45 protein-coding genes, 1 tRNA gene and 1 riboswitch are annotated in these 48,193 nt (G+C 51.6%); of the genes, 43 read left to right on the plus strand and 3 right to left on the minus strand.

Annotated features, from left to right (window positions below; all coding sequences use genetic code 11):
• Positions 1 to 204 precede the first annotated feature (204 nt).
• The 9 genes from QW71_RS19565 (at position 205) to QW71_RS19605 (ending at position 9,755) form a co-directional block, all read left to right on the plus strand.
• Positions 205 to 1,149 (plus strand): NAD(P)/FAD-dependent oxidoreductase, encoded by a 945-nt coding sequence (locus QW71_RS19565; RefSeq protein WP_047013867.1) that lies wholly within the window; start codon positions 205 to 207, stop codon positions 1,147 to 1,149.
• Between the two features lie 116 nt (positions 1,150 to 1,265).
• Positions 1,266 to 2,363, plus strand: a complete 1,098-nt coding sequence (locus QW71_RS19570) for a CdaR family transcriptional regulator (protein ID WP_052421605.1) — start codon at positions 1,266 to 1,268, stop codon at positions 2,361 to 2,363.
• Between the two features lie 109 nt (positions 2,364 to 2,472).
• Positions 2,473 to 3,594 carry an ABC transporter ATP-binding protein gene (locus QW71_RS19575; protein ID WP_039302337.1) on the plus strand — a complete coding sequence of 374 codons (1,122 nt, stop codon included), beginning with the start codon at positions 2,473 to 2,475 and terminating at the stop codon, positions 3,592 to 3,594.
• A 287-nt stretch (positions 3,595 to 3,881) separates the two neighbouring features.
• Complete coding sequence (gene hprK / locus QW71_RS19580) at positions 3,882 to 4,820, plus strand: HPr(Ser) kinase/phosphatase (RefSeq protein WP_039302339.1); 939 nt, start codon at positions 3,882 to 3,884, stop codon at positions 4,818 to 4,820.
• Positions 4,821 to 4,832: 12 nt separating this feature from the next.
• On the plus strand, positions 4,833 to 5,864 hold the full coding sequence (gene lgt, locus QW71_RS19585) for a prolipoprotein diacylglyceryl transferase (protein ID WP_039302342.1): 1,032 nt from the start codon (positions 4,833 to 4,835) through the stop codon (positions 5,862 to 5,864).
• Positions 5,865 to 5,872: 8 nt separating this feature from the next.
• Positions 5,873 to 6,526 (plus strand): pyrophosphatase PpaX, encoded by a 654-nt coding sequence (ppaX, locus tag QW71_RS19590; protein ID WP_039302345.1) that lies wholly within the window; start codon positions 5,873 to 5,875, stop codon positions 6,524 to 6,526.
• A complete protein-coding gene (locus QW71_RS19595; RefSeq protein WP_039302348.1) occupies positions 6,523 to 7,032 on the plus strand; it encodes a DapH/DapD/GlmU-related protein in 510 nt (169 codons plus the stop codon). Before ppaX ends, QW71_RS19595 begins: the two co-directional genes overlap by 4 nt.
• A 294-nt stretch (positions 7,033 to 7,326) precedes the next feature.
• A complete protein-coding gene (locus tag QW71_RS19600) occupies positions 7,327 to 8,538 on the plus strand; it encodes an acyltransferase (protein WP_047013868.1) in 1,212 nt (403 codons plus the stop codon).
• Positions 8,539 to 8,597: 59 nt separating this feature from the next.
• On the plus strand, positions 8,598 to 9,755 hold the full coding sequence (locus QW71_RS19605; protein ID WP_039302350.1) for an acyltransferase: 1,158 nt from the start codon (positions 8,598 to 8,600) through the stop codon (positions 9,753 to 9,755).
• A 99-nt stretch (positions 9,756 to 9,854) separates the two neighbouring features.
• Here the strand turns inward: QW71_RS19605 and gntK are convergent, their stop codons facing one another.
• Positions 9,855 to 11,384: a gluconokinase gene (gntK, locus tag QW71_RS19610; protein ID WP_039302449.1), complete on the minus strand. Its 1,530-nt coding sequence runs from the start codon at positions 11,382 to 11,384 to the stop codon at positions 9,855 to 9,857.
• A gap of 354 nt (positions 11,385 to 11,738) precedes the next feature.
• Here gntK and QW71_RS19615 point away from each other — a divergent pair, with 354 nt between their 5' ends.
• The 25 genes from QW71_RS19615 to QW71_RS19735 all read left to right on the plus strand — a co-directional run bounded on the left by QW71_RS19615 (position 11,739) and on the right by QW71_RS19735 (position 36,366).
• Positions 11,739 to 12,956 (plus strand): ATP phosphoribosyltransferase regulatory subunit, encoded by a 1,218-nt coding sequence (locus tag QW71_RS19615; RefSeq protein WP_039302352.1) that lies wholly within the window; start codon positions 11,739 to 11,741, stop codon positions 12,954 to 12,956.
• Between the two features lie 134 nt (positions 12,957 to 13,090).
• Positions 13,091 to 13,735, plus strand: a complete 645-nt coding sequence (gene hisG / locus QW71_RS19620; RefSeq protein ID WP_039302355.1) for an ATP phosphoribosyltransferase — start codon at positions 13,091 to 13,093, stop codon at positions 13,733 to 13,735.
• Between the two features lie 145 nt (positions 13,736 to 13,880).
• Positions 13,881 to 15,191: a histidinol dehydrogenase gene (hisD, locus tag QW71_RS19625; RefSeq protein ID WP_039302358.1), complete on the plus strand. Its 1,311-nt coding sequence runs from the start codon at positions 13,881 to 13,883 to the stop codon at positions 15,189 to 15,191.
• A complete protein-coding gene (gene hisB, locus QW71_RS19630; protein WP_039302361.1) occupies positions 15,178 to 15,789 on the plus strand; it encodes an imidazoleglycerol-phosphate dehydratase HisB in 612 nt (203 codons plus the stop codon). The genes hisD and hisB overlap by 14 nt, the downstream gene beginning before the upstream one ends.
• 1 nt (position 15,790) lies before the next feature.
• Positions 15,791 to 16,414, plus strand: coding sequence for an imidazole glycerol phosphate synthase subunit HisH (gene hisH, locus QW71_RS19635; protein WP_039302364.1), 624 nt, complete (start codon positions 15,791 to 15,793; stop codon positions 16,412 to 16,414).
• Positions 16,415 to 16,462: 48 nt separating this feature from the next.
• Positions 16,463 to 17,200: a 1-(5-phosphoribosyl)-5-[(5-phosphoribosylamino)methylideneamino]imidazole-4-carboxamide isomerase gene (gene hisA / locus QW71_RS19640; RefSeq protein ID WP_039302367.1), complete on the plus strand. Its 738-nt coding sequence runs from the start codon at positions 16,463 to 16,465 to the stop codon at positions 17,198 to 17,200.
• 52 nt (positions 17,201 to 17,252) lie between these two features.
• Positions 17,253 to 18,011, plus strand: coding sequence for an imidazole glycerol phosphate synthase subunit HisF (hisF, locus tag QW71_RS19645; protein WP_039302370.1), 759 nt, complete (start codon positions 17,253 to 17,255; stop codon positions 18,009 to 18,011).
• Positions 18,008 to 18,724: a bifunctional phosphoribosyl-AMP cyclohydrolase/phosphoribosyl-ATP diphosphatase HisIE gene (gene hisIE / locus QW71_RS19650; protein ID WP_039302373.1), complete on the plus strand. Its 717-nt coding sequence runs from the start codon at positions 18,008 to 18,010 to the stop codon at positions 18,722 to 18,724. Before hisF ends, hisIE begins: the two co-directional genes overlap by 4 nt.
• A gap of 14 nt (positions 18,725 to 18,738) precedes the next feature.
• Complete coding sequence (gene hisJ / locus QW71_RS19655) at positions 18,739 to 19,566, plus strand: histidinol-phosphatase HisJ (RefSeq protein WP_039302376.1); 828 nt, start codon at positions 18,739 to 18,741, stop codon at positions 19,564 to 19,566.
• Positions 19,567 to 19,588: 22 nt separating this feature from the next.
• Positions 19,589 to 20,536: a ribose-phosphate pyrophosphokinase gene (locus tag QW71_RS19660; RefSeq protein ID WP_039302378.1), complete on the plus strand. Its 948-nt coding sequence runs from the start codon at positions 19,589 to 19,591 to the stop codon at positions 20,534 to 20,536.
• A gap of 245 nt (positions 20,537 to 20,781) precedes the next feature.
• The gene (locus QW71_RS19665; protein ID WP_039302381.1) at positions 20,782 to 22,530 is read left to right on the plus strand and encodes a lipopolysaccharide assembly protein LapB; all 1,749 of its coding nucleotides are present in this window, start codon (positions 20,782 to 20,784) and stop codon (positions 22,528 to 22,530) included.
• 144 nt (positions 22,531 to 22,674) lie between these two features.
• A complete protein-coding gene (trxB, locus tag QW71_RS19670) occupies positions 22,675 to 23,628 on the plus strand; it encodes a thioredoxin-disulfide reductase (protein ID WP_039302384.1) in 954 nt (317 codons plus the stop codon).
• A gap of 72 nt (positions 23,629 to 23,700) precedes the next feature.
• A riboswitch (TPP riboswitch) is annotated at positions 23,701 to 23,807 on the plus strand.
• A gap of 169 nt (positions 23,808 to 23,976) precedes the next feature.
• Complete coding sequence (gene thiC / locus QW71_RS19675) at positions 23,977 to 25,671, plus strand: phosphomethylpyrimidine synthase ThiC (RefSeq protein WP_152679810.1); 1,695 nt, start codon at positions 23,977 to 23,979, stop codon at positions 25,669 to 25,671.
• 166 nt (positions 25,672 to 25,837) lie between these two features.
• Complete coding sequence (locus tag QW71_RS38110; RefSeq protein WP_052770093.1) at positions 25,838 to 26,635, plus strand: class I SAM-dependent methyltransferase; 798 nt, start codon at positions 25,838 to 25,840, stop codon at positions 26,633 to 26,635.
• A 139-nt stretch (positions 26,636 to 26,774) separates the two neighbouring features.
• Complete coding sequence (locus tag QW71_RS19685; RefSeq protein WP_039302387.1) at positions 26,775 to 27,002, plus strand: DUF1858 domain-containing protein; 228 nt, start codon at positions 26,775 to 26,777, stop codon at positions 27,000 to 27,002.
• A gap of 14 nt (positions 27,003 to 27,016) precedes the next feature.
• Positions 27,017 to 28,276, plus strand: coding sequence for a DUF438 domain-containing protein (locus QW71_RS19690; protein WP_039302390.1), 1,260 nt, complete (start codon positions 27,017 to 27,019; stop codon positions 28,274 to 28,276).
• Positions 28,277 to 28,515: 239 nt separating this feature from the next.
• Positions 28,516 to 29,466 carry an ROK family glucokinase gene (locus QW71_RS19695; RefSeq protein WP_039302392.1) on the plus strand — a complete coding sequence of 317 codons (951 nt, stop codon included), beginning with the start codon at positions 28,516 to 28,518 and terminating at the stop codon, positions 29,464 to 29,466.
• 46 nt (positions 29,467 to 29,512) lie between these two features.
• Positions 29,513 to 30,412: an RNase adapter RapZ gene (gene rapZ, locus QW71_RS19700; RefSeq protein ID WP_039302396.1), complete on the plus strand. Its 900-nt coding sequence runs from the start codon at positions 29,513 to 29,515 to the stop codon at positions 30,410 to 30,412.
• Positions 30,413 to 30,469: 57 nt separating this feature from the next.
• On the plus strand, positions 30,470 to 31,411 hold the full coding sequence (yvcK, locus tag QW71_RS19705; RefSeq protein WP_047013872.1) for a YvcK family protein: 942 nt from the start codon (positions 30,470 to 30,472) through the stop codon (positions 31,409 to 31,411).
• A gap of 19 nt (positions 31,412 to 31,430) precedes the next feature.
• Positions 31,431 to 32,360 (plus strand): DNA-binding protein WhiA, encoded by a 930-nt coding sequence (whiA, locus tag QW71_RS19710; RefSeq protein ID WP_039302402.1) that lies wholly within the window; start codon positions 31,431 to 31,433, stop codon positions 32,358 to 32,360.
• A gap of 97 nt (positions 32,361 to 32,457) precedes the next feature.
• On the plus strand, positions 32,458 to 32,727 hold the full coding sequence (locus QW71_RS19715; protein ID WP_036651317.1) for an HPr family phosphocarrier protein: 270 nt from the start codon (positions 32,458 to 32,460) through the stop codon (positions 32,725 to 32,727).
• Between the two features lie 73 nt (positions 32,728 to 32,800).
• Positions 32,801 to 33,337, plus strand: a complete 537-nt coding sequence (locus tag QW71_RS19720) for a GNAT family N-acetyltransferase (RefSeq protein ID WP_039302409.1) — start codon at positions 32,801 to 32,803, stop codon at positions 33,335 to 33,337.
• Between the two features lie 94 nt (positions 33,338 to 33,431).
• Positions 33,432 to 34,190, plus strand: coding sequence for an SIMPL domain-containing protein (locus QW71_RS19725; RefSeq protein ID WP_039302413.1), 759 nt, complete (start codon positions 33,432 to 33,434; stop codon positions 34,188 to 34,190).
• A 253-nt stretch (positions 34,191 to 34,443) separates the two neighbouring features.
• Positions 34,444 to 35,544 (plus strand): PdaC/SigV domain-containing protein, encoded by a 1,101-nt coding sequence (locus QW71_RS19730; protein ID WP_047013869.1) that lies wholly within the window; start codon positions 34,444 to 34,446, stop codon positions 35,542 to 35,544.
• A 183-nt stretch (positions 35,545 to 35,727) separates the two neighbouring features.
• Positions 35,728 to 36,366, plus strand: a complete 639-nt coding sequence (locus QW71_RS19735; protein WP_039302416.1) for a GDSL-type esterase/lipase family protein — start codon at positions 35,728 to 35,730, stop codon at positions 36,364 to 36,366.
• 86 nt (positions 36,367 to 36,452) lie between these two features.
• Here QW71_RS19735 and clpP read toward each other — a convergent pair whose 3' ends face one another.
• Both clpP and QW71_RS19745 read right to left on the minus strand, forming a co-directional pair.
• On the minus strand, positions 36,453 to 37,049 hold the full coding sequence (gene clpP, locus QW71_RS19740; protein WP_039302418.1) for an ATP-dependent Clp endopeptidase proteolytic subunit ClpP: 597 nt from the start codon (positions 37,047 to 37,049) through the stop codon (positions 36,453 to 36,455).
• 193 nt (positions 37,050 to 37,242) lie between these two features.
• Positions 37,243 to 37,317: transfer RNA gene (locus QW71_RS19745), tRNA-Arg, on the minus strand.
• A gap of 331 nt (positions 37,318 to 37,648) precedes the next feature.
• Here QW71_RS19745 and QW71_RS19750 point away from each other — a divergent pair.
• From QW71_RS19750 to rnr, 9 genes are all read left to right on the plus strand, one after another.
• Positions 37,649 to 38,701, plus strand: coding sequence for a sugar-binding transcriptional regulator (locus QW71_RS19750; protein WP_039302419.1), 1,053 nt, complete (start codon positions 37,649 to 37,651; stop codon positions 38,699 to 38,701).
• A 116-nt stretch (positions 38,702 to 38,817) separates the two neighbouring features.
• Positions 38,818 to 39,828, plus strand: coding sequence for a type I glyceraldehyde-3-phosphate dehydrogenase (gene gap / locus QW71_RS19755; protein WP_039302421.1), 1,011 nt, complete (start codon positions 38,818 to 38,820; stop codon positions 39,826 to 39,828).
• A gap of 117 nt (positions 39,829 to 39,945) precedes the next feature.
• Positions 39,946 to 41,127, plus strand: coding sequence for a phosphoglycerate kinase (gene pgk / locus QW71_RS19760; RefSeq protein ID WP_039302423.1), 1,182 nt, complete (start codon positions 39,946 to 39,948; stop codon positions 41,125 to 41,127).
• Positions 41,128 to 41,158: 31 nt separating this feature from the next.
• Positions 41,159 to 41,914: a triose-phosphate isomerase gene (tpiA, locus tag QW71_RS19765; RefSeq protein WP_039302428.1), complete on the plus strand. Its 756-nt coding sequence runs from the start codon at positions 41,159 to 41,161 to the stop codon at positions 41,912 to 41,914.
• 2 nt (positions 41,915 to 41,916) lie between these two features.
• Positions 41,917 to 43,461, plus strand: a complete 1,545-nt coding sequence (gpmI, locus tag QW71_RS19770; protein ID WP_039302431.1) for a 2,3-bisphosphoglycerate-independent phosphoglycerate mutase — start codon at positions 41,917 to 41,919, stop codon at positions 43,459 to 43,461.
• A 58-nt stretch (positions 43,462 to 43,519) separates the two neighbouring features.
• Complete coding sequence (gene eno, locus QW71_RS19775; RefSeq protein ID WP_039302434.1) at positions 43,520 to 44,806, plus strand: phosphopyruvate hydratase; 1,287 nt, start codon at positions 43,520 to 43,522, stop codon at positions 44,804 to 44,806.
• Positions 44,807 to 45,099: 293 nt separating this feature from the next.
• Positions 45,100 to 45,363, plus strand: a complete 264-nt coding sequence (locus QW71_RS19780) for a YesK family protein (protein ID WP_039302437.1) — start codon at positions 45,100 to 45,102, stop codon at positions 45,361 to 45,363.
• A 145-nt stretch (positions 45,364 to 45,508) separates the two neighbouring features.
• Entirely contained in the window at positions 45,509 to 45,742 is a 234-nt protein-coding gene (gene secG, locus QW71_RS19785) for a preprotein translocase subunit SecG (RefSeq protein ID WP_039302440.1), read from the plus strand.
• Positions 45,743 to 45,973: 231 nt separating this feature from the next.
• A partial coding sequence (gene rnr / locus QW71_RS19790; RefSeq protein ID WP_052770094.1) for a ribonuclease R occupies positions 45,974 to 48,193 on the plus strand: 2,220 nt, incomplete at its 3' end.

Raw genomic sequence — 48,193 nt, forward strand, 5'->3', positions numbered from 1 at the left:
GCACCTGACTTTTAATCAGGGTGTCGAAGGTTCGAGTCCTTCATGGCTCATCCCAATCAAGTCATCACTTTCATGTGATGGCTTTTTTTATGTTTTCTGGAGGCCTGAACATTAAAAAGCATATAAATTACCCGGAATTCGTTTAAAATAGCTCCCCTCGTTTAATTATAAGTCTATAATGCTGTAGAAATGAGGGAATGACAATTGATCTATGATGCGATTATAGTGGGCGGCGGTTTTGCGGGGCTTCAGGCGGCTATTCAATTGGGACGTTACTCGGTCCATCAGGTGCTTGTAATTGATGCAGGAGGCGGAAGATCAAGCATATGCCGGAATTATCATAATATATTGGGCTGGCCTGACGGTGTGCCGGGTGAGGAACTGCGGGCCAGGGGGAGGCTTCAGGCGGAAAGGGCAGGTGTAGCGTTTCAGAAGGATAGAATAGTTAAGGCCGAGAAGCCGGATGAATTATTCATACTTCACGGAACCGGGAGGCAGCAATATGTAGGCCGGACTCTGTTGCTTGCTACTGGAGTAATGGACCGGTTTCCTGAGGTGCCGGGCTTACGGCCTGCCCTTGGGATGACGATCTATGTTTGCCCGGACTGTGATGGTTTTGAAATTCAGAACCGGCAGACCGTATTGATAGGCTCTGGTGATGTAGGCGCTAATATGGCTTTTGTTTTAAGGGAACGCACAGGTGATTTGACCTACATTAATCATGAACGTACACCTGTCTCGGCGGAAAATCGTAACCGGCTGCGGGATGAGGATATACAGTATATCGAAGAACCGGTTGCCCGCATTGAGGAAGAGAACGGAAGAATTAAGGCGGTAGCCTTGGAGAACGGTGAGGTTCTGCCGGCAGAGCGCGGGTTTATTGCTTTTGGCCGGAATCCGGTACATTCTGAGTTAGCTGCACAGCTGGGAGTAACGCTTCATAAGAACAAGCATGTGGAGGCGAATAAACGTTCATTAATGACTAATATCGAGCATGTATGGGTGGCAGGAGATGTTGCAGTGCATGCGGAGCAGGCGACGGCCGCTATGGGTGAAGGAGCCATTGCCGGGATCTGGATGCATAAGACTTTGAAAAAGATGAATCCGGTAATTCTGCCTCCAGCCAAGAAGCATTATGCAGCAAAATAGACTTTTGATACACTGCTGATCAAATGTCACTCAGGGTTCAGGAGAGCTATTCCGCAATTTGCAGCTAAATATGATAAAATAGGCGAAAAGAGCAAAAGTGGTGGAGAATGGTGACGATGGATAGTGAGGTTTTGCGTCAAAAATTGGAGCAACTCACCGGAAAGAGAACCGGAATCAAGCAGCTCGGGAGGCAGCATTCAGCTTCTCTTTTTGGCATGGGCACGGAGAAGGATCAAGAGCAGGCGGTCTTTCATGAGGGATATTTGTGGATTCCCCTATATGAGAATGACGGGCGTATAACCGCGGTGTGGGTGGAGACAGAAGGGCTGTCGCCTCTGGAACTGCAGCTGGTCAATTATGCGGGCCGTAATTTTGCGGTAGCCCTCAAGGCTACCGGGCTTAAGGAAGAAGGAGAGATGGAGGCCCGTCAGCTTAGCGGCTGGTTGAACTCGCAGCTTGAGCAAGAAAAGGATGATGCAGAGATTCCGGATGATATTACGCTAAAAGGCCGGCTGTTCGGGGATATGATTCCTTTTTTGCTGGTTAGTGAGAATGTCCATAATCCGCAGATGACATACCGTTCGTTAATGAAGCTGCTGCGCAGTTATTTCGAGAACGAAGTCCTGTTAATTCCCCTGTTGGATAAGGAATGGTTAATTTTAGCCCGTAAGGAACTGCTCACCGGCGGAGATGATAAGGAAGATGAGGAAGAAAGTGCTGAGGATCTGCTGTCTCAGACCTCTATGGGACTGCATGAACTGATCGCCAGTGAATGGGTTGGCGTCTTCCATCTGGCGGTTTCCCCGGCCATCATTCCGGTTAAAGGCCTGACAGGCTCCGTGGCTCTGCTGCGCGAGACGATTATTCTGGGCCGGATCTTCCAGGTAGGCGATTATATCCATCTGCCTTGGGAGCTTCATATGGAGCGTCTGGTGAACAGTATCCCCGATGACCGCCGCAGACAGCTGCTGGGTCAGATCGGTGATTATACGGCTGTGCTGGCGGATAAGGAAATGCTGCTGACGCTGGAGACTTTTTTTGAAATGGATTGCAATGTCAGCGAAACCGCGAAGAAGCTGTATATCCACCGGAATACGCTCCTGTACAGACTCGACAAGATCAAACAGGAAACGGGAGCCGATGTCCGCAGTTTCGGGGATGCTGCGATTGTGAAGTTAGCCATGTTATTGTATAAAGTGACGAAAAGAAAATAGGATTTTTGTGAACCTTACAAATAGCCAGGAGGCCTGGTCTGGGGTAAGATAAGTGTACAAGAAAGCGTTTGATTTTCTAATCCAATAATTGACTCGAGGGGGAAATACAATGGCAGGCGTACGTTTAGAGCATATTTTCAAAAAATACCCGGGTTCTGATAAAGCAACAGTAATCGATATCAATCTTGATATTAAAGATAAGGAATTTCTCGTACTGGTTGGTCCTTCCGGTTGCGGTAAATCCACAACACTGCGTATGATCGCAGGTCTTGAAGAAATCTCTGAAGGTAAAATGTACATTGGTGACCGTGTAGTGAATGACGTGGCTCCTAAAGACCGCGATATCGCGATGGTATTCCAATCCTACGCCTTGTATCCGCATATGAGCGTGTATCAGAACATGGCTTTCGGTCTGAAACTGCGTAAAGTGAAGAAAGAAGAAATCGACAAGAAAGTGCGCGAAGCAGCAAGAATTCTCGATATCGAGCATTTGCTGGAACGCAAACCTAAGGCACTGTCCGGTGGTCAACGCCAACGTGTCGCTCTGGGCCGCGCTATTGTCCGTGATCCACAAGTCTTCCTGATGGATGAGCCTCTTTCCAACTTGGATGCTAAACTTCGTGGTCAAATGCGTGCTGAAATCACTAAGCTGGTTAAACGCCTTGAAACCACTTGTATCTATGTAACGCATGACCAGACAGAAGCTATGACAATGGGTGACCGTATCGTAGTTATGTACGATGGTATCATTCAACAAGCAGCTTCCCCTGAAGAATTGTACAATGAGCCTACAAACCTGTTCGTTGCAGGATTCATCGGATCCCCAACAATGAACTTTATCAATGGTACACTCTCCGATGTTGGCGGCGCTGTCCGCTTTCGCGCAGATAACCTTGATGTTGAAGTTCCAGGCGGCAAAGCTACAATCCTGCGCAACAAAGGTTATATCGGCAAAGATGTAATCATGGGTGTTCGTCCAGAAGATATTCATGAAGAGCCAGTATTCCTGGAAGCTTCCCCTAATACAATCTTCACTTCGCTCGTTGATGTTACTGAAAACCTTGGTCATGAAATGCTCCTCTACTTGAGCGGCCTTGGCGCTAACACTGTAATTGCCCGTGTAGATGGACGTTCCACTACCCGTGAAGGCAGCAAGCCTAAATTGGCAATCGACATGAACAAAATTCACCTTTTCGATAAAGAGTCCGAACTGAACATTCTGCTGGGATAAGACAAAGCACAGCGGGATACAGGTTATAATAGAAGAAAGCCGCCCTCACAGGCGGCTTTTTCTTGTATTGGGCATGTGGAGCCGGAGATAAAACGTATTGGTCCAAAGACACGGAAAGCAGGGTATTCCGTCAGGACAGGCTTAGCAATACCAGAGGTAATAAGATTGCATTCATAGGCGTTATCAATTAAGATAGCAGGAGAATTACCTGTAGCTGGAATGGGAAAAGTTGTGAACCCGGGTGCAGGAAGCGGGCACAACCGCAGGTGACGAAAGGACGGACATACATGGCTAAGAAGGTAAAGGTATCGGAACTGGTACAGCATTTTCAATTAGAGGTTGTTTCCGGACAAGAGGGTCTGAAAAGACCGATTACAGTGGATGATTTGAATCGTCCGGGACTGGAAATGGCCGGTTATTTCGAATATTATCCGGAAGAACGTGTTCAGCTGCTGGGCAAAACAGAGCTGGCCTTTTTCTCAATGCTTCCTGAGGAAGAACGCAAAAGCCGGATTCGCGGGATTTGCAACGATAATACCCCTTGTATTGTAATTACCCGTGCGCTGGATGTTCCGCCGGAGCTTATTGAGATCAGTAATGAAAAGGGACTGCCTGTGCTGCGCAGCTCGATGGCGACCACTATTTTCTCGAGCAGACTGACAAGCTTCCTGGAAGGCAGACTGGCACCTACGGCAACAATCCATGGTGTTCTCTGTGATGTATATGGTGTAGGTATGCTGATTACAGGCAGCAGCGGTATCGGTAAAAGTGAAACGGCGCTCGAACTGGTTAAACGCGGGCACCGCCTGATCGCCGATGATGCAGTAGAGATCCGTCAGACCTCGGATAACCAGCTGCATGGTACAGCTCCGGAGCTCATTCGTCACTTGCTCGAAATCCGCGGGGTAGGGATTATTAATGTAATGACTCTCTTCGGTGCCGGGGCCATCCGTAATCATAAGCGGATCACACTGGTCGTTAGACTTGAGGCCTGGCAGCAGGATAAACAATATGACCGGCTCGGACTGGACGAGGAGACTACACGGATCATTGACACCGATGTGCCGCTTGTAACGATCCCCGTACGTCCGGGACGTAACCTTGCGGTAATTATCGAGGTTGCGGCGATGAACTACCGGTTGAAACAAATGGGCTTTAACGCGGCTCTACAATTTACGAATAAACTTACAGCCACCATCTCTGAAGACATGGATGATCTGGACTAGGAGTGTGAGAGCATGTTTTTTTCATTAGCGATTAATCCGATTGTCTTCTCCATCGGTTCGCTGCCTGTTCACTGGTATGGTTTGATACTGGGTCTTGGTGCATTAGCCGGATTATTCCTTGCTATTCAAGAAGGCAAACGCTACAACATTCCGCAGGAGTTCTTCATGGACATGCTGCTGCTCGGAGTTCCTTCGGCGATCATTGGCGCGCGGATTTATTTTGTAGCGTTCAAGTGGGAAGATTATAAGGACAACTTGCTGGATATATTCAAAGTCTGGAATGGCGGTATTGCTATTTATGGCGCGCTGATCGGGGCGATCATCTGCGGAATTATATATTTCCGTTACAAGGGATATCCGTTCTGGCGTATTGTGGACATTTGTGCGCCTGGACTGCTTGCCGGTCAGATGATTGGCCGTTGGGGTAATTTCATCAATCAGGAAGCCTACGGCGGCGTTGTAGAGGAATCTTTCCTGCGTGACAAGCTGCATCTGCCGGACTTTATTGTGAATCAAATGTACATAGGGGATGCGTTTCACCATCCGACCTTCCTGTATGAATCGCTCTGGAGCCTGCTGGGCATTCTGCTCCTCATGGTGCTGCGCCGCCAGAAGTTTGTCCGTGCCGGCGAAATCTTCATGTCTTATTTCATCTGGTATTCGATCGGCCGCTTCTTTATTGAAGCTTTACGTACGGACAGCCTAGGATTTAACGGCAGCAGCGGTTTGGCATCGTTCATTAACGGTCTATGGAGTCCGATGAAATGGCTGGGATTTGAGCAGGGGTATTTCGATCCGGCATACGGGAATGTCCGTATCTCACAGCTGCTGGCACTACTAATCATTCTCGTTGCAGTTGTATTGATCATTGTACGGCGTGTCAGCGGTCAGCCGAAGGATCATTATTCTGATCCGATTGTCAGCACTAAACCGGCAGCGGCAGATGCTGTAGTTCCCGAGAGTGCAGTGAATACACCGCAGAAGGCTCCTCAGCCTATCCAGCCGGTGAAGGACTCATCTGAAGATAAGGAAACAAAGGAGTAGTAGAACTAATGATAGAATGCGTGTTATTTGACTTGGACGGAACGATTGTGAATACTAATGAGCTGATCATCAGCTCGTTCATGCATGCGCTGAAGGAGAATAACCTCCCGGCTCTAACCCGGGAAGAAATTATTCCCCATATGGGAACTACGCTCCAGCAGCAGATGAGCACGTTCTCCGGTCTGCAGGACACAAGCGTGCTGGAGCTTTCTTACCGTTCATATAATTATGCGCATCATGATGAGCTAATCCGTTCTTTTCCTCATGTGAATGAGACTATGGAAGGGCTGTTAAGCCGGGGAATAAAGCTCGGGATTGTGACAACGAAGATTCGTCCAACTACACTCAAAGCGCTGGAAATGTTCGATCTGCTGAAGTATATGGAGACGATTGTGACGGTCAATGATGTCAGTCAGGCGAAGCCGCATCCGGAGCCTGTCCTAACCGCGGTTGCTAATCTGGGTGTTGATCCGGCCAGAACCCTGATGGTGGGTGACAGTGCGGTCGATATTCAATCTGCCAAGGCAGCGGGTGTGCGTGTAGCTGCGGTTGCCTGGTCTCTTAAAGGTGAGGACACGCTGCGTAAGTACGGCCCCGATTACATCATCCACGACATGAAGGACTTATATACTATAGTGGAGCAGGAGACGAAGCAGCCGTGAGAAAGTTAACCCGCTATCCGGTGGAGGGCCATAATTCGCTCTGGTATATTTACCGTACGGTGAGCCCGTGGAAGGGCGTACGTAATTTCATTTTTATCCAGATTGCCCGCTACTGTCCGGTCTTGCCGCTCAAGAACTGGATTTACCGCAGGGTACTCGGCATGAAGGTGGGCAAGCATACTGCGTTTGGGCTAATGGCGATGGTGGATGTGTTTTTTCCGGAGAAAATTTCGGTCGGTGAGAACTCGGTCATCGGCTATAATACGACCATTCTTGCCCATGAATACCTCATCAAAGAGTACAGGCTGGGTGAAGTCATTATCGGGGAGAACGTCCTGATTGGAGCCAACACAACGATATTGCCCGGCGTTACAATTGGAGATTGGGCGGTTGTCGCTGCGGGTTCTGTCGTGCACAAGGATGTAGCTGCGGGCTCGTTCGTCGGGGGCAATCCGCTGCGTGAGCTGCGTCCGCCGGGATCAGCGGAGAAGGCTGTAGAAGAATAATCACCAGGTAACCTCTTACCCTGCAGTTTCATATTGCGTGTATCTGCGCAGAAGCTGCAGGGTTTCTTGTGTAAACTTCGCAGCCTGAGGCAATTAAGCAACCTTAAGCAACCTTTAAGTGTTCGGCGAGTATATATTGGCGATATACTTGTAAGTGCAGGAGCGGATCCTTCCGCATACGGACGCGCAGCACATATCAGAATGAAATAATCAGCAGGGGCAGACTTCCTGATAGGTATCACTTCCGCTTGGCGTCTATGAACAGCCATCATAGCAGAGAAGAGGAATCTTAAAGTGAATGCAGCAAAACAGGAACGTCTGCCCCAGCTGGATATTTACCGTGCTCTGGCGATATTGGGCGTATTGCATGTCCATTCATCATCTTTTGCGGCCGGAGAATTGGCACTCCAGTCACCCTATTATTATTGGCTAAACTGGATCAACATCTTCTTTAAATTCGGTACACCGTCGTTTATTTTTCTAAGTAGCTTTGTGCTGTTCTATAATTATTACGGGCGGCCCGTGACGCGGAGCCTGATCGGAAGCTTTTACCGCCGCAGGCTGAAGTACATTCTGCTTCCCTATATGCTGGTATCCATCGGCTATTACGGATTGACCCTGTACGTGAATGGTATGCTGACACAGCCTCTGGCAGAGAGCATCTCCGGCTTCCTGGGTGCCTTATTTACGGGTTCGGCGTATGCGCATTTGTATTTCGTATTCATCAGTATCCAGTTCTACCTGCTGTTTCCGTTGCTGCTTAAGCTGCTGCAGAGCTCACGGCTGTGGGTGCGCTGGGCTTTTCCGATTGGACTTGCGCTGCAGTGGGTATTCATTATCTGGAACAAGTATCAGCTGCATATTGTGGAAAAAGGAAGCTTGTCGATCTCGTATCTGGCATACTATATGCTGGGCGCCTATATCGCCATTAATTTCGAAGCGATCAAGCTGTGGCTGCTGAAGCCTTGGCGTGAACTGGCTGCCAGGCATAAAGTGCTTATCCTGCTGCTTGTTACATTGTGGCTCGGAGCAGCCTTCACGCATGTACAGTTATGGTATAGAGCCCGCCACTTCGGGATATGGACGGACTCGCTCTGGTACGAGCTGCTCTGGAATGTACATACGATGCTGTCAGCGCTGGTGCTGCTGTATGCCACCTTTCTTATCTACCGCAGGGCACCGAAGGTGATCGTTGCTATTTTGACCCGGCTGGGTGAGATTTCATTTGCGGTGTATCTGATCCATCCTCTGCTGCTTGCAGTGTATAGAAGATTCGGAACGGGAATCCCTACAGATTCATTAACCTATGTAATCTATATTTACGGAGGATTGGCTGCGGCGCTGGCAGGAAGCTGGATGCTTGTGCAGTTTGCGTTCCGCCGCATCCTCCTGTCCTGGGTCGCTTTCGGGAGCGTACCACGTTCACTTGCCCCTCCGGTGAAGGACAAACCTGTGCGCGGGAGCAGAAATAGAGTGCTTGAAGGTAAAGATATCAGTAAATCATGAGAGTTCAACAGACCCCAGTTCAGGCATCAGGGATGAGGGTCTAGGCAGGAGGAAAGATAATGGCTCAAAAGGAAAGAATACCGCAGCTTGATGTATTCCGGGCGATAGCGATTATTGCGGTCATAGCGATTCACGCCACTTCGCGGACACTGGCGGAAACACTTGATACCTCTTTGTTTCATCCGTTTCTGTTCATAAACAAGTTCAGCCAGTTCGCTGTACCTTCGTTTGTATTCCTAAGCGGGTTCGTGCTGTTCTACAATTATATTGACCGTCCGCTTGGCGGGAAGACACTCGCGAAATTCTATAGCCGAAGGCTGATTTATATCATTGTGCCTTATCTCGTTTTTTCGGTGCTGTACTTTATATTGAAAATGACTGCCGGGCATACATGGGGCATGCCTCTTAATGAGCAGGCGGCCAAATTCGGCAAATATCTGTGGACTGGTACGGCGTATACCCATCTGTACTATATTATTATCATTATCCAGTTCTATGTACTGTTCCCGCTCATGCTCTGGTGTCTGCAGAAGGTCCGCCGTCTGGCGGCGTGGGCACCGCTCATCGGACTTGCCTTACAGTGGGGATTCGTGCTGCTGAACAAATATATGGCTAATCACGGATACTGGCAGCTGTCCAAGGGCAGTCTTGCAATTACGTACTTCTCTTATTTCCTGCTCGGTGCAGCGATTGCGGTATATTACAGCTCTTTGAAAAAGTGGCTGATTCCTACCCGTGAAGGGTGGCGCTCCGGTAAGGGTGCAAGCTGGATTGTGCTGTGGTTCTTATGGGCCGCTGCAGGAATCGTTCATGTGGAGCTGTGGTTCAACAATTATACGAAGAAGACGGTCATCAACAGTCTATGGTATGAAGGCTTCTCCAATCTTCATGCGCTGCTCTCTTGTCTTGTGCTGTTCCAGCTGTCCTTCCTGCTGTACGGAGCGGGGCGCAGCCTGCTGGCAAGATTGCTGATCTCTGCCGGCGCCTGCTCCTTCGGGATATATCTGCTGCATCCGGCGCTGCTCTTCTTCTATAGAAAGCTGCCGCTGCACGGCGGATCACTTGCCTACACGGCTGCCATTGCCGGGGGCTGGCTGGTAGCCTTCGCTGGCTCCTGGCTGGTCGTTGCCCTCGTCTTCCGTTATGTGAAGCCGGCATGGGTACTGTTTGGTTCTGGGCCGCAGAAGGTTAAGCGGGCGCCTAAAGCAACAGTGTGACCGTGCGCCTCAATGCTGAGATGCTGGAATAAATGAGATTTCAAATCAGGAATGATAAAAGCGCCGGCGCTTTTATTCATATATTGGCGGGATTGCAGACTACTCTCCGGCCTGTTCGCGCTGGAAATCGGCAATCGCCTGATATTGGCCTTCGAGGCTGCGGTATACGGAGATATAGATGGGCAGCAGCTGCTTATAGACTTTGGCATGTGCCTGGACGGGTTCATGGCGGTGGGTCGAGCCAATCATGCCGAATACGGAATCGAAGGAATCGATCCGGCCGATGGCGTACAGCCCGAGGACAACGGCGCCAAGACAGGAGCTCTCGAAGCTCTCGGGGACTACCACCTCCTGATCGAATATGTCCGCCATCATCTGCCGCCATAGAGCGGAGCGCGCGAAGCCGCCGGTAGCCAGGATTCTGCCCGGCTGGCCGATAATTTCCTCCATAGCGAGCAGGACGGTATACATATTGAAGATGACACCCTCCAGCACAGAGCGGATCATATGCTCTTTGCGGTGATTCATGCTCAGTCCGAAGAAGGAGCCGCGCGCATCGGGGTTCCACAGCGGGGCACGCTCACCGGTCAGATACGGATGGAAGAGCAGGCCATTGCTGCCTGGCGGTACCTGCTCGGCGATCCGGGTCAGGACCTCATAAGGATCAATACCGAGGCGCTTCGCGGTCTCTACCTCAGAGGCGGCGAACTCATCACGCACCCAGCGGAACAGCATGCCGCCATTATTCACGGGGCCGCCAATAACCCAGTGCTTGTCCGTTAGTGCATAGCAGAAGGTCCGCCCTTTCGGGTCGGTCAGCGGCCGGTCGACCACGGTGCGGATGGCTCCGCTGGTTCCTATAGTAGCGGCAATAACCCCCGGCTCTATGGCGCCAACCCCCAGGTTGGACAGGACACCGTCACTGGCGCCTACAACAAACGGTGTGGAAGCCAGGAGTCCAAGCTCTTCCGGAAGCCCCGGAAGCAGCCCCTGCAGGATCTGCGTGGTGGGCACCGGTCTTGATAGACGTTCTGGAGTAATCCCGGCGATACGGAGCGCCTCAGCGTCCCAGTCAAGCTTCTCCAGATTGAACATACCTGTAGAAGAGGCAATGGAGTGATCAATTACATATTTGCCGAACAGCTTGAAGAAGATATATTCTTTAATGGAGATGAATTTATGGGTCTGGCTGAACAGCTCCGGATGCTCCTCACCGAGCCACATCAGCTTGGTAATCGGAGACATCGGATGGACAGGTGTTCCTGTCCGCATATACAGCTCATGCCCGTTCAGTTCATTCTTCAGCCGCCGGGCAGCTGCACTGCTCCGGTTATCGGCCCAGGTGATGCAGGCGGTAAGCGGTTTGCCGGAAGAATCAACAGCAATAACGCTGTGCATGGCCGAGCTGAAGGAGACAAGCAGAACCTGTCCAGGAGGGACGTGGCTGTCCAGCATGACTGACGAGATAGTGTGCAATACAGCCTGCAGAATCTGATCAGGGTCCTGTTCTGCGACAGAAGGGGAAGGCTGATGCAGCGGATAGCCTTGGTTGCTCTGTGTGACGATTGTTCCGTTCTCCTCGAAGAGGACAGCCTTGGTGCTGGTAGTTCCAATATCAACGCCGATCATATAGGATGTACTCAAGCCGTCAGTCCTTCTTTCTGCTCTGAAATAGATACCGGGAATACTTAATGCAGGAAATAAAGTACAATTATATTATATATTTCGCATGAAACATTCTGAAGTTCACGTTCTACAGCTTATTATATTCGCAGGTAATCACGGTGGCAAAGAGAGGGTTGGTAGGCGCTGCTTATTAACATATAACCTAAGCTTCCGAAACCGGCGGATATAGAAGTCGATTGTTGACGCAAAAGGATAGTCCGTGATACGATATTACCACTGCTTTAGTTTACTACCACTTTACCATATTAAAGTGCTTGAAGATACTTCTTATGATATCTGATGAGGTGAAAAGTGAAGATGTCCAAACCAAAGGGATTCGAAAAGCCTGCCGGCGTACGGGATTATCTCCCGCGTGCGGTAACGAAGCTGCGCAAGATTGAGAACGATGTGCTGCACTGCATGAGCCGCTGGGGCTACCGCCAGATGATTACTCCCACGCTTGAATATTACGATACGGTCGGTGTGGCCAGTTCCACGTCAGACCAGAAGTTGTATAAATTACTGAATAACCGCGGTCAGGCACTCGTGCTGCGTTCGGAAATGACAGCGCCCGTTGCCCGCGTAGTCTCCTCATTATTGAAGGACGAACCGCTGCCGCTGCGTCTGTCCTATCATGCCAATGTCTTCCGTGCTATCGAAGAGGAGGCCGGCCGGGAAGCAGAATTCTTCCAGACCGGAGTGGAGCTTGTCGGAGATGATTCACCAGAGGCGGATGCTGAGGTCGTTGCACTGGCAATTGCCTCGCTGGAGGCCGCGGGGGTGAAATCTTTTAAAATTGCGATAGGGCATGTAGGCTTCCTCGACGGTCTGTTCCAGGAAGCGGTATCCGGCCTCCCGCAGGCTCAGGAAGAGCTGAAGAGTCATCTGCTGGGCCGTGATTATGTCGCTTTCCGGGAGACGCTGCGCCGCCTGGAACTGCCTGAAGCCCAGAAGAAGGAACTGGAAGGACTGCTGCGGCTGCGGGGAGGCAAGGAAATCTGCGGACAGGCGCTGGAGCTCAGCAGCCATCCGCTGGCACGCGCTTCCATTGAGCATTTATGCAAGGTATGGGAAGTACTTGTCGCATACGGCGTCTCTCAGCATGTGCTGATTGATCTGACGATGATCGGTGATTTCTCCTATTATACGGGCATGACGTTTGAAGGTTATGCTTCGGAGCTGGGCTTCCCGGTATGCAGCGGCGGCCGGTACGACAATCTGCTTCAGCAGTTTGGACGCCCGATTCCGTCGACAGGCTTCTCGCTGAAGACCAACCGTATTCTGGACGGTGTATCCGGAGTAACCGAAGAGGAGGAACTGCCGGTACTGGTCCAGTACGATGCCCTGCGGCGTCAGGAAGGTCTTGCTGAGGCGGCCCGGCTGCGGAATGAGGGCCACGCTGTGGTAACCCGGCTGGCGGCAGGCCCGGAAGAGCTGAAGGTCGTGAAGCGCCTGGATACGGATACCGTAGAGGCAGAGGGCGAACGTTACGGAGAGATTTATACGTTTGTGTCTTTTATCAGCGAGCATGGCTGAGCGGAGCAGGTTGATTGGCTGATCTCATAAATGTGGAATGAAGCAGTAGGTGACAATACGTGAAATGAAGGAACATGTGAACACAAGTAATCCCTGCAAGTATGTAGCGGAAATAGAAACGGAGGCGGGTATGAATGGCACAGATTCTTAAGGTAGCCATGCCGAAAGGCCGGATTTACAACAAAGCGGCAGAGCTGTTCCGCAAGGCGGGACTGCCGATTCCTCCGGACGGGGAAGAATCACGCAAGCTGGTGATTTCACTGCCGGAAGCCGGAATGGAGTTTATTCTCGCCAAGCCGGTAGATGTGCCTACATATGTAGAGTATGGTGTAGCGGATATCGGTATCGTAGGCAAAGATGTACTGCTGGAAGAAAACCGTGATGTGTACGAGCTGCTTGATCTGGGGATTGCCCGCTGCCGGATGTCGATTATCGGACTTCCGAACTGGCAGCCGGGCATTCAGCAGCGGGTAGCGACCAAATATCCGAATGTGGCCTCACGGTACTTCCGCGAGCAGGGCCAGCAGGTCGAGGTTGTGAAGCTGAACGGCTCAATCGAGCTGGCGCCGCTGATCGGCCTGGCTGACCGGATCGTGGATATGGTGGAGACCGGCCAAACCCTGAAGGATAACGGGCTGGTGGAAATGACCAGTATCTTCGAAATTACCAGCCGCCTGGTGGCCAACCGGGTAAGCTACCGGATGAAGAATGAGGAAATCCAGCAGCTGTGTGACCGCCTGCAGGCCGTGATTGCAGGCCCGGAGCTGCAGATTAAATAAGCTATACAGATTGAACTTTAAAAGATGAAAAAAGGATAGAAGTGACGAAGGGGAAGTTTGGAACTGTAGGAGCGGAAGTCCAAACATTGTCCGTAGTTACGGCTGAGCCTAGCTAGTAAATAGAAAGTTCAGGGGGGAAGCAGCGGTGAAGGTCCAGTCCAGTAAGGAGTTTAAGCTGCAGCGTGAAGTGGAATACGGCAAGCCGGAGCAGAACAAGGCGGTACGTGAAATCGTGGCCGGTATCAAACAGGAAGGTGATGCGGCATTGCTCCGGTATACGGAGCGCTTCGACGGCGCGGTGCTGACGCCTGCGCAGCTGCGGGTTACGCAGGAGGAGCTAGAGGCCGCCTATGGCCGGGTAGAGGAGTCCTTCGTAACGGCAATCCGGGCGGCAGCCGTCAATATCCGCGCGTTCCATGCGCGGCAGAAGCGCAATTCCTGGATGGATCTGCAGCCGGACGGCACGATCCTCGGACAGATCATCCGCCCGCTGAAGCGGGTGGGCGTCTATGTTCCCGGCGGCAAGGCAGCGTATCCGTCCTCGGTGCTGATGAACGTTATTCCGGCACAGATCGCCGGCGTGCCGGAGATCGTGATGGTTACACCGCCTTCGACGGGCGGCTTCGAAGGCATCGATCCCTATATTCTCGTTGCCGCCGCTGAAGCGGGCGTAAACGAGATATACCGCGTAGGCGGCGCGCAGGCGATCGCCGCCCTGGCCTTCGGCACGGAATCGATCGTGCCGGTCGATAAGATCTGCGGGCCAGGGAACATCTACGTGGCCCTGGCCAAACGCGAGGTCTACGGCGCTGTCGATATCGACAGCATCGCCGGACCGAGCGAGATCGTCGTGCTCGCCGACGATACCGCCGAGGCCGCCTACGTCGCGGCCGACCTGCTCTCGCAGGCCGAGCACGACGAGATGGCCTCGGCGATCCTTGTGACGCCGTCGCAGCGTCTCGCGGAGGCCGTTGCTGCCGAAGTAGAACGGCAGCTGCAGACGTTGCCGCGCGAAGCTATCGCGCGGGCCTCGGTAGAGAACTACGGGGCGATTATCGTTGTGGAATCGCTCGAAGAGGGCATCTCCATTGTGAACCGGCTGGCGCCGGAGCATCTGGAGATTGTAGTGGCGGACCCGATGGCACTGACCGGCGCGATTGAGAACGCCGGGGCAATCTTCCTGGGTCCGTACAGCTCGGAGCCGGTCGGCGATTACTTCGCCGGACCGAACCATATTATACCGACCAACGGCACAGCAAGGTTCTCCTCGCCTGTGGACGTGGATGATTTCATTAAGAAATCCAGCCTGATCTATTACAGCAAGGAAGCACTGCTGCGGGACGGGGCGGCGATTATGGAGCTCGCCCGGCGCGAGGGGCTGGAAGGCCATGCCCGCGCAATAGAAATCCGGCTGGAGAACGAAGCGAAAGGTGGAGACGGAAATGGAGAACAATAATAATGAAGTGGCGCTGCGCAAGGCCGGACTTAGCCGTACAACCAACGAAACGGACATCGCGTTGACCTTTGCTGTGGACGGCAGCGGAGTTTCCGAGCTGGAGACCGATGTGCCTTTTCTGAATCATATGCTGGATCTATTCACCAAGCATGGACAGTTTGATCTGAGCGTACAGGCGCGGGGCGACATCGATATCGATGACCACCACACGGTTGAGGATATCGGTATCTGTCTGGGACAGGCGCTGCGGGAAGCGCTTGGCGACAAAAAAGGCATCAAGCGTTACGCGAGTGTCTTCGTCCCCATGGATGAGGCACTGGCTCAGGTAGTGATTGATATCAGCAACCGGCCGCATTTTGAATACCGGGCAACGTATCCCTCACAACAGGTAGGCAGCTTCTCTACGGAGCTGGTTCACGAATTCCTCTGGAAATTTGCGCTGGAAGCGAGAATTACGCTGCATGTCATTGTACATTATGGCTCCAACACCCATCACATGATTGAAGCGGTCTTCAAGGCACTGGGACGGGCGCTGGATGAAGCGACACAAGTGGACCCCCGGGTGAAGGGTGTGCCTTCGACGAAGGGAGTGCTGTAGCATGACCGTTGCAATCGTCGATTACGGCATGGGCAACCTGCACAGTGTCAGCAAGGCGGTGGAACGCCTGGGGTATACGAGTCTGGTGACGGCAGATGCCGGTGAGATTCTGGCGGCAGACAGCGTGATCCTGCCGGGTGTCGGTGCATTCGGCGATGCGATGGAGCATCTGCGGGCGAGCGGAATGGATGTTGTAGTTAAGGCTGCAGCTGAAGCGGGACAGCCGCTGCTGGGCATATGCCTCGGTATGCAGCTGCTGTTCAGCAGCAGCGAGGAGCATGGCGAGCATAAGGGGCTGGATCTTCTGCCGGGCTCGGTGGTACGCTTCGCACCCCGTGACGGCTACAAGGTGCCGCATATGGGCTGGAACAAGCTGGGCTTCCTCCAGCCGGCGAGTCCGCTTCTGACCGGCCTTGAAGAAGGGCATGTCTACTTCGTCCATTCCTATCATGTGCTTGCAGGTAGCGACAGCGACCTGCTGGCGGTCACGGATTATGGACATCCGGTAACGGCTGTAGTCGGGCGGAACAATGTGTACGGCATGCAGTTTCACCCGGAGAAAAGCGGTGAGCTTGGCATCAAGCTGCTGGGGAATTTCCTGCGGCTTCGAAGAGAGCAGGCGTGAAGCCTGAATAACTATATTGCAAATTGTAATGAAAGCGGGGAGCGCTACATGTCTTCTTTTATCGTATATCCGGCAATTGATATCCGGGACGGCAAATGTGTCCGGTTGCAGCAGGGGGATTACAGCCAGGAAACCATTTATAACGACAGTCCGGTTCAGGTGGCCAAGTCTTGGGAAGAGCAGGGCGGACAGTTTATCCATCTGGTCGATCTGGACGGCGCCAAGGCCGGGCATCCCGTTAATGATGCTATCATCGGGGCCATTGCCAAGAATGCCAATGTTCCGGTTCAGGTCGGCGGCGGTCTCCGCACGCTTAAGGATGTGGAGAAGCTGCTGGGTCTTGGCATCAGCCGGGTCATTATTGGAACGGCGGCGATCAATGATTATGCTTTTACAGAGGCGGTTCTCGCGAAGTATGGCGATAAGGTAGCGATCGGTATTGACGCCCGTAACGGCTATGTGGCTACGCATGGGTGGCTGAATACCTCCGAGGTGCGCGCCGAGGATCTGGCCAAGGAGCTGGCAGCCAAGGGTGCAGAGACCTTCATCTACACAGATATCTCCCGTGACGGGATGATGCAGGGACCGAACGTGGAGGGTATTCTTTCCATGGCCGGAGCGAGCGGCAAAACCGTAATCGCCTCCGGCGGTGTTACCAGCCTGGACGATCTGCTGCGTCTGAGCGTACATAGCGGCAGCGGGATCGGTGGAGCGATTGTCGGCAAGGCGCTCTACACCGGCAATATTGATCTGGCTGAAGCCCTGCAGGCGCTGGGTAAGGCGTAGGGGTTCCGGGCTTAGTAATTACTTTTGTTAGCCTGTGAAGGAGGGATCTTGGATGTTAGCCAAACGGATTATCCCCTGTCTGGATGTGAAGGACGGGCGGGTGGTAAAAGGCGTTAATTTCGTAAATCTGCGCGATGCCGGAGATCCGGTGGAGCTGGCGGCTTTATATGATAGCGAAGGTGCAGATGAGCTGGTATTTCTGGATATCTCCGCATCGGTGGAAGGCCGGGCGACTATGGTCGAGGTCGTGCGGCAGACTGCCGGGGAGATCGCAATTCCATTCACGGTGGGCGGCGGGATTTCGACACCTGAGGACATGAAGCGGATTCTGCGAGCCGGTGCAGACAAGATCGGCATTAATACGGCAGCTGTCAATAATCCGCAGCTGATTCTTGAAGGCGCCCGTCACTTCGGCTCCCAGTGCATTGTGGTGGCGATGGATGCCAAATATAATGAGGCTTGGGGCGAGTGGGAAGTGTACACTCACGGTGGACGTACGCCTACCGGTATCCGGGCGCTTACCTGGGCCAAGGAAGCTGAGCGGCTGGGAGCGGGCGAAATCCTGCTTACGAGCATGGACGCCGACGGCACGAAGGACGGCTTCGATCTGAAGCTGACGGCAGCAGTCTGCGATCTGCTGAGCATTCCTGTAATTGCTTCCGGCGGTGCGGGAAGAATTGATCATTTCTATGATGTATTTACCGCAGGCAAGGCAGATGCCGGACTTGCGGCAACTATTTTTCACTATAAAGAGATTGCCATCCATGATTTGAAGGCTGATCTGAAGCAAAGAGGGGTAGAGATCCGATGAGCGAGGACAAGAAAGACATAGCGCAGATCCAGCAGGAGGCATTGTCAGGCATCCGCTGGAATGAAGCCGGCCTGCTGCCGGCAGTGGTGCAGGATGCCCGTACCCTGGAAGTATTAATGTTCGCCTATATGAATCCGGAGTCACTACGGCTGTCACTCGAGAGCGGCCAGACCTGGTTCTGGAGCCGTTCGCGTAGTGAGCTCTGGCATAAGGGCAGAACCTCCGGCAATACCCAGGCCATCACCTCCATCCATTACGATTGTGACAGCGACACCTTACTGGTAAAAGTAGTGCCGCAAGGACCAGCCTGCCATACGGGTGAGAACAGCTGCTTCTTCCGCGAGATTCCCCTCAATTCACCGGCAACAGCTGAAGCAGCTGGAGGTACAGTTAACTCCGCAGCAGCAGGCCATGACCGCTTTGCTGTACTGGGTGAGCTGGAGCGCGTAATTGCCGAGCGGGAAGTGAACCGTCCGGAAGGGGCGTATACTACTTATCTGTTCGACAAAGGCGTCGACAAGATTCTCAAGAAGGTCGGCGAAGAAGCCTCCGAAACCATTATCGCCGCCAAAAACAAAGATAATGCCGAGCTTCGCCTTGAAGTCAGCGATCTGATCTATCACTTGCTGGTTCTGCTGCAGGAACGGAAGCTTCCGCTGAATGAGATTCTGGAAGAGCTGAGTGCCCGCCATGAACGGCCTCGCCGGGACTAGGAGGAAGGTTCAGCATGCGTATTGATTATCATACCCACCATGAGCGCTGCGGCCATGCCGTAGGGAAGCTTGAAGAGTATGTGCAGCGCGGCATAGCGCTCGGGCTGCAGCAGCTTGGACTGTCCGATCATCTGCCGCTTATCCATGTAGATCCGGAGCACTATTATCCCGAGATGGCTATGCCGCTTGCGGAGCTTCCGCGTTATGTAGAGGAATGTCTTACGCTGAAGGAGCGCTACCGCGGAACGATTGAGCTGCGGGTGGGGCTTGAAGCAGATTATATCGAGGGATATGAAGAGCAGATCCGCGAGCTTTTAGCACCCTATCCGTGGGACTATCTGATCGGGTCGGTGCATTTTCTCGGGGAATGGGATATTACGGACCACCGGCAGACCCATGGCTGGGAAGGCCAGGACGTGATGAGTGTCTATCGCCGATATTATGATGCAGTGCAGAAGTCGGCGTTATCGGGATTATATGATATTATAGGACATATGGATGTCATCAAAAGGTTCGGTTACGGGCCGCAGACTCCGGAAGGAAGAGCCGAGGCCAGGGCACTTGAGCTGGAGACGCTCAAGGTTATATCCGGCAGCGGAATCGCGATGGAGCTGAATGCTTCGGGACTCACTAAGCCCTGTGCCGAGATGTTCCCGGCTGAGCATGTGCTTCAGCAGGCGTATGCCCTGGGCATTCCGCTCACCGTGGGCTCAGACGCCCATGACCCTCTGAAGCTGGGAGACGGCTTGCAGGAGGCGCGGGAAATGCTGTGGCGCACGGGCTTCCGTGAACTGGCTGTGTTCGAAGGACGCCGCCGCACATCCGTCCCGTTTGAAGTTTAAATTATAATCCCAGGAGGGTACTATGCATCATCAATTACGTATTTTTTCCGGTTCGTCGAATCCGAAGCTGGCCGCTGATATTGCGGAGCGCCTTGGCGCACCGCTGGGCCTGATTAAGCTGACACGTTTCAAGAGCGGCGAGATTTATGTGCATTATGAAGAGAGCATCCGGAACTGCGACGTATTTTTGGTGCAATCCCTGGCTCATCCGATTAACGAGCTGTTTGTAGAACTGCTGGTCATGATCGACGCTGCCAAACGCGCATCGGCAAGAACAGTGAATATTATCGTTCCTTATTACGGGTATGCCCGGCAGGAGCGCAAATCTGCGCCGCGTGAGCCGATCTCGGCCAAAATGGTTGCCGATGTGCTGACCACTGCAGGAGCTACCCGCGTGATAACTATTGACCTGCATGCAGCGGCTATCCAGGGATTCTTCAACATTCCGGTGGATCATCTGACTGCGCTTGATCTGATCAGCGGCTATTTGAAGATCAAAGGCCTCTCCGATCTGGTAGTCGTATCACCCGACGCGGGCCGCGCCTCCATGGCTGAGAAGCTGGCCAGCCGGCTGGACTCTCCGTTTGCCATCATGATCAAGAAACGTCCGGCCCATAACGAATCGGTAATTACCCATGTCATCGGAGATGTTGAGGGGAGAACGCCGATTATTATTGAGGATCTTATTGATACGGGGACCACGATCGTCAATGTGGTAGAAGGGCTGAAGGAGCGCGGGGCCCGGAACAGCATCGTCTGTGCCACGCACGGGCTGTTCTCCGGAGATGCGCTGGAGCGGATGGATCATCCCAATATCGACGAAATTGTCGTCACGGATTCTATTGCGCTGCCGGATGAGCATTCCAGCAGATTCTCGGTGCTCTCTGTTGCACCTATGCTGGCAGAGGCCACACGTATTATCATCGAAGGCGGTTCCATAGACAAGCTATTTAGAGACGCGGGGATATAGTCCCTGCGTTTCTTTTTTACAGTTATGCTGCAGCAGCAACTTTTCAAGCTTTTACCTCCCCTTAACTCTCCTCCCAGGTTGAGAATCTCACTACCACATGTGGTATACTGTGTGAAGAAGACAGCCAAGTCCATAAATGGAAACGAAAAGAACACTTAAGACAGGGAGTATGGGTATATATTTGATGCCGCTCTCCTATTTTTCGTTAGGCTAGGGAAGCTTACAAAGGGAGGTGCCTTGCTTCCATGATTGAGAAAACTTCAGAGAATGATACGGACAGCGGTAATGTGATTCCGGTCACTCTGGATGCCAATTTTTTCTTTGAAAGAGCCGTACGGTCGCTTGACCGCTTTCAATATGATAAGGCATTAAAGAATTTTCGCAAAGCTGTTGAATATGAGCCGGATAATCCGGTGAATCATTGCAACATGGCGGGTATATTATCTGAGATGGGTAATTACACAGCATCTAATGAGATTCTGACCCATGTACTGGAGAAGATTGATCCCGCAATGACCGAATGTCATTTCTATATGGCTAATAATTACGCCAATATGGAAAGCTTTGAAGAGGCGGAGCGTTCACTGGTCACGTATCTGGAGGAGGATGCCAGCGGCGAGTTCATGGCCGAATCCGAAGAGCTGATGGAGCTGCTGCAATATGAGCTGAATCGTCCTGCTCCGCTTGTGCGGATCCGCAGCCGTGAGGGTGTGGTCGAGCATGACCGGGCCCGCAGTCTGCTGGAGGAGGGCAAGTTTCCCCAGGCTGTAGAGCTGCTGGAAGAGATCATTGCGACCTCGCCGGACTTTCTGGCTGCGCACAATAACCTGGCCCTTGCTTATTTCTATATGGGCCGGTTTGCCAAAGCGAAGGAATGCCTGAACGAGGTGCTGAAGCAGGACCCCGGTAATCTTCATGCCCTCTGCAATATGGCGATCTTCCTGCAGTATGCAGGTGACAAGGAGCAGCTGGATTCTCTGCTGGGCATGCTTGAAGCCACTGTGCCTTTTCATCAGGAGCATGTATTCAAAATGGCCACAACGATGGGCATCCTGGGCAGACATACCGCAGCGTACAGCCATTTCCGTCGTCTGCTGAAGGATGAAGAGGTCGCCGGAGACGCCGGCCTGTATCATTACTGCGCAGCAGCGGCCAGCAACAGCGGCCTCTACACTGAAGCGCTGCGCTGCTGGAGACAGGCTGCGAAGCTGGACCCTGAGTCGGCCGTGCCGGCATTCTTCCTGTCTCAGCTCCAGCAAGCCCGGGGAGAAGACAAATCCATGCCTGCTGTCAGCTATAACTACCAATTGCCTTTCCAGGAGCAGCTTAAGCAGTGGAAGGGGAATACAGGCAAGTTCACCGAAGAAGTGCGGAACAATCCGCTGCTGCGCGCCTCGTTCTTCTGGGCGCTGCGCTACGGCGATTCCTCCACGAAGCTGCAGGTGACCGAAGCCCTGCGCTGGATTGAGGATGAGGAGATGTCCGAGGTACTGCGCGGAGTTCTGGAGCATCAGCCGCTCCAGGAGGACCGGCTGCAGGAGGCGGCGCTGTTCAGCCTGCAGCGGCTGATTGGAGAGAATATGGAAGAAGCTGCAGTTCCTGAGGAAGAGCCGGTGCAAGCGGCTTCCAGCCCCAAGGGCCCGGCTGAATGGAAGGAAGACTGGCAGCGGATTATCGATCATACGGTGGCCATGATGGACCGGAGATATGATGCTGCGCAGAAGAAGGATGCAGAGTTTATCTGGAAGCAGTTCATCGGCAGCCTGTATCCGGATGTACCGTTATTCCGCAATGACGGCGGCTGGTGTGCGGCACTGGAGTATCTGACTGCCAGGCTGCACGGTAGTCCGGTCACTTTCCGCGAGGCGGCACAGCGTTACGGCGTCTCGGTCTCCATGGTAAGCCGTTATGCACGGCGGATCGACAGTGAATGCGATACCCAGGGCATGCTGCCGGGAACGGACGGCTTGTCGCCGTCCACCAACAATATTTGAACCCTTTTTTCAAATATAAGGATCTATATGTTTCTCACGATAACTTATCCTTATATTTCTCGCTGAAACGGTACCGTCCTAATAAAAGGACGATAAAGCCGTTTCCACTTGTAAATACAAACCTACTTGTAAGGAGGCAATGTAATGTACAAAACGATTGTAATCGGAACAGGCCCGGCCGGGCTGACTGCCGCGATTTATCTGGCGCGTGCGAACCTGAGCCCGCTCGTAATTGAAGGCTTGCAGCCGGGAGGACAGCTGACAACGACGACAGAAGTGGAGAACTTTCCAGGCTTCCCTGAAGGGATTCTGGGTCCTGATCTGATGGACAACATGCGTAAGCAGGCCGAACGCTTCGGCGCTGAATTCAAGAATGGCTGGGTGGAGTCGGTTGACTTCTCACAGCGTCCGTTCAAGGTGACTGTAGACGGAATGGGTGTACTGGAAGCGGAGTCGGTCATTATTTCGACCGGCGCCTCCGCCAGATACCTGGGTATCCCGGGTGAGCAGGAGAATGTAGGACGCGGGGTCAGCACCTGTGCGACCTGTGACGGATTCTTTTTCCGTAACAAAAAGATTGTCGTGGTCGGCGGCGGCGATTCCGCGATGGAGGAAGCCAGCTTCCTGACCCGCTTTGCTTCCAGCGTAACGCTGGTTCACCGCCGTCCGGAGCTGCGTGCTTCGAAGATCATGCAGGACCGCGCACGCGACAACAGCAAGGTGTCATGGGCACTGAACCGCACGCCGCTTGAGGTAACCGTCGGCGATACCGGAGTTAAGGGCATCACCGTCCTTAACAATGAGACGGGACTTACCGAGCTGGTGGAAGCGGATGGTGTATTTGTCGCTATCGGACATACACCGAATACCGCTTTCTTAGGCGGGCAGATTAACACCGATGCGAATGGCTATATAGTGGTTAACCCGGGCACCACAGAGACGAATATTCCCGGCGTATTCGCTTGCGGCGACGTGCAGGATACGCGTTACCGCCAAGCTATATCGGCAGCCGGAACCGGCTGTATGGCCGCCATGGATGCCGAGAAGTTCCTGGAAGGCACGATGGTGCATGACTGGAGCGAATCGCTCGATAAATAACCGGAGAAGGTTCTTGTTATTTACGGGTTTACAAAAAAAACCTATACCAGTAGAATGTATTTAATTAGATAAGATACCCACTAGGGGAGCCTGAATAGGCTGAGACGGGAAAAGTGAATTTCCGGACCCTTGAACCTGATCTGGATCATACCAGCGTAGGAAAGTGGAGTCGGACCTTTTTTTGAATACAGTCTTATTGGGCTGTTCCTTTGATAAAGCCGCTCCAGGTGGAGCGGCTTTTTGACTTGCAAGAATTCATATGCCTTGTGCTATACATGATTCTTCGGCTTAGTCTGCTGCGTGAAATCTTATCTGATTGGCTCATAGAGCGAAGAGGAGGAGATTAGAATGCCAGAAATGATGAAGAACGAAGAGGTGGACCTTTCCCGATTTCCTGCAAGCCGCAAAGTGTATGTAGAGGGCTCGCGCCCGGATATTCAGGTTCCGATGCGGGAGATCAGCCTCAGCAGAACTGAGGGCGTTGCCGGGGAAGAGGAGAACGAACCGCTGCGTGTCTATGACACCAGCGGAATTTACACCGATGCTGCGCAAGAGGCTGACATTCGGAGGGGGCTGCCGCCGCACCGTTTATGCTGGATTGCGGAGCGTGGCGATTCGGAGGAATACACCGGAAGAGCTGTGCAGCCGGAGGATAATGGAATCCGCAGGGGCGGGCCGCCCGCAGAGGCTTATCCAGGGCTGCAGCGGAGTCCCCTGCGGGCACATGCGGGCCGCAATGTTACCCAGCTGCATTATGCGCGGCAAGGGATCATTACATCGGAAATGGAGTATATCGCGATCCGCGAGAATACCCGGCCGGAATTCGTAAGGGATGAGGTAGCCGCCGGACGGGCCATTATTCCGGCCAACATCAATCATCCCGAGAGCGAGCCGATGATTATTGGCCGTAACTTCCTGGTTAAGATCAATGCGAACATCGGAAATTCTGCGGTGTCTTCTTCTATTGAAGAGGAAGTGGAGAAGATGCGGTGGGCGACCCGCTGGGGGGCCGACACCATCATGGACCTCTCCACCGGCTCCAAGATTCATACCACCCGTGAATGGATTACACGCAATTCTCCTGTGCCTGTCGGCACGGTGCCCTTATACCAGGCGCTCGAAAAGGTGAACGGCATAGCCGAGGATTTAACCTGGGAGCTCTATCGCGACACGCTGATTGAGCAGGCGGAGCAGGGGGTCGATTACTTCACCATTCATGCCGGGGTGCTACAGCGCTATATTCCGCTGACTGCCGGAAGAATGACGGGAATCGTATCACGGGGCGGCTCGATTATGGCCGCTTGGTGCCTTGCCCATCAGCAGGAGAACTTTCTGTACACACACTTCGAAGCTATATGTGAGATTATGAAGACGTATGATGTGGCCTTCTCTCTGGGGGACGGACTTCGTCCGGGTTCTATTGCAGATGCCAATGACGAAGCTCAATTCGCTGAGCTGGAGACGCTGGGAGAGCTGACAGCGCTGGCCTGGAAGCACGATGTTCAGGTAATGGTTGAGGGTCCGGGGCATGTGCCGATGCACAAGATTAAGGAGAATATGGACAAGCAGCTCGAGATTTGCCGGGAAGCCCCTTTTTACACCCTGGGTCCGCTCACTACCGATATTGCACCCGGTTATGATCATATCACTTCAGCCATCGGGGCGGCGATGATCGGCTGGATCGGGACGGCTATGCTGTGTTACGTTACACCCAAGGAGCATTTAGGTCTGCCTAACAAGAATGACGTGCGCGAGGGAGTCATTACCTACAAGATCGCTGCACATGCCGCAGACCTCGCCAAGGGGCATCCGGGTGCACAGGACAGGGATAATGCGCTGTCCAAGGCGCGGTTCGAGTTTCGCTGGCGAGACCAGTTCCATCTCTCTCTGGACCCGGAAAGGGCGCTGGAGTATCATGATGAGACGCTTCCTGCGGAGGGGGCGAAGCAAGCTCATTTCTGCTCTATGTGCGGTCCTAAATTCTGCAGCATGCGGATTTCGCATGATATCCGTAATTCCTACAGATTGAGCAGGTCGCTGTAAAAAAGGCAAGTCTCCTATAGCTATTTCCCTGCTGTCCCATGCTGTAAAAGGCGTGAGGGCAGCTTTTCTTATGCGCGAATAGCACAAGATTCATTCTCCCTATTATGTGAAACCAAGCACAAGCGTTGGCGTAGATAGCAGTATCCAAGTATAGGGAGTGAATCGAATGAGGAACAAAGACTGGCTCAAGGAAAGCGAACGTTTCAATGAAGCGGCTGAATACTATGATAGGTATAGACCCAGTTATCCATTCGCCCTGATTGAGCAGATTGTACAAGAAGCCTCTCTGACTACGGAGTCCAGAATTCTTGAGATCGGTGCCGGGAGCGGTAAAGCCTCCGAATTATTCCTGGACCGCGGGTATGAGCTGCTATGTATTGAACCGGGCCCGCAATTGGCGGAATTGGGAAGACAGAAGCATAGGGATAAAAACGTGCGATTTGTAACCTCCAGATTCGAGCACTGGTCTGGGCCGGAGAAGGATTTCGACCTGATCTTCTCCGCTCAAGCCTTTCATTGGGTGCCGCAGCCGGAAGGTTATAAGAAATGCGGGCGGCTGTTGAAGCCGGGAGGGCGGCTTGCGCTCTTTTGGAATTTTTATCTGCAGGGAGACAGTGAGATGGAGCAAGAGATTGCCAAGGTCTGTGCGGAGTATGAGGTATTCTGGTTTAATAAGCGGGATGTAATTGAACAGAGAGTGGAGCGGACAGTAGCCGAGCTAACCGGCAGCGGAGATTTCAGGGCACCGGATGTCTACCGGTATCCTTGGGACAGCAGGGATGACGCGGATAGCTTCATTAATTTCCTGCGGACCTGCAACGGGTTCATCGGGCTGAAGGAAGCGGAGCAGATTGAATTAAGCGCCAGGTTACATAAGCTGATCGGCCGGAATGGCGGCACCCTGCAAAGGCATTATATATGTACGCTTTTCATAGCCGAAGCCTTGAATTCTGTGAATTCTTAACATACATAGCTGTCCCTATGCTGTAAAAGGCGTATGGGCAGCTTTTTCTTATACTTAGTGACTGCAATCACAATTTACCCCCTTGCCCTATGCTAAGCTGTTGCTGAGAAGAATTCTCAATTGTGAGGTGTGCAAAATCATGGGCAAAGTGTTGAAGCTGAATGAATCTATATTGGAGCTGGTAACCAGGCACCCGGAAGCTGTAGATATTATGGCCGGTCTGGGTTTCCATGATATAACGAAGCCTGGCATGCTGCAGACGGCAGGCAGGTTCATGACATTATCCAAGGGCATGAAATTAAAGAGAATAGAGCTGGAAACCGTTCGGCTGGCCTTTGAGCAGCACGGCTTCGAGATTATTGAATAGAAGGAGAGAATATAATGAGCGAACTGATTAACAACCGTGAAGTAGATGTACCGGAGCAGACGCGCCGCCAGGCTATGCTGAAGGAGATCATCAAGGAGCTGCACGCGGGTAAAAGTGTAGAGGAAGTTAAGGCGCGTTTTGCCGAAGCGGTAGGCGATGTGACTGTAGCTGAGATATCTGCCATGGAGCATTCCCTGATGACCGAAGAGGGCATTCCGGTAGAGGAGGTGCAGCGCTTATGCTCCGTGCATACGGCTATCTTCAAAGGCTCGATCGAGCAGATTCACCGCTCCTCGAAGGCTGAAGAGCAGCCGGGACATCCAGTGCATACCTTCAAGCTGGAGAACCGTGAGATTGAACGGCTGGTTAACTTCCGGCTGGAGCTGCACACAGATAAGTTCAAGAAGAACGCCAGCGAAGAGATTATTTTCAAGCTGCTGGAGGACTTGAGTCTGCTGCTTGATCTCGACAAGCATTACAGCCGCAAGGAGAATCTGCTGTTTCCTTACTTAGAGAAGTACGGCATTTATGGTCCAACCAAGGTAATGTGGGGCGTGGATGACGGGATCCGCAATATGATTAAGGAAGCCAAGAAAGCACTCAGCGCGTACAACGGGGAGTCTGAGCAGATTGCAGCTTCACTGGAGGAGATCATTAAAGAAGTCAACGAGATGATCTTTAAAGAAGAGAATATCCTGCTGCCGATGGCGCTCGATAAGCTGACTGAAGATGAATGGGTCAAAATCGCCCGCGAAAGCGACGAGATCGGCTTCTGCCTGACCGCGCCGGAGCAGGAATGGATTCCGGAGCGTGCCGCTGAACCGGAAGGTGCCCAGAGTCAGGAAGAAGGAGAAGCCGCATCACCGCAGGGCTTCATCCGCTTCGAAACCGGGCTGCTGTCGCTCCATCAGCTCGAGACGATGATGAATCATCTGCCGGTGGATTTGACCTTCATCGATGAGAACGATGTGGTCCGCTACTTCTCGCATGGCAAGGAACGGATCTTCGCCCGGACCAAGGCGGTTATCGGCCGTACGGTGCAGAACTGTCATCCGCCGCAAAGCGTGCATGTAGTGGAGAAGCTGCTGGCAGATTTCAAGGCAGGCGTTAAGGATGCTGAGGATTTCTGGATTGCCATCAAAGATAAATTCATCTATATCCGCTACTTCGCAGTACGTGATGAGACCGGCCGCTATATGGGAACGCTGGAGTTCACACAGAATATTGCTCCGATCCGTGCCTTAGAGGGGCAAAAGCGTATTTTGTCGGAATAATGGCAGATTTACAGGGACCAGGGCAATAGAAGATTACTTTCGGACTTTCTTGCCTGCCGGGTGAGAAAGTCTTTTTGTTAGGCGGGTTGTCCGCGGATGGAGCATGTCAAAACATCCCATACCGCTTCCTGAAGAACATTGCCCCGGGTGTATCGCCTTTCCTTGACCGCAGGGGAGGCTTCTATTATAGTGGGTACGTAGGATTAACTATTTTAGCATAGAAAAAGGTGGCTTGTAACATGTCTGAAAATATCTACGTTGGCGTGGATTTAGGTGGAACCACGATTAAGGTTGGAATCTGCAATGCCGAGGGAAGCCTGCTGCACACTTACGAAGGTCCAACGGGGACCGCAGACGGCGTCGATGCCGTTATCGATAATATCGAGAAGTATGTGCGCCTGATTGTGGAGGACTCTCCGTATTCCTGGGAACAGCTTGCCGGTGTGGGAGCCGGGCTTGCCGGGTTTACGAATATTCGTGAAGGAATCATCATCCTTGCGCCTAACATAGGATTTAGAGATGTGCCGATCCGTTCCATTCTGGAAGGTCGTTTGAACAAGCCTGTCAAAATAGACAATGACGCCAATGTGGCTGCGCTGGGCGAGGCTTGGAGCGGTGCAGGACGCGGCATTGAAAATTGCGTCTGCTATACGCTGGGTACAGGGGTAGGCGGCGGAATTATTATCAATGGCAAGGTGTATCAGGGCTTTGCCGGTCTGGCCGGAGAGCTTGGCCATATCACAGTAGTTCCCGATCTGGAGGCTATCCAGTGCGGCTGCGGGAACATGGGCTGTTTGGAAACCGTTTCCTCTGCGACTGGCATTATCCGCATGGCGAATGATGCAGTGGCCCGCGGGGACCGCACCACTCTGTCCACGGTGGAGAAGATTGCGGCCAAGGAAGTCTTTGACGCTGCCAAGGCAGGCGATGAAGTCGCTCTGCGTATTGTGAACCGCGCAGCATTCTACCTGGGCAAATCGATGGCTGCGGTGGCTGCGGTACTGAATCCGGAAGTGTTTATCGTAGGCGGCGGCGTATCCAAAGCCGGCGATATCCTGTTTGATGAAGTCCGCCGTGTCTTCGCTAAGCTGACACCTGCGCCTCTGCAGACTGGTGTTACCATCGTGCCTGCGGAGCTTGGCAATGATGCCGGTATTATTGGTGCGGCAGGTCTTTTGCTGCGTTCTTAAGGAGCAGGAATTATTCATATACTAACCTTAGGGAGGGGACGCTCTAATGACCGAATTCGAGCAAATATCGCCCGGTCGTGCCACCCTGATCATTATTACAGGCATGTCGGGAGCAGGCAAGACGATTGCAGTGCAGAGCCTGGAGGATCTCGGCTTCTTCTGCGTCGATAATCTTCCGCCAGTGCTGATCCCGAAGTTCGCCGAACTGATTGAGCAGTCCAAAGGCAAAATCGCCAAAGTGGCGCTCGTGATCGACCTCAGGGGACGGGAATTCTTCACCGCTCTGTCGGAGTCTCTGGCCTATATCAAGGACGAGTCGACCATAGGCTTTGAGATTCTTTTCCTGGATGCAACAGATTCAGTGCTTGTACAACGCTACAAAGAGAGCCGGCGTCACCACCCGCTTGCTCCCAAGGGCATGCCGCTTGACGGTATCCGGATGGAGCGCCAAATGCTGGAGGAGCTCAAGAATTCAGCTACCCTGTGTCTGGATACCAGCAGCATGAAGCCTGCACAGCTCAAAGAAAAAATTGTATCACGGTTCTCCCATCTCGGGAAAAGCACCCTCTCCGTTAACATTACTTCGTTTGGGTTCAAGTATGGTATCCCGATTGATGCTGACCTGGTGTTCGATGTCCGCTTCCTGCCTAATCCGCATTATGTGGATCAGCTGCGGCCCAAGACAGGCCAAGACAACGACGTGTATGACTATGTGATGAAATGGCCTGAAACGCAGACGTTCCTGACCAAGCTGCTTGACATGCTTCAATTTCTTATTCCGCAATACCGCAAGGAAGGCAAATCCCAGATTATTATCGGCATCGGCTGTACAGGCGGCAAACACCGTTCCGTAGCCATTGCGGAATATCTGGGCAAAATGCTGGGGGTAAGCGAGACGGAATCGGTAGCAATCAGCCATCGGGATTCCGAACGTGATCGGCATTGACGAGAGAAGGGATGAGTAGTGACTGAAGAACAAGGGCAGCGTCCGAAGATCGTCGTCATGGGCGGCGGTACCGGGCTGTCTGTTATGCTTCGGGGATTGAAGGAGAAGCCGCTGGATATTACGGCTATCGTAACCGTGGCAGATGACGGGGGGAGCTCCGGGATTCTGCGCAGCGAGCTGCAAATGCCGCCTCCGGGAGATATCCGTAACGTACTGACGGCTATGGCGGATGTAGAGCCTCTGATGGCTCAGATCATGCGCTACCGTTTCAGTACCGGAGAGGGTCTTGCCGGACACAGCCTGGGCAATCTGATTCTGGCAGCGCTGACAGACATCTCCGGTGATTTCGTTACTGCAGTCAGAGAGCTTAGCCGCCTTTTCGCCGTCCGCGGCCGGGTGCTGCCCGCTGCAGGCGAAGCGGTGGTACTGCACGCCGAGATGTCGGATGGTACCCTGATTACCGGCGAATCCAAAATACCGGAGGCCGGCGGTGTAATCAAGCGTGTGTTTCTGGAGCCTGCCGATGTGGAGCCTCTGCCGGAGGCGCTGGAAGCGATCCGGAATGCGGATGCCATTCTGCTCGGTCCGGGCAGTCTGTATACAAGCATTCTGCCGAATCTGCTGGTGCCGAAGCTGGCTGAAGCCGTTGTAGCCTCGGATGCGATCAAAATATTTGTATGCAATGTAATGACCCAGCCCGGTGAAACGGATAATTATACGGTCAGTGATCATCTTCAGGCGGTGTACGACCATATCGGACTGCATCTGTTCGATTATGTAATTGTGAACGATGGAGAGATCCCGGAGCAGGTACAGATCAAATATGCCGAGAAAGGCGCACGTCCGGTGCAGCTTGACCGCGATGTCGTTGACGGCAACGGATATAAGGTAATTGCCGACAAACTGGTATTATTTAAAACCTATTTGCGGCATGATACAGATAAGCTTAGCCACCATATTTTCCAGCTGGTTCAGGATTGGATTGACAGAAAGAGTTAACATGAAAGAGGTGAGCCCCTTGTCTTTTGCGGCCCTTACCAAAAAAGAGCTGACGATGGTCGAGAGCCAGCCCTGCTGTGAGAAAGCGGAAATGTCAGCGCTGATCCGGATGAATGGTTCGGTGCAGCTTTCGAGCAAAAAGGTTGTTCTCGACATTTCGACGGAGAACGCCGCGATTGCAAGGCGGGTATATTCTTTACTTAAGAAATATTACCAGGTCCATATCGAGCTGCTCGTGCGTAAAAAAATGCGTTTGAAGAAGAATAACGTCTATATCGTAAGAATCCCAAACCGGGTTCAGGAGATCCTGAAGGATCTGCGGATTGTCTCGGAAGGCTTCATCTTCACCGATGGGATCGATGATGAAATCGTCGGCAAGAACTGCTGCAAGCGTGCTTACTTGCGCGGGGCCTTCATGGCTGGCGGTTCGGTGAATAATCCGGAGGGTTCCTCGTACCACCTGGAAATTGCTTCGATGTATGAGGAGCACTGCAAGGCGCTCGTGGAGCTGGCTGGTGAATTCCACCTGAATGCCCGCTGCATAGAACGCAAGAAAGGCTTCATCCTATACATCAAGGAAGGCGAGAAGATTATTGAATTCTTAAGTTTGATCGGAGCCCATCAGGCACTGTTCAAATTCGAGGATGTACGGATCATGCGCGATATGCGCAACTCCGTTAACCGGATCGTCAACTGCGAAACGGCCAATCTTAACAAAACGATCAGCGCCGCGGTACGCCAGATTGAGAATATCAAGCTGCTGCAGCGTGAGGTGGGACTGGAAAGCTTGCCGGATAAGCTGCGCGAGGTTGCGGAAATCAGACTTGCACACCCGGATATCAACCTGAAGGAAGTTGGCGATATGCTGGGCGGCACCGTCAGTAAATCAGGCGTAAACCACCGTTTGCGCAAAATTGATGAGCTGGCTGACAAGGTGCGGGGCAGTTGATTATTTTTTTTCTAGTGCGGTAGAGGTTATAATGATATAATATTATAAAATTAATGTGAAATTTTTGGGCAGATCTCAAATAGGGGGTAAGCGTTTCATGACAAAGCACCCGGTAGTTGTTCGGTTGAAGACGGGGCTCCATGCTCGGCCGGCAGCATTGTTTGTGCAAGAAGCTAATAAGTTTTCGTCGGAGATTTTCGTGGAAAAAGACGATAAAAAAGTTAACGCCAAAAGTATCATGGGCATTATGAGCCTTGCAATCAGTTCCGGTACGGAGATTTATATCAGCGCAGATGGCGCAGATGCGGAACAAGCTGTAACCGCTTTGACAAGTCTTGTCAGTAAGGAAGAACTCGAGAATCAATAAATGGTACAACGTCTTACCGAAAGCCCTTAGGGGCTTTTTTTCATATTATTGATGTATAAGGGGAGATACACAGATGCAAATCCAAGGCAGTGAGGTAACATTAGTGGAGCCTACAGAAGCTCTCAGGGAGCCCTATCTGGCATTTTATGAAGAGTGGAAGGCCAGCGGAGAATCATTCGTTCCCTGGGTAGTCGAGATCGATCCTGCTGACTTTTCCGGTATGCTTCAATCTCTGCGTGAGCATGCCGGCGGTGTGAATATCAAAGACGGATGGGTGAGCAGTTCAACCTTCTGGCTGGTGACAACGGATCAGCGGGTGGTGGGTGCCGTGAACATCAGACACCGGCTGACGGAAACGTTACTCCGTACAGGCGGGCATATCGGCTATGGCGTGGTCCCTTCGGAGCGCAGACAGGGGTATGCCAGTGAACTTCTGAGGCAGGCTCTCCTGAAGGCGGGGGAACTGGGTATAGAGAAGGCACTCGTGGTCTGCGACGCCGTCAATACAGCTTCGGAACGGACGATCCGCAAGAATGGCGGAATAGAGGATAGCGAATATATCGAGGAGGACGGGAATGTCATCCGGCGTTTTTGGATAGAGACGGAATAAATTATCAAATATCGTACATACGGTATGCAACTTTTGCCATGCTGGTCCGTCTAGAGGGTACCAACACTTAAAGAAGCGAAAGGGGATGGCAGGCATGATGAAATTTGGCAAATCAATCGGAGCAGTGCTGCTGGCAGGAAGCTTGATTATAGGAGGAATGGGGCTGAGCGGGGTGCTAAAAGGTCCTGAAAAGGCTTACGCTGCCGACGAGGTGCAGAAGAATATTGTGAGCGTGGTGGGCAAGGGTGAACTTGCGATCAAACCGGATATCGTTTATCTTTCGATTGGGGTAAGTACCACTGCTGATACTGCGCAAGAAGCGCAGAAGGGTACCGCAGCAAAGATTGCGAAGCTGACTGCATTATTCAAGACAACCTGGGGAATTGCCGACAAGGATATTCAGAGTACCCAGTTCTATGTACAGCCTAATTACGTCTATAGCGAAAAGGAAGGCCAGCAGGTTAAAGGCTATAATGCCCAGCATACGCTGAAGATTTCCTACCGTGATCTGACTAAGGTCGGACAATTGCTGGATGCAGCATCTACGGCAGGCGCGAACAATATCGGCAATGCAACCTTTGCGATCGAAGATCCATCAGCCTTTGAAGCACAGGTCATCGAAAAAGCAATGCTGAACGCAGATGTAAAAGCGGCAGCGATTGCTAAAGCGGCGAAACGCGGACTCGGCCAGGTGGTAACGGTCATTCAGAACGACGACGGGAATAACCCGGTTGTCTTCGTTGAACAGAACGCCATGTCCAAAGCAGCGAATGATTCAGCTGCCGGAAGCTCCGTAGAACCCGGAGAAGTTAAAGTAACCACTCAGCTGAGTGTGACTTATGAATTGAAATAAAGTGACCGCGAAGAGGCGCTTGCTCTGCTGTTTATGGCAGGGCGGGCGCCTTTTTTAGAAGAAATTTTCGTTGAAATCTCTCAAATTGTTTAAATAAATGTAATAAGGTTGATAGAAAGACTCTTCAATCCTTAAGAAACTGTAAAGCGCATTGTAACATCCGCCGATCTTCTTATCCCTATAATAGGAAGAGTGAAGCTGAGGGAACACATCACGTAACTATCATCGTACCAGCGGAAGGGGAAGAACAACAATGAATTATACTTCGAAGAAATACGCCCGTAAATGGGGCGCAGGAATGATTGCAGCGGGAATGCTAATCGGTGGAGGTGTACTCCCGGTAGGCATTACCCAGGCTGCTCCAGCGGCTGCTCAGGTGAAGGCTGCCTCCTCCCCGGTCGTGCTGAAGGTAAACGGTAAGATTACAGCGCAGACAGGGCTTTTCCAAGACGGAAAGGTATGGATTCCGGTAACGTTTATGCGCGATGCGCTGGGGATGCCGCTATCTTATGATAAAGCTGAGAAGACGTATACCATCGGTACAGGTACTACACAAACTAAACTGACGGTTACTGAATACTATACTACGATTAAAGTGAACAATTATTTTATCGGCGAATATGAAGTGAAGAATATGGATAATCGCTTCTATATTTCGTTTGACCTGCTCAGCGATTACTTAGGCTACAAGGGTGACTGGAGTGCCGCTACGGGACGGCTCAATGTGATGAAGAAAACGCAAAATGCGGTAACTATAAAGACTGAGAGCTATGTTAAGGACCATAAAGATGCACCGGTAAAGCTGGATTATCCACAGGTCAGCGGTCTTGCAAGTAGCGAGGCTGAGAAGGCAATCAATGATACAATCAAACAGACGATTCAGAAATACGCGGCTTACGCCGAAGATCAAATCTCCCTTAAATCCGAGGACGATCGTCCGTATGAATTCGAAGGCGGTTATGTGGTCACTTATAATCAGGACGGCGTGCTCAGTCTGATCACGAATCAATACGGGTACACCGGCGGCGCACATGGATCGACTATCCGCAATGCCTTTACCTTCTCACTTAAAGACGGCAAACGCCTGCTGCTGGGGGATTTGTTCAAGGCTAATCCTAACTACAAGAAACAGCTGAATGCCAAGGTATCTACTGAAATCAAAGCAAACGGAGGTTATCTGGGAGGATTCACAGGCCTGAATACAGAGAAATACTTCTATCTGAAAGAGGGCAAAGCCGTGCTCTTCTTCCAGCAATATGAGTATACTGCATACGCTACAGGCTTCCCGGAGGTAATCTTCAGCTTCAAAGAGCTGCTTCCCGATGGAGGCAGTCCGTTCGCGGCACTGAAATAACGAATAAGACTCACAGTTCCAGTCAGTTCCGATAGCTTCATCTATCCTGCCCTTGCGTTTCCTCCGGGAGACATAAGGGCAGAATTTTTTTGCAGGCCTATTAAGGCCGCCCTGCCGTTACCACATCCCCCGGGCAGTCATAAGCTAAAGAAAGCAAGCAGCTTATAGCGGGGAGGGAAGGATATGGTCTATCAATATACGGCCATTGGTGATTCATTAACGACAGGATTCGGGGCTCTGCCCGGGAACGGATTTGTTCCCGTCTACCGCCGGATGGCGGAAGGGCGGCTGCAGACTCCGGTGGCTTCAGCGAATCTTGGAGTGAACGGTCTGACAACAGCGGGGCTGGAGCAGCGTCTCAAGACAGATGGCGGCTTTCGTTCTGCGGTTAAGGATGCGGAGATCATCACCGTCTCTATTGGCGGCAATGATCTGATTAAGGCTGCCAAAGCCGCTGCGGGGAGGCCAGGTGAGCTGAATGGATATCTGCAAAAAGCGCTCCGGGAATGCAAACGGAATTTCAGTGATATTATGAGTACTCTGGCACAGCTGAAGGCGGGTACGCGAAGTCCTTACATTATCCGGATTGTAGGTCTCTATAATCCGTATCCTCAGGTGGATGCGGCTACAGATTGGGTGCGGCAGTTCAACCGCTATGCTGCCGGCTACAGCAGTTATGCCGTAGGATTTGCTTCCATTTATCATGAATTTGCCGGAAATGAGCGGGGGCTGCTGTTCCTGGATCATATCCATCCGAACGGCAGAGGCTACCGGGTGATCGCCGGCAAGCTGGATGCCCTGGGATATGGAAACTTGAGGTGAGTCATCAGTATATATGCCAAATAAAGAGGCTGCCGCAGACCTGTAGGTCCGTGGCAGCCTCTTTATTTGTTGGTGAAGTATAGAAATTAAACGCCAGCCGGCAAGGTCTTCTCAATGACTTTATCGACAATGCCATATTCAGCTGCATCGGCAGCACTCATGAAGTAGTCGCGGTCGGTATCCTTCTCGATCTTCTCGATCGGCTGGCCCGTACGTTCGGACAGGATACGGTTCAGCTTCTCGCGCAGCTTGATGATGCGGCGGGCGCGGATTTCGATATCCGAAGCCTGACCCTGGGCACCGCCGAGCGGCTGGTGAATCATAATTTCGCTGTTCGGCAAGGCAAAGCGTTTGCCCTTGGCGCCGGCGTTCAGCAGGAAGGCTCCCATGGAAGCGGCCATCCCTACACAGATGGTGGATACATCCGGTTTAATGTACTGCATTGTATCAAATATAGCCATACCCGCTGTAATGGAACCGCCAGGGCTGTTTACATACAGGTGAATATCCTTATCCGGATCCTCGGCAGCCAGGAAGAGCATTTGTGCGATGATGGAATTGGCTACCACGTCATTAACCTCCGTTCCAAGGAAAATGATGCGGTCCTTCAGCAGGCGGGAATAGATGTCATAAGCGCGCTCACCGCGGTTGCTCTGTTCTACTACCATAGGAATATAACTCACGTGGAAAACCTCCTTGAAATTGGTGCTTCGAATGTGTTCATTTTTTACTGTTACCGTATTAACCACATGATAAACAAATTCAAACAAAAAGTCAAAGAAAGTCAAACTTAGATTCAAAAAAAAGAGCCATCATGCGGCTCTTTGGTTAAATATAATATAAGCATTGCTAAATTATGTACAAAAGTGAAAATAATGGCGCGCCCGCCAAGAATCGAACTTGGATCTCAGGCTTCGGAGGCCTACGTCATATCCATTGGACCACGGGCGCAACAGAAATTATTATAATACACTTATCGAATAAAAGCAACGTGTAAAACCCGTCGTGCAAAAAAATAGTTTTTCCGGCTCCCAGGCAGATGATAGCTTCCCACCTGACAGTCAGGTGCTGGAGGTTTTCAGGCATGCAATTAAGGGCGTGGTTACCTCTCACAGACCGGCAGATGTATAAGATGAAACCGGTCTGAGAATTATAGTCTCGGAACACTTGCACTCCGCGTCAGTTTTGGGTAGAATATGGGTGGGACTTAAAAAGTTAACCCGGGACATTTTGAGACCACGAACAAGGGAAAAGAGAAAGACGAAGTTGCAGGAGTGAAAGCATGCGTAATTTATTGGAAATCCAAAAGCAGCTTCTGCCTGATCTCATGGAAACCCTTAAGAGACGGTATACGATTCTACATCAGATCATGCTGTCCGATATTATTGGGCGCAGAACGCTTGCCGCCTCGCTTGATATGACCGAGCGGGTGCTGCGCGCCGAGACGGATCTTCTGAAATCGCAAGGGCTCATTGAGATCGAGAGCGTCGGCATGCGCATTAGCGAAGCCGGGCGCAGACTGCTTGACCTGCTGGAGCCGATCGCCAAGAGCCTCTTCGGCCTGGATGATCTGGAAGAGAAAATTCGTACTACGTACGGTCTCAGTAAAGTAGTTGTTGTACCTGGCGACTGCGAGACCTCACTGTTCACCAAACGTGAACTGGGGCGTGCAGGTTCGAAGGCACTGCTCAGTGTACTGCGCAGTGACGACACGATTGCCGTCACAGGCGGATCGACCCTGGCCGAAATGGCCGATCAGTTGACCCCGCCGCTATCCCTTTCCTATAAGAACGCCTGGGTAGTTCCGGCGCGCGGAGGACTGGGAGAGAGCATGGAGATCCAAGCCAACACCATTGCTTCGACCATGGCCAAACGGATTGGTGCCAATTACCGTCTGCTGCATGTGCCTGATCTGCTCAGCGGTGATGCCTATCAGTCGCTCGCACTGGACTCCAATATTGGAGAGATTGTGCAGATTATCCGCAGATCGCGTATTATTGTGCATGGAATTGGCGATGCCATTGAAATGACTCACCGCCGCAAGCTGGACCCCGGTACAATCTCAGAGATTCAGGACGAGGGTGCGGTAGCCGAATCGTTCGGATATTATTTCAATGAGAATGGCGAAGTGGTTCATACCATGCTGACCATGGGGCTGCGCCTGGAAGACATTATCCGTACAGAAGTCGTCATCGGTATTGCCGGCGGCAAACGCAAGGCTAAGGCCATTCATGCGATGCTGCGGTTCGGCCAAGAGGATATTCTCGTAACAGACGAGGCGGCTGCTGTCGAAATCGGCAGAGAAATCGACAAACAGTTGCAGCAAGTCCTATAGATTCCATTTTATGGGGCGCGCGCGAAGGTATTATGCATTATACTTAACCTTGTTGTCTTGACGAGCCTCACGGCTTGTCTTGAATAAATAAAACGAAATCTAGGAGGAACTATTCAATGAGTGTGAAAGTTGGTATTAACGGTTTTGGACGTATTGGACGCCTTGCATTCCGCCGTATTCAAAATGTAGAAGGTATCGAAGTGGTAGCAATCAATGACTTGACTGACGCTAAGATGCTTGCTCATTTGCTTAAATATGATACAACTCAAGGTAAATTCCAAGGCGATGTTGAAGTTCACGACGGCTTCTTCAAAGTTAACGGTAAAGATGTTAAGGTTCTGGCGAACCGCAACCCTGAAGAACTTCCTTGGGGAGAGCTTGGCGTTGATATCGTTCTGGAATGCACAGGTTTCTTCACAACTAAAGAAGCAGCTGAAAAGCACCTGAAAGGCGGAGCTAAGAAAGTAGTTATTTCCGCTCCAGCTACAGGCGACATGAAGACTGTTGTTTACAACGTTAACGATGACATCCTTGACGGTAGCGAAACAGTAATCTCCGGCGCATCTTGCACAACGAACTGTCTGGCTCCTATGGCCAAAGTTCTGAACGACAAATTCGGTATCATCGAAGGCTTGATGACTACTATCCATGCTTACACAGGTGACCAGAATACACTTGATGCTCCACACGCTAAAGGTGACTTCAGACGTGCCCGCGCTGCTGCTGAGAACATCATCCCTAACACTACCGGTGCTGCTAAAGCAATCGGCCTGGTAATTCCAGAACTTAAAGGCAAACTTGACGGTGCAGCACAACGTGTGCCTGTAGCTACTGGTTCCCTGACTGAGCTGGTTACTGTTCTGGATAAGAGCGTAACTGTTGAAGAAATCAATGCAGCTATGAAAGAAGCTTCCGATCCAGAAACTTACGGCTACACTGAAGATGAAATCGTATCTTCCGACATCAAGGGTATGACTTTCGGTTCCCTGTTCGATGCTACACAAACTAAAGTTCTGACTGTTGGCGACAAACAACTGGTTAAAACCGTTGCTTGGTATGACAATGAAATGTCCTACACTGCACAGCTCGTTCGTACTTTGGAAAAATTCGCTAAACTTGCTCAATAATACCGATTTTATATAGGCAGTACAATAGAGCGGAAACAATGAAAGTCTGTTTCCGCTCTTTCTAAATGAAATGGATTCGTGAATGAACCAATTTTGGGTGTGGAGGAAATGTTAATCATGAACAAAAAAAGTGTCCGTGATGTAGAAGTAAAAGGCAAACGCGTATTCGTGCGTGTAGATTTCAACGTGCCAGTGGAAGACGGTAAGATCACTGATGATACCCGTATCCGCGAAACCCTTCCAACAATTAAATACCTGATTGAGAACGGTGCAAAGGTCATTCTGGCCAGCCATATGGGCCGTCCTAAAGGTGAATTCGTCGATTCCATGCGGTTGACTTCCGCAGCTGTCCGTCTGTCCGAATTGCTCGGCAAACCGGTAGCCAAAGCTGATGAAGCGATTGGCGAAGCGGTAAAAGCACAAATTGCTGAACTGAACGAAGGCGACGTGCTTGTGCTTGAGAATGTCCGTTTCTATAAAGGTGAAGAAAAGAACGATCCTGAACTGGCTAAGCAGTTCGCTGAACTGGCTGACCTGTTCGTCAATGACGCATTTGGTGCGGCTCACCGTGCCCATGCTTCGACAGAAGGTATCGCTCACTTCCTGCCTGCAGTATCCGGCCTTCTGATGGAGAAGGAACTGTCCGTTCTGGGCAAAGCCCTGTCCAATCCTGAACGTCCTTTCACTGCGATCATCGGCGGATCCAAAGTTAAAGACAAAATTGACGTGATCGACAACCTGCTGACTCTGGCTGACAACGTATTGATTGGCGGCGGCCTTTCTTACACCTTCACCAAAGCACAAGGTTACGAAATCGGAAATTCTTTGGTAGACAACGACAAAATCGAAGCGGCGCTTGGATTTATCGAGAAAGCCAAAGCACTGGGCAAAAACTTTGTGCTTCCGGTTGACGTAGTTATCGCTGACAAGTTCGGCGCAGATGCCAACACCAAAATTGTAGATGTGACTGAAATTCCTGCTGGCTGGGAAGGTCTGGACATCGGTCCAAAAACCCGTGAAATTTACGCCGATATCATCAAAAACTCCAAGCTGGTTGTTTGGAACGGACCTATGGGCGTATTTGAAATTGATATCTTCGCTGAAGGTACAATTGCCGTAGCCCAGGCTTGCGCAACTACCGAAGGTTACACTGTTATCGGTGGTGGTGATTCCGCAGCAGCTGCTGAGAAATTCCACCTCGCAGACCAAATGGATCATATCTCCACTGGCGGCGGCGCATCACTCGAGTTCATGGAAGGTAAGGCACTTCCAGGCGTAGAAGCACTGAACGACAAGTAAGACGTAGAGTAGAAGGAGGCAATCCATTACTATGAGTAGAACACCTATCATTGCCGGCAACTGGAAAATGTTCAAAACTGTTCCGGAAGCCGAAGGCTTCATCGCTGAAATCAAAGGCCAGGCGGAAGTTGAAGGCGTAGAGACTGTAATCTGCGCACCTTTCACTAACCTGCCTGCACTTGTTGCAGCGGTACAAGGCACCAGCATCAAAATTGGTGCTCAGAACCTTCACTTCGAAGATAACGGTGCTTACACAGGCGAGATCAGCGGTGTAATGCTGAAGGATCTCGGCGTGGAATACGTTATTATCGGCCACTCCGAACGCCGTGCATACTTCGGTGAGACGGACGAAATCGTCAACAAAAAAATGCATGCGGCATTCCGCCATGGCATTACTCCAATTGTCTGTGTAGGCGAAAAGCTCGAAGAGCGCGAAGCGGACCAGACTAAAGATGTATGCAAAGTGCAGACTGAAGCGGCATTTGCCGGCCTTAGCGCGGAACAGGCAGCAAGCGTAGTTATCGCTTATGAGCCTATCTGGGCTATTGGTACAGGTAAATCCTCTACTTCCCAGGATGCTAATGAAGTTATTGCTTACATCCGTACCCTTGTAAAAGGCTTGTACGATGAAGCAACTGCTGAAGCTGTCCGTATCCAATACGGCGGCAGCGTGAAGCCTGAGAATGTAACGGAGTACATGAGTCAAAGCGACATCGACGGCGCTCTAGTCGGCGGTGCCAGCCTGCAGCCTGCTTCCTTCGTTTCACTCGTTGAGGGGGCGAAATAAGAATGTCAGCACCAAAACCTGTAGCTCTAATCATCATGGACGGGTTCGGTTTGCGTAACACGGAAGAAGGCAACGCAGTTGCCCAAGCCAACAAACCGAACTACGACCGTTACCTGAAACAATATCCGAACACTACACTTACCGCTTGCGGCGAAGCTGTAGGTCTGCCGGAAGGACAAATGGGTAACTCTGAAGTAGGGCACCTTAACATCGGCGCAGGCCGGATCGTATACCAGGATCTGACCCGCATCGATAAGTCTATCCGTGATGGCGAATTCTTCGAGAACGAAACGCTGGTTGCTGCGGTGAGAAGCGCCAAAACAACCGGCAAAAAACTTCACCTCTATGCACTTGTCTCCGATGGCGGCGTGCACAGTCACATCAACCACCTGTTCGCCATGCTCGATCTGGCCAAAAAAGAAGATTTGCATGAAGTTTATATTCATGCCTTCATGGATGGCCGCGACGTACCACCCGACAGTGGACAGAAGTTCATTCAGGACCTGGTAGCCAAGATCGAAGAGGTTGGCGTAGGTACGATTGCTACGGTATCCGGACGTTATTATGCCATGGACCGTGACAAACGCTGGGAACGTGTAGAGAAAGCTTATCGTGCAATGGTGTATGGCGAAGGCCCTAAATATACCGATGCACTTCAGGCAATCACTGGATCTTACCAGAATTCTGTGTATGATGAATTTGTAGAGCCAAGTGTGATTGTAGATAGCCTGAATAACCCGGTTGCGACAGTGGAGAGCGGCGATTCTGTCATTTTCCTTAACTTCCGTCCTGACCGTGCCATTCAGCTGTCGCAAGTATTCACGAACTCTGACTTCCGCGGCTTCGACCGTGGCCCTAAGTTCCCTGAAGGTCTGCACTTCGTATGTCTGACAACCTTCAGCGAGACGGTTCAAGGCTTCGTGGCTTACTCCCCGAAGAACCTGGACAACACGCTCGGTGAAGTGCTGGTTCAGCAGAACAAGAAGCAGCTGCGTATCGCGGAAACTGAGAAGTATCCGCATGTTACCTTCTTCTTCAGCGGCGGACGTGATGAGGAGCTTCCCGGCGAAACACGCATCCTGATCAACTCACCGAAAGTGGCAACCTATGATCTGCAGCCTGAGATGAGCGCATACGAAGTGGCGGCGGCCTGCGTAGCGGAGATCGAAGCAGACAGACAAGATGCCATTATCCTGAACTTTGCTAACCCTGATATGGTTGGACACTCCGGCATGCTGGAGCCTACTATTAAGGCAGTTGAAGTAACGGACGAATGCGTAGGTAAAGTTGTGGATGCAGTAGTTGCCAAAGGCGGCGTTGCAATCATCATTGCCGATCACGGCAATGCGGATATGGTATTCGATGAGAACGGCCGTCCGTTCACAGCCCATACTACCAACCCTGTTCCTTTCATCGTTACGACTGAAGATGTAGTACTGCGCGAATCCGGTATTCTCGCAGACGTAGCACCGACAATCTTAGATCTGATGGGACTTCCGCAGCCTGCGGAAATGACCGGACAATCCATGATTGCCAGCCGCAAATAGGTATACCCTAAGTTACATTGTTACACTAAAACCAAAGTTAAAAGGAGATTAAACTTACATGACTATTATTTCTGATGTGTATGCTCGCGAAGTCCTTGACTCCCGTGGTAACCCTACTGTAGAGGTTGACGTTTATCTTGAATCCGGTGCTAAAGGCCGCGCTATCGTTCCTTCCGGCGCTTCCACTGGTGCTCATGAAGCTGTAGAGCTTCGTGACGGCGACAAATCCCGTTACATGGGCAAAGGCGTTCTGAAAGCTGTTGAGAACGTAAATGAAATTATCGCTCCAGAAGTAATCGGTATGGACGCTCTTGACCAAGTGGGCATCGACAAATTGATGATCACATTGGACGGAACTCCTAACAAAGGCAAGCTGGGCGCTAACGCAATCCTGGCAGTATCAATGGCCGTAGCTCGTGCAGCTGCAGCAGCTCTGGATATTCCTTTGTACGTATACCTGGGCGGATTCAACGCTAAAACTCTTCCAGTACCAATGATGAACATCATCAACGGTGGTGAGCATGCCGACAACAACATCGACGTTCAAGAGTTCATGGTTCTTCCTGTAGGCGCTACAAGCTTCAAAGAAGCTCTTCGTACAGGTGCAGAAATCTTCCACAACCTGAAATCCGTACTGCAATCCAAAGGCCTGAACACAGCTGTAGGTGACGAAGGCGGTTTCGCACCGAACCTTGGTTCGAATGAAGAAGCAATCACTACCATCATCGAAGCGATCGAAAAAGCCGGTTACAAACCAGGCGTTGACGTATTCCTCGGTATGGACGTTGCTTCCACTGAGTTCTACAAAGACGGTAAATACACACTTGCAGGCGAAGGTAAATCTTACACTTCCGCTGAGTATGTTGACCTTCTTGCTTCATGGGTTGAGAAGTACCCAATCATCACCATCGAAGACGGTATGTCCGAAGACGACTGGGATGGCTGGAAATTGCTTACTGAAAAATTGGGCGATAAAGTCCAATTGGTTGGTGACGACTTGTTCGTTACTAACACTGAGCGTCTGGCAACAGGTATCGAAAAAGGTATCGGTAACTCCATCCTGGTTAAGGTTAACCAGATTGGTACACTGACTGAAACTTTCGATGCTATCGAAATGGCTAAACGTGCTGGTTACACAGCAGTTATCTCCCACCGTTCCGGTGAATCCGAAGACAGCACAATCGCTGACATCGCTGTTGCGACTAACGCTGGCCAGATCAAAACGGGTGCTCCTTCCCGTACAGACCGTGTTGCTAAATACAACCAGTTGCTTCGCATCGAAGATGAACTGGGTGAATTGGCTCAATACAACGGCCTGAAATCCTTCTACAACCTCAAAAGATAATTTCTTTTGACCCTATATTTAAAGGGCCTGCCGAACTTCGGCAGGTCTTTTTTTGGATGATAGAACCGAAAGTGCAATGCGAACAGCGAGGTTGCCTCTGATGCTTCTAGTGGGTTATTCTATAATTGTATCAAAAGATAATTTCTTTTGACCCTATATTTAAAGGGCCTGCCGAACTTCGGCAGGTCTTTTTTTGGATGATAGAACCGAAAGTGCAATGCGAACAGCGAGGTTGCCTCTGATGCTTCTAGTGGGTTATTCTATAATTGTAGATAACTGGAAGGAGTGTGGGCATGAACGCTATTGTTGCGGGTATAGGTGTGGGGATATTTTTAATCATTCTCAGCTGGGTGCTGTCGCGGACCGGGCGCATGCGGAGCAGAGCTGTTTTTTATCCGGGGATCACTGGTTTACTGGGCAGTATGATATTGCTGGTTCTAAGTTTCACTGTAATTGGAGGCTGGGAGGGGATCGGGTATGCCTTCTTCTCTGTGCCTATATTATTAATCTCTGGTCTGTTGCTGCTCGTTCTTGTCTCCTATAGAAAACAAACCTGAGAATATTAATAGTAGCATATTGATAGAATGCGGTTTGTAAGGTTGTATTCAATCTATGGCTATGATAAAATAAGAATGCTGTTTATGAAACGGAAATTCCAATTTAGCATAGATAGTGATGCTTGGACGTAGGAGGTGGAAGTGAATGGATATCTTTTTGAAAGTGGTGCTTCTGATTTTTGCCGTAGGTCTGATTGCGGTCGTTCTTCTGCAAAAAGGGAAAAGCGCGGGTCTTTCCGGTGCCATCTCCGGCGGTGCTGAGCATCTCTTCGGTAAAACAAAAGCACGCGGTATGGAGCTTGTATTGCAGCGTGTAACGGTTGGATTGGCAGCCGGATTCTTCATTATGTCAATCGTTGTAGCCATTGTTATTGAGTAGTTTGCCTACTGTAAGCCTTCGCTCTGTTCTGAATGGAATAGGCGGGGGCTTTTTTGTATGCGGATTTGAGTGTTTGCACATCATAACAGGGATGCCCGGGATTGATTTCGTGTATACTAGGGTATGAAGTATATAAAGGTAAATTTTACTTGGATTTATTTGATGTGGGATAGGACAAGACATACATATATGCCAGCGGCATGAATGCTGCGGAGGGCCGAGGTGACGAAGATGATAACACAAGAAATTCTACTTGATTTCATGCGGGAAACCGCTTATAAACCGCTAACTTATGAAGAACTGGTGAGCCATTTCGCAATTGAGGATAGCGAGGTGTTCAAAGCTTTTGAGCGCCTGCTGATTGAGCTGGAAAAGGACGGCCGGATTATTCTGACCCGGGGTAGCCGTTATGGCGTGCCGGAACGTATGGATCTGCTGCGCGGACGGCTGCAAGCCCATGCGAAGGGGTTTGCTTTTCTGATACCCGATGACCGTGATCATCCCGATGTATACATCCATGCCAATGATCTGAAGGGTGCAATGAACGGTGACATCGTACTGATCCGGATTACCTCGAAGAGCCCGTCTGGCGGGCGTATGGAAGGCGAAGTAGAGCGGATCCTGATCAGAGGCGTATCGCAGACCGTTGGCGTATTCCAGAGCCTGGAGACGTATGGCTTCGTGCTGCCTGATGATAAGCGGATTAACCGGGATATCTTCATTCCGAAGCAGTCCTTCAAGGGAGCGGTTGACGGGGAAAAGGTCGTTGTCCGTATTGTGAACTATCCGGAAGGCCGTGCTGCGGCTGAAGGTGAAATTATTGAGATCCTCGGCCATAAGGATGACCCGGGCGTGGATATTCTGTCGGTTATCCGCAAGCATCAGCTGCCGGAGGCTTTCCCGGCTGAGGTGATGAAGGAAGCGGAGCAGGCACCCGATTCCATTACCGACGAGGAGATTATCCAGCAAGGCCGCCGCGACCTGCGCGGACTGAACATTGTCACCATTGACGGCGCGGATGCCAAGGACCTGGATGATGCGGTGAACGTTGAGCGTCTGGAGAACGGTCATTATAAGCTGGGCGTTCATATCGCCGATGTAGGCTATTATGTGCGTGAAGGCTCCGAGCTGGATAAAGAAGCCTATGACCGCGGCTGCAGCGTGTATCTGGTTGACCGGGTCATTCCCATGCTGCCGCACCGGCTGTCGAATGGGATCTGCAGCTTGAACCCGCAGGTAGACCGGCTGACCATGTCCTGTGAAATGGAATTTGACGAGCACATGAAGGTTGTGAAGCATGATGTGTTCACGAGTGTAATCCGTACTAAGGAGAGAATGACTTACTCCGATGTACGCAAAATTGTTGAAGATGAAGATCCTGAGCTGCTGGAGCGCTATGCTCCGCTGATCGGTGATTTCCGGCTGATGAAGGAACTCGCGATGAAGCTGCGAGATGCCCGGATGCGGCGTGGAGCCGTTGACTTCGACTTTGAAGAAAGCAAAATCATCGTAGATGAAGCAGGTAAGGCTATCGATATTGTGAAGCGTGAGCGTTCTGTGGCGGAGCAGATTATTGAAGAATTCATGCTCGCGGCTAATGAGACTGTAGCGGAGCACTTCCATTGGCTGAAGGTGCCATTCCTGTACCGGATTCATGAAGATCCGGACCCGGAGAAGCTGCAGAATTTCATGGCCTTCGCCGCTAACTTTGGTTACCACGTCAAGGGTCGCGGCAATTCCGTTCATCCGCGTGCGCTGCAGGATCTGCTGGAGCAGATTCAGGGCACCAAAGAGCAGACGGTGATAAGCACGATGATGCTGCGCTCCATGAAGCAGGCGAAATACGATGCCGAAAGTACGGGTCATTTCGGACTGGCGGCAGAATTCTATTCCCACTTCACCTCGCCGATCCGCCGTTATCCCGACCTTGTCATTCACCGCGTCATGCGTGAGGTGGTTGAGAATGGAGGAGCTCTGACCGAGAAACGTCATGAGTATCTGGCTTCGCGGATGCCGGATATCGCCCAGCAGTCCTCCGAACGCGAGCGTGTAGCGGTAGAGGCTGAACGTGACACTGAGCAGCTGAAGAAAGCGGAGTTCATGCAGGATAAGGTAGGCGAAGAATTCGATGCAATGATCAGCAGCGTGACCAGCTTCGGGATGTTCATCGAGCTGGATAACACTGTAGAAGGTCTGATCCGGCTCAGCGCACTGAGCGATGATTATTATCACTTTGATGAAGCCCACATGGCCCTCATCGGTGAGCGTACCTCCAAAGTGTTCCGTATCGGTGACGAGGTGAAGATCCGTGTGGCCAAGGTCAACATGGACGATCATACGATCGACTTCGAACTGGTAGATATGAAGCCGCGCGCGGCTGGCGACCACCGGAATTACGGCGGACGCGGCGGCAAAGGCGGACGCCCTGGTGCCGGCGGCGCCAGCAAGCCG

It is taken from the genome of Paenibacillus sp. IHB B 3415 (genome assembly GCF_000802655.2).
Classification (GTDB): Bacteria; Bacillota; Bacilli; order Paenibacillales; family Paenibacillaceae; genus Paenibacillus_AQ; species Paenibacillus_AQ phytohabitans.

Coding starts and splice junctions, on each gene's coding strand:
- QW71_RS19725 (WP_039302413.1), top strand. CDS start 33,432: ATGATGAAATTTGGCAAATCAATCGGAGCAGTGCTGCTGGCAGGAAGC.
- gap (WP_039302421.1), top strand. CDS start 38,818: ATGAGTGTGAAAGTTGGTATTAACGGTTTTGGACGTATTGGACGCCTT.
- QW71_RS19780 (WP_039302437.1), top strand. CDS start 45,100: ATGAACGCTATTGTTGCGGGTATAGGTGTGGGGATATTTTTAATCATT.
- QW71_RS38110 (WP_052770093.1), top strand. CDS start 25,838: ATGAGGAACAAAGACTGGCTCAAGGAAAGCGAACGTTTCAATGAAGCG.
- hisB (WP_039302361.1), top strand. CDS start 15,178: ATGGAGAACAATAATAATGAAGTGGCGCTGCGCAAGGCCGGACTTAGC.
- pgk (WP_039302423.1), top strand. CDS start 39,946: ATGAACAAAAAAAGTGTCCGTGATGTAGAAGTAAAAGGCAAACGCGTA.
- hisIE (WP_039302373.1), top strand. CDS start 18,008: ATGAGCGAGGACAAGAAAGACATAGCGCAGATCCAGCAGGAGGCATTG.
- rapZ (WP_039302396.1), top strand. CDS start 29,513: ATGACCGAATTCGAGCAAATATCGCCCGGTCGTGCCACCCTGATCATT.
- gntK (WP_039302449.1), bottom strand. CDS start 11,384: ATGATCGGCGTTGATATTGGAACTACCAGCACCAAGGCTGTCCTCTTC.
- QW71_RS19575 (WP_039302337.1), top strand. CDS start 2,473: ATGGCAGGCGTACGTTTAGAGCATATTTTCAAAAAATACCCGGGTTCT.
- ppaX (WP_039302345.1), top strand. CDS start 5,873: ATGATAGAATGCGTGTTATTTGACTTGGACGGAACGATTGTGAATACT.
- secG (WP_039302440.1), top strand. CDS start 45,509: ATGGATATCTTTTTGAAAGTGGTGCTTCTGATTTTTGCCGTAGGTCTG.
- QW71_RS19695 (WP_039302392.1), top strand. CDS start 28,516: ATGTCTGAAAATATCTACGTTGGCGTGGATTTAGGTGGAACCACGATT.
- lgt (WP_039302342.1), top strand. CDS start 4,833: ATGTTTTTTTCATTAGCGATTAATCCGATTGTCTTCTCCATCGGTTCG.
- hprK (WP_039302339.1), top strand. CDS start 3,882: ATGGCTAAGAAGGTAAAGGTATCGGAACTGGTACAGCATTTTCAATTA.
- hisH (WP_039302364.1), top strand. CDS start 15,791: ATGACCGTTGCAATCGTCGATTACGGCATGGGCAACCTGCACAGTGTC.
- QW71_RS19685 (WP_039302387.1), top strand. CDS start 26,775: ATGGGCAAAGTGTTGAAGCTGAATGAATCTATATTGGAGCTGGTAACC.
- QW71_RS19605 (WP_039302350.1), top strand. CDS start 8,598: ATGGCTCAAAAGGAAAGAATACCGCAGCTTGATGTATTCCGGGCGATA.
- hisG (WP_039302355.1), top strand. CDS start 13,091: ATGGCACAGATTCTTAAGGTAGCCATGCCGAAAGGCCGGATTTACAAC.
- QW71_RS19665 (WP_039302381.1), top strand. CDS start 20,782: ATGATTGAGAAAACTTCAGAGAATGATACGGACAGCGGTAATGTGATT.
- gpmI (WP_039302431.1), top strand. CDS start 41,917: ATGTCAGCACCAAAACCTGTAGCTCTAATCATCATGGACGGGTTCGGT.
- QW71_RS19570 (WP_052421605.1), top strand. CDS start 1,266: ATGGATAGTGAGGTTTTGCGTCAAAAATTGGAGCAACTCACCGGAAAG.
- trxB (WP_039302384.1), top strand. CDS start 22,675: ATGTACAAAACGATTGTAATCGGAACAGGCCCGGCCGGGCTGACTGCC.
- tpiA (WP_039302428.1), top strand. CDS start 41,159: ATGAGTAGAACACCTATCATTGCCGGCAACTGGAAAATGTTCAAAACT.
- hisA (WP_039302367.1), top strand. CDS start 16,463: ATGTCTTCTTTTATCGTATATCCGGCAATTGATATCCGGGACGGCAAA.
- QW71_RS19690 (WP_039302390.1), top strand. CDS start 27,017: ATGAGCGAACTGATTAACAACCGTGAAGTAGATGTACCGGAGCAGACG.
- QW71_RS19720 (WP_039302409.1), top strand. CDS start 32,801: ATGCAAATCCAAGGCAGTGAGGTAACATTAGTGGAGCCTACAGAAGCT.
- QW71_RS19735 (WP_039302416.1), top strand. CDS start 35,728: ATGGTCTATCAATATACGGCCATTGGTGATTCATTAACGACAGGATTC.
- hisF (WP_039302370.1), top strand. CDS start 17,253: ATGTTAGCCAAACGGATTATCCCCTGTCTGGATGTGAAGGACGGGCGG.
- eno (WP_039302434.1), top strand. CDS start 43,520: ATGACTATTATTTCTGATGTGTATGCTCGCGAAGTCCTTGACTCCCGT.
- thiC (WP_152679810.1), top strand. CDS start 23,977: ATGCCAGAAATGATGAAGAACGAAGAGGTGGACCTTTCCCGATTTCCT.
- hisJ (WP_039302376.1), top strand. CDS start 18,739: ATGCGTATTGATTATCATACCCACCATGAGCGCTGCGGCCATGCCGTA.
- QW71_RS19715 (WP_036651317.1), top strand. CDS start 32,458: ATGACAAAGCACCCGGTAGTTGTTCGGTTGAAGACGGGGCTCCATGCT.
- QW71_RS19615 (WP_039302352.1), top strand. CDS start 11,739: ATGTCCAAACCAAAGGGATTCGAAAAGCCTGCCGGCGTACGGGATTAT.
- QW71_RS19730 (WP_047013869.1), top strand. CDS start 34,444: ATGAATTATACTTCGAAGAAATACGCCCGTAAATGGGGCGCAGGAATG.
- QW71_RS19660 (WP_039302378.1), top strand. CDS start 19,589: ATGCATCATCAATTACGTATTTTTTCCGGTTCGTCGAATCCGAAGCTG.
- QW71_RS19750 (WP_039302419.1), top strand. CDS start 37,649: ATGCGTAATTTATTGGAAATCCAAAAGCAGCTTCTGCCTGATCTCATG.
- yvcK (WP_047013872.1), top strand. CDS start 30,470: ATGGGCGGCGGTACCGGGCTGTCTGTTATGCTTCGGGGATTGAAGGAG.